The organism is Streptomyces sp. NPDC051677, from assembly GCF_044453465.1.
GTDB lineage: Bacteria > Actinomycetota > Actinomycetes > Streptomycetales > Streptomycetaceae > Streptomyces.
The window spans coordinates 56,597-113,409 of record NZ_JBITCT010000016.1 but is presented as its reverse complement, the minus strand read 5'-3'; the positions used below and the strand labels follow the sequence as shown (position 1 = coordinate 113,409).

At 73.3% G+C, this 56,813-nt stretch carries 47 protein-coding genes (2 of these 47 running past the window's edge); 25 read left to right on the top strand and 22 right to left on the bottom strand.

The features are described 5' to 3' along the window. The 3 genes from ACIBAF_RS20730 to ACIBAF_RS20720 all read left to right on the top strand — a co-directional run. A protein-coding gene (locus ACIBAF_RS20730; RefSeq protein WP_399464676.1) for a phosphatase PAP2 family protein crosses the window boundary here: on the top strand, positions 1-208 show its 3' end. Its footprint begins 485 nt before the window's first position; only the last 208 of its 693 coding nucleotides appear in the window; its start codon lies off the left edge, out of view; its stop codon occupies positions 206-208. Positions 209-316: 108 nt separating this feature from the next. Further along, positions 317-1,006: an HAD family hydrolase gene (locus tag ACIBAF_RS20725; RefSeq protein ID WP_399464675.1), complete on the top strand. Its 690-nt coding sequence runs from the start codon at positions 317-319 to the stop codon at positions 1,004-1,006. Between the two features lie 193 nt (positions 1,007-1,199). Further along, complete coding sequence (locus ACIBAF_RS20720) at positions 1,200-1,874, top strand: TetR/AcrR family transcriptional regulator (protein ID WP_399464674.1); 675 nt, start codon at positions 1,200-1,202, stop codon at positions 1,872-1,874. On the opposite strand, the gene ACIBAF_RS20715 is transcribed toward ACIBAF_RS20720, so the two are convergent. Then, complete coding sequence (locus tag ACIBAF_RS20715) at positions 1,862-3,364, bottom strand: LVIVD repeat-containing protein (protein ID WP_399464673.1); 1,503 nt, start codon at positions 3,362-3,364, stop codon at positions 1,862-1,864. The two genes, ACIBAF_RS20720 and ACIBAF_RS20715, sit on opposite strands and share 13 nt — an antisense overlap. Positions 3,365-3,506: 142 nt before the next feature. Here ACIBAF_RS20715 and ACIBAF_RS20710 point away from each other — a divergent pair, with 142 nt between their 5' ends. Beyond that, positions 3,507-4,205, top strand: coding sequence for a DUF305 domain-containing protein (locus ACIBAF_RS20710; RefSeq protein WP_399464773.1), 699 nt, complete (start codon positions 3,507-3,509; stop codon positions 4,203-4,205). An 83-nt stretch (positions 4,206-4,288) separates the two neighbouring features. Here the strand turns inward: ACIBAF_RS20710 and ACIBAF_RS20705 are convergent, their stop codons facing one another. Further along, a complete protein-coding gene (locus ACIBAF_RS20705; protein ID WP_399464672.1) occupies positions 4,289-4,819 on the bottom strand; it encodes a DUF6214 family protein in 531 nt (176 codons plus the stop codon). A gap of 201 nt (positions 4,820-5,020) precedes the next feature. Here ACIBAF_RS20705 and ACIBAF_RS20700 point away from each other — a divergent pair, with 201 nt between their 5' ends. Continuing rightward, complete coding sequence (locus ACIBAF_RS20700; RefSeq protein ID WP_399464671.1) at positions 5,021-6,394, top strand: FAD-dependent oxidoreductase; 1,374 nt, start codon at positions 5,021-5,023, stop codon at positions 6,392-6,394. Between the two features lie 82 nt (positions 6,395-6,476). After that, positions 6,477-7,853: a nucleobase:cation symporter-2 family protein gene (locus tag ACIBAF_RS20695; protein ID WP_399464670.1), complete on the top strand. Its 1,377-nt coding sequence runs from the start codon at positions 6,477-6,479 to the stop codon at positions 7,851-7,853. A 61-nt stretch (positions 7,854-7,914) separates the two neighbouring features. Here ACIBAF_RS20695 and ACIBAF_RS20690 read toward each other — a convergent pair whose 3' ends face one another. Beyond that, positions 7,915-9,216 carry a PHB depolymerase family esterase gene (locus ACIBAF_RS20690; RefSeq protein WP_399464669.1) on the bottom strand — a complete coding sequence of 434 codons (1,302 nt, stop codon included), beginning with the start codon at positions 9,214-9,216 and terminating at the stop codon, positions 7,915-7,917. Positions 9,217-9,803: 587 nt separating this feature from the next. Between ACIBAF_RS20690 and ACIBAF_RS20685 the strand changes: the two genes are divergently transcribed. Together ACIBAF_RS20685 and ACIBAF_RS20680 are read left to right on the top strand one after the other, a co-directional pair. Then, a complete protein-coding gene (locus ACIBAF_RS20685) occupies positions 9,804-10,781 on the top strand; it encodes a polysaccharide lyase family 1 protein (RefSeq protein WP_399464668.1) in 978 nt (325 codons plus the stop codon). 97 nt (positions 10,782-10,878) lie between these two features. Further along, positions 10,879-11,700: a pectate lyase gene (locus tag ACIBAF_RS20680; protein ID WP_399464667.1), complete on the top strand. Its 822-nt coding sequence runs from the start codon at positions 10,879-10,881 to the stop codon at positions 11,698-11,700. Between the two features lie 116 nt (positions 11,701-11,816). On the opposite strand, the gene ACIBAF_RS20675 is transcribed toward ACIBAF_RS20680, so the two are convergent. Further along, positions 11,817-12,560 carry a PaaX family transcriptional regulator C-terminal domain-containing protein gene (locus tag ACIBAF_RS20675; protein WP_399464666.1) on the bottom strand — a complete coding sequence of 248 codons (744 nt, stop codon included), beginning with the start codon at positions 12,558-12,560 and terminating at the stop codon, positions 11,817-11,819. Between the two features lie 71 nt (positions 12,561-12,631). Here ACIBAF_RS20675 and ACIBAF_RS20670 point away from each other — a divergent pair, with 71 nt between their 5' ends. After that, the gene (locus ACIBAF_RS20670) at positions 12,632-14,299 is read left to right on the top strand and encodes a DNA alkylation response protein (RefSeq protein WP_399464665.1); all 1,668 of its coding nucleotides are present in this window, start codon (positions 12,632-12,634) and stop codon (positions 14,297-14,299) included. A gap of 106 nt (positions 14,300-14,405) precedes the next feature. Next, positions 14,406-16,442: a HEAT repeat domain-containing protein gene (locus tag ACIBAF_RS20665; protein WP_399464664.1), complete on the top strand. Its 2,037-nt coding sequence runs from the start codon at positions 14,406-14,408 to the stop codon at positions 16,440-16,442. A 387-nt stretch (positions 16,443-16,829) separates the two neighbouring features. On the opposite strand, the gene ACIBAF_RS20660 is transcribed toward ACIBAF_RS20665, so the two are convergent. After that, a complete protein-coding gene (locus ACIBAF_RS20660) occupies positions 16,830-17,411 on the bottom strand; it encodes a hypothetical protein (RefSeq protein WP_399464663.1) in 582 nt (193 codons plus the stop codon). 211 nt (positions 17,412-17,622) lie between these two features. Between ACIBAF_RS20660 and ACIBAF_RS20655 the strand changes: the two genes are divergently transcribed. The 4 genes from ACIBAF_RS20655 (at position 17,623) to ACIBAF_RS20640 (ending at position 21,635) form a co-directional block, all read left to right on the top strand. Then, positions 17,623-18,774, top strand: a complete 1,152-nt coding sequence (locus ACIBAF_RS20655) for a WD40/YVTN/BNR-like repeat-containing protein (protein ID WP_399464662.1) — start codon at positions 17,623-17,625, stop codon at positions 18,772-18,774. Positions 18,775-18,855: 81 nt separating this feature from the next. Continuing rightward, the gene (locus tag ACIBAF_RS20650; RefSeq protein ID WP_399464661.1) at positions 18,856-19,533 is read left to right on the top strand and encodes a uracil-DNA glycosylase; all 678 of its coding nucleotides are present in this window, start codon (positions 18,856-18,858) and stop codon (positions 19,531-19,533) included. Continuing rightward, positions 19,530-20,522, top strand: coding sequence for an N-acetylglucosamine kinase (locus tag ACIBAF_RS20645; protein ID WP_399464660.1), 993 nt, complete (start codon positions 19,530-19,532; stop codon positions 20,520-20,522). Before ACIBAF_RS20650 ends, ACIBAF_RS20645 begins: the two co-directional genes overlap by 4 nt. A 189-nt stretch (positions 20,523-20,711) precedes the next feature. Further along, on the top strand, positions 20,712-21,635 hold the full coding sequence (locus tag ACIBAF_RS20640; protein WP_399464659.1) for a sirohydrochlorin chelatase: 924 nt from the start codon (positions 20,712-20,714) through the stop codon (positions 21,633-21,635). Between the two features lie 108 nt (positions 21,636-21,743). On the opposite strand, the gene ACIBAF_RS20635 is transcribed toward ACIBAF_RS20640, so the two are convergent. The 15 genes from ACIBAF_RS20635 to ACIBAF_RS20565 form a co-directional block, all read right to left on the bottom strand. Further along, positions 21,744-22,790, bottom strand: coding sequence for a lactonase family protein (locus ACIBAF_RS20635; RefSeq protein WP_399464658.1), 1,047 nt, complete (start codon positions 22,788-22,790; stop codon positions 21,744-21,746). Between the two features lie 120 nt (positions 22,791-22,910). Further along, positions 22,911-24,425 carry an FUSC family protein gene (locus ACIBAF_RS20630; protein ID WP_399464657.1) on the bottom strand — a complete coding sequence of 505 codons (1,515 nt, stop codon included), beginning with the start codon at positions 24,423-24,425 and terminating at the stop codon, positions 22,911-22,913. A gap of 227 nt (positions 24,426-24,652) precedes the next feature. Then, positions 24,653-25,381, bottom strand: a complete 729-nt coding sequence (gene fabG / locus ACIBAF_RS20625) for a 3-oxoacyl-ACP reductase FabG (RefSeq protein WP_399464656.1) — start codon at positions 25,379-25,381, stop codon at positions 24,653-24,655. Next, positions 25,378-26,967, bottom strand: a complete 1,590-nt coding sequence (locus ACIBAF_RS20620; RefSeq protein WP_399464655.1) for an MFS transporter — start codon at positions 26,965-26,967, stop codon at positions 25,378-25,380. The genes fabG and ACIBAF_RS20620 overlap by 4 nt, the downstream gene beginning before the upstream one ends. Continuing rightward, entirely contained in the window at positions 26,964-27,245 is a 282-nt protein-coding gene (locus tag ACIBAF_RS20615; protein ID WP_399464654.1) for a hypothetical protein, read from the bottom strand. Before ACIBAF_RS20615 ends, ACIBAF_RS20620 begins: the two co-directional genes overlap by 4 nt. Before the next feature lie 361 nt (positions 27,246-27,606). Then, on the bottom strand, positions 27,607-28,527 hold the full coding sequence (locus tag ACIBAF_RS20610; RefSeq protein ID WP_399464653.1) for an NAD-dependent epimerase/dehydratase family protein: 921 nt from the start codon (positions 28,525-28,527) through the stop codon (positions 27,607-27,609). 3 nt (positions 28,528-28,530) lie between these two features. Further along, positions 28,531-29,097, bottom strand: a complete 567-nt coding sequence (locus tag ACIBAF_RS20605) for a hypothetical protein (RefSeq protein ID WP_399464652.1) — start codon at positions 29,095-29,097, stop codon at positions 28,531-28,533. Then, the gene (locus ACIBAF_RS20600; protein WP_399464651.1) at positions 29,094-30,803 is read right to left on the bottom strand and encodes an AMP-binding protein; all 1,710 of its coding nucleotides are present in this window, start codon (positions 30,801-30,803) and stop codon (positions 29,094-29,096) included. Before ACIBAF_RS20600 ends, ACIBAF_RS20605 begins: the two co-directional genes overlap by 4 nt. Then, entirely contained in the window at positions 30,790-31,575 is a 786-nt protein-coding gene (locus ACIBAF_RS20595; protein WP_399464650.1) for a hypothetical protein, read from the bottom strand. Before ACIBAF_RS20595 ends, ACIBAF_RS20600 begins: the two co-directional genes overlap by 14 nt. Further along, positions 31,572-32,747, bottom strand: coding sequence for a beta-ketoacyl-[acyl-carrier-protein] synthase family protein (locus tag ACIBAF_RS20590; protein ID WP_399464649.1), 1,176 nt, complete (start codon positions 32,745-32,747; stop codon positions 31,572-31,574). Before ACIBAF_RS20590 ends, ACIBAF_RS20595 begins: the two co-directional genes overlap by 4 nt. Beyond that, the gene (locus tag ACIBAF_RS20585) at positions 32,744-33,016 is read right to left on the bottom strand and encodes a hypothetical protein (protein ID WP_079664134.1); all 273 of its coding nucleotides are present in this window, start codon (positions 33,014-33,016) and stop codon (positions 32,744-32,746) included. Before ACIBAF_RS20585 ends, ACIBAF_RS20590 begins: the two co-directional genes overlap by 4 nt. Then, entirely contained in the window at positions 33,013-33,288 is a 276-nt protein-coding gene (locus ACIBAF_RS20580; RefSeq protein WP_231976156.1) for an acyl carrier protein, read from the bottom strand. The genes ACIBAF_RS20585 and ACIBAF_RS20580 overlap by 4 nt, the downstream gene beginning before the upstream one ends. 151 nt (positions 33,289-33,439) lie before the next feature. Continuing rightward, on the bottom strand, positions 33,440-34,855 hold the full coding sequence (locus ACIBAF_RS20575; protein WP_399464648.1) for a class I adenylate-forming enzyme family protein: 1,416 nt from the start codon (positions 34,853-34,855) through the stop codon (positions 33,440-33,442). A gap of 6 nt (positions 34,856-34,861) precedes the next feature. Next, complete coding sequence (locus tag ACIBAF_RS20570; protein ID WP_399464647.1) at positions 34,862-36,082, bottom strand: 3-dehydroquinate synthase II family protein; 1,221 nt, start codon at positions 36,080-36,082, stop codon at positions 34,862-34,864. Continuing rightward, positions 36,079-36,912, bottom strand: coding sequence for a 2-amino-3,7-dideoxy-D-threo-hept-6-ulosonate synthase (locus tag ACIBAF_RS20565; protein WP_399464646.1), 834 nt, complete (start codon positions 36,910-36,912; stop codon positions 36,079-36,081). The genes ACIBAF_RS20570 and ACIBAF_RS20565 overlap by 4 nt, the downstream gene beginning before the upstream one ends. A gap of 446 nt (positions 36,913-37,358) precedes the next feature. On the opposite strand from ACIBAF_RS20565, the gene ACIBAF_RS20560 reads away from it, so the two are divergent. The 3 genes from ACIBAF_RS20560 (at position 37,359) to ACIBAF_RS20550 (ending at position 42,256) form a co-directional block, all read left to right on the top strand. Continuing rightward, positions 37,359-38,726: an MFS transporter gene (locus tag ACIBAF_RS20560; RefSeq protein WP_399464645.1), complete on the top strand. Its 1,368-nt coding sequence runs from the start codon at positions 37,359-37,361 to the stop codon at positions 38,724-38,726. 121 nt (positions 38,727-38,847) lie between these two features. Then, positions 38,848-39,324 (top strand): Lrp/AsnC family transcriptional regulator, encoded by a 477-nt coding sequence (locus ACIBAF_RS20555; RefSeq protein WP_399464644.1) that lies wholly within the window; start codon positions 38,848-38,850, stop codon positions 39,322-39,324. Positions 39,325-39,469: 145 nt separating this feature from the next. Continuing rightward, positions 39,470-42,256: a beta-L-arabinofuranosidase domain-containing protein gene (locus tag ACIBAF_RS20550; protein ID WP_399464643.1), complete on the top strand. Its 2,787-nt coding sequence runs from the start codon at positions 39,470-39,472 to the stop codon at positions 42,254-42,256. Positions 42,257-42,308: 52 nt separating this feature from the next. Here ACIBAF_RS20550 and ACIBAF_RS20545 read toward each other — a convergent pair whose 3' ends face one another. After that, on the bottom strand, positions 42,309-43,133 hold the full coding sequence (locus ACIBAF_RS20545; RefSeq protein ID WP_399464642.1) for a LysR family substrate-binding domain-containing protein: 825 nt from the start codon (positions 43,131-43,133) through the stop codon (positions 42,309-42,311). 58 nt (positions 43,134-43,191) lie between these two features. On the opposite strand from ACIBAF_RS20545, the gene ACIBAF_RS20540 reads away from it, so the two are divergent. Further along, entirely contained in the window at positions 43,192-43,578 is a 387-nt protein-coding gene (locus tag ACIBAF_RS20540; protein WP_399464641.1) for a DUF5997 family protein, read from the top strand. 18 nt (positions 43,579-43,596) lie between these two features. On the opposite strand, the gene ACIBAF_RS20535 is transcribed toward ACIBAF_RS20540, so the two are convergent. Continuing rightward, a complete protein-coding gene (locus tag ACIBAF_RS20535; RefSeq protein WP_399464640.1) occupies positions 43,597-44,514 on the bottom strand; it encodes an EamA family transporter in 918 nt (305 codons plus the stop codon). A gap of 68 nt (positions 44,515-44,582) precedes the next feature. Between ACIBAF_RS20535 and ACIBAF_RS20530 the strand changes: the two genes are divergently transcribed. The 7 genes from ACIBAF_RS20530 to ACIBAF_RS20500 form a co-directional block, all read left to right on the top strand. Continuing rightward, positions 44,583-45,458: a LysR family transcriptional regulator gene (locus tag ACIBAF_RS20530; RefSeq protein ID WP_399464639.1), complete on the top strand. Its 876-nt coding sequence runs from the start codon at positions 44,583-44,585 to the stop codon at positions 45,456-45,458. An 89-nt stretch (positions 45,459-45,547) separates the two neighbouring features. After that, positions 45,548-45,937: a cold-shock protein gene (locus ACIBAF_RS20525; protein ID WP_079664124.1), complete on the top strand. Its 390-nt coding sequence runs from the start codon at positions 45,548-45,550 to the stop codon at positions 45,935-45,937. A gap of 97 nt (positions 45,938-46,034) precedes the next feature. Further along, positions 46,035-46,889: a DUF4132 domain-containing protein gene (locus tag ACIBAF_RS20520; RefSeq protein ID WP_399464638.1), complete on the top strand. Its 855-nt coding sequence runs from the start codon at positions 46,035-46,037 to the stop codon at positions 46,887-46,889. After that, positions 46,886-51,892 (top strand): hypothetical protein, encoded by a 5,007-nt coding sequence (locus tag ACIBAF_RS20515; RefSeq protein WP_399464637.1) that lies wholly within the window; start codon positions 46,886-46,888, stop codon positions 51,890-51,892. The genes ACIBAF_RS20520 and ACIBAF_RS20515 overlap by 4 nt, the downstream gene beginning before the upstream one ends. 47 nt (positions 51,893-51,939) lie before the next feature. After that, a complete protein-coding gene (locus tag ACIBAF_RS20510; RefSeq protein WP_399464771.1) occupies positions 51,940-53,127 on the top strand; it encodes an AAA family ATPase in 1,188 nt (395 codons plus the stop codon). 4 nt (positions 53,128-53,131) lie between these two features. Then, the gene (locus ACIBAF_RS20505) at positions 53,132-56,782 is read left to right on the top strand and encodes a DUF5682 family protein (RefSeq protein ID WP_399464636.1); all 3,651 of its coding nucleotides are present in this window, start codon (positions 53,132-53,134) and stop codon (positions 56,780-56,782) included. Beyond that, positions 56,779-56,813, top strand: partial view of a hypothetical protein gene (locus tag ACIBAF_RS20500; protein WP_399464635.1) — the 5' portion only. It continues 1,753 nt past the right edge of the window; only the first 35 of its 1,788 coding nucleotides appear in the window; it begins with the start codon at positions 56,779-56,781; its stop codon lies off the right edge, out of view. Before ACIBAF_RS20505 ends, ACIBAF_RS20500 begins: the two co-directional genes overlap by 4 nt.

The following is a 56,813-nucleotide window of genomic DNA, read 5'->3' as shown; positions in this document are numbered from 1 at the left end:
GTGGCTGCTGCACCGGCACGGCGTCGGCCCCGTCGTATGGCGTACGGCGCTGGCAGTGGCGGTGGTGTCCGTGGTGGGCGTGGGGCTCACCCGGATCTGGCTGGGCGTGCACTGGCCGTCGGACGTTTTGGGCGGCTGGCTGCTGGGGGCGCTGCTGGTGATGCTGGCGATCGCGGCACAGCGACGGCAACGAAGGCGGCGGTCGTGACCGGACCGCGGGGCGTCGATTCGCGCTCCGCGGCCAGGGCGCCCGCCCCAGTGCCTGCCGTCTGAAACGGGACCCCACAAGATCCGCCGGGTCCCTAGGATCACCGGCATGACTGCCGTTCTGTTCGACTTCTCCGGCACCCTCTTCCGCGTCGAGTCCACCGAGTCCTGGCTACGGACCGTGCTGGACGCGGCGGGCATCGCACTGCCCGAGCCGGAGCCGGCCGAGAAGGCACGAGCGCTGGAGGCGGCCGGCGCGCTGCCGGGCGGGGCCGCTCCCGTCCGGGTGCCCGAAGAGGTGGCCGGGGTGTGGCGGGTGCGGGACGAGAGCGCCGCGTCGCACCGGGCCGCCTTCACCGGGCTGTCCCGTCAGGTGCCGCTGCCGGATGCGGGCCTGCACGACGCGCTGTACGACCGGCACATGACGCCGGCGGCCTGGTCCCCGTACCCCGACGCCCTGGACGTGCTGAGCGGGTTGCGTGAGCGGGGCTTGCGGGTCGGCGTGGTCAGCAACATCGGCTGGGACCTGCGGCCGGTGTTCCGGGAGCACGGCCTCGACCGGTACGTCGACGCGTACGTGCTGTCGTACGAGCACGGGGCGCAGAAGCCGGACCCGCGGCTGTTCACCGTCGCGTGCGCGGCGCTGGGCGCCGATCCCCGCAGGACCCTGATGGTGGGCGACGACCGGCGCGCGGACGGCGGGACGGCGGCGCTGGGCTGCGCGGTGCACTTCGTGGACCATCTGCCGGCGGCCGAACGCCCGGACGGGCTGCGGCCGGTGCTGGGGCTGGTGGGCTGATCTGCCGCAGGACGGCGGCTCACCACCCTGCAAGCGGTAGCCTCAGGCCACTTTCCGGGGAGAAGCACGCCCACTCTGGACGATCCCCCGCGTCGCCCAGAGCAGGCGGCAGCCCGGCGCGCGCTCCGTCCGGAGTGGACCGGGATGTCCTGAGTATAGTTGGCTGAGAGCCAGTCAACGCAGGAGTTACAGGATGTGCCCGCGCAGCGCCTCGGTCAATGAAGAATTGCGGCGGCGTTCCCGGGAGCGGCTCCTGCAGGCGGCGGTGGAGCTGGTGAGCGAGCGCGGGTACGAGGCGACGACCCTCGCCGACATCGCGGACCGGGCCGGCTCCGCGCGCGGTCTGGTGTCGTACTACTTCCCCGGCAAGCGGCAGCTGGTGCAGTCGGCCGTGCACCGGCTGATGCACTGCACGCTTCAGGAGGCGCTGGAGCGCGAGCCGCACTCCGAGGACGGCCGGGAGCGGATGGCGCGGGCCATCGACGCGATCCTGGGTCTGACCCGGGACCGTACGGTGCTGATGCGCCAGCACATGGCGGGGCTGCTGCAGGCCGAGGGGTTCGTGCAGTGCCCGGAGCAGCGACGGCTGGCCGAGCTGTTGCGGGAGACCGCCGTCCGGCACGGGTCGCAGGACGTCGACCACGACTACCCGATGCTGCGCTCCCAGCTGATGGGAGCCGTCTACGCGATGGTGCTGCCGAATGTGCCCCTGCCGCTCGCGACCCTGCGCGCCGAGCTGTTCGCGCGTTACCGGCTGGACTGGGAGCAGGGGGTCCCGCCGGACGCCGAGGCGCCCGGCGGGAGGTGTGACACCGATCTGTCGCGGTTCTTCGCGACGGACCCCGCCGCCGGGGATCAGTCGAAGTAGTCCGGCTGCGTCTGGACGTTGAGCTCGCGCAGGTGGACCCGCTTCGCCGGATCCGTGCGACGGTCGTTGAGCTTCAGCACGTCGAAGCCCTTGGCGATGTCGTTCGAGTAGATGTAGCCGTTGTAGTAGTACGCCGACCACGCGCCGCCGGTCTGCAGGGTCGTGGTGCTCAGCGGGCCGCGCTCGAAGTAGGCGATCTCCTTCGGCTTCGCCGAGTCGGTGAAGTCCCAGACGGAGACGCCGCCCTGGTACCAGGCCTGGACCATGAGGTCCTTGCCCTTGACCGGGATCAGCGAGCCGTTGTGGGCGACGCAGTTCTCGGTGTCCGCCTGGTGGCGCGGGATCTTGTAGTAGCCGCGGAAGACGAGCTTGCGCTTGTCGCCCTTGCCGACGATGTCGTAGATGCCGTCGGCGCCACGGTTCGGGCCGGTCGCCTCGTTGCAGGTGGCCGCACCACCGCCGCCGAGCTCGTCGGTGAAGACGACCTTGTTCGCCTTCTGGTTGAAGGTCGCCGAGTGCCAGAACGCGAAGTTGACGTTGTCCTGGACCTGGTCGATGACCTTCGGGTGCTCCGGGTCCTTGATCGAGAACAGGATGCCGTCGCCCATGCAGGCGCCGGCCGCCAGGTCCTTCTCCGGCAGCACGGTGATGTCGTGGCAGCCGGTGGTCTTGGAGACGCCGGGGTTCGTGGGAGCGCCGGGGTTGCCGCCGCCGTCCGGACCCTCACCCGGGAAGAGGACGGGGAAGCCCACGACCGCCGCCTGCTCCGGGGCGTTGCGCGGCACCTTGATGACCGAGATGCCGTCGTGCGGGGGCTGGCAGTCGGGGTAGGCGGCGTTCGGCGAGTACGAGGAGACGTAGACGTAGACGTTCTTGCGCTCGGGCACCAGGGTGTGGGTGTGCGAGCCGCAGGCGGTCTCCACGGCGGCGACGTACTTCGGGTTCGCCTTGTCGCTGATGTCGAAGACCTTCATGCCCTCCCAGGAGGACTTCTCGGTCACCGGCTGCGTCGTGCTGTTGCAACTGCTGTCGCTGCGCGAGGAGTCGGTCGACAGGAAGAGCAGGTTGCCGGAGACGGAGATGTCGTTCTGCGAGCCGGGGCAGAGCACCTGGGCCACGGTCTTCGGGGACTTCGGGTTGCTGATGTCGAAGATGCGGAAGCCGTCGTAGTTGCCGGAGAAGGCGTACTTGCCCTGGAAGGCCAGGTCCGAGTTGGTGCCCGGCAGGGCGTCCTTGGGGATGTTCGTCAGGTGCTCGATGTTGGCGGAGTGGACGATCTCGTCCTGCCCGGGTATCTCGCCCGCCGCGATCGCCTCGGCCGCCTCGGCCCGGACGCCCTGGGACACCTCGCGCTGCGCGGCCGGACCGTCCCCCGGGTCGGGGGTCGCGGCCGCCGGCACCGCGGTTAGGAGCGCGGCCAGAAGTCCGCCGCAGGCGGCTGCGACTCCCAGCCGTCTGCGGCGTGTTCGGGGATCGTTCAACAGGGTCACTGCATCCTCCCTCGTAGCCGTTCGCACGGGAACGGTTCACGGTGCTCCGAAGTATCGTCTTCATCATGCACATATCAAAGGTTGGCAATGCGCTCGTCATGAATCTTTCTGGCCACTCATGCGGCCGGAGACGCGACCAGTGATGCGAAGATCCCTACGAGGACGGCTCCCCGTCCCAACTCGCCTGCCCCAGGAGGTCGTTGTGCTCGTACGCCGCGCGCCCCTCGTCGCAGCCTCGCTGCTGCTCGCACTCGCCCTCGCGGGCTGCGACTCCGGGGAGGACGCCACGTCGGGTGCGGCAAGCGGGCCTTCGGTGATCGCGCCGGGCAAGCCGGGCGAGGCGAACCGGACCCTCTCCGCCCAGGACGCGGCCGAGCAGCGCGTCGACGACGACACGCCGAACTCGGCCGACGTGGCCTACGCGCAGAAGATGATCGAGCACCACGCTCAGGCGCTGGAGATGTCCGAACTCGCCCCGAAACAGGCCGAGTCGACGACCGTCAAGGGGCTCGCGGCGCGGATCGGCGCCGCGCAGGGGCCGGAGATCGAGGCCATGAAGGCCTGGCTCACGACGCACGGCAAGGAAACGGCGAGCAGTGGGCACCAGCACACGGCGATGCCCGGGATGGCCACCGAGGCGCAGTTGACCAAGCTGCGCGCCGCGCGCGGCAAGGCGTTCGACGCACTCTTCCTCACTGTGATGATCACCCACCACGAGGGCGCCCTCACCATGGCCACGGAGGTCAAGACACAGGGCAACAACGTGCGGATCGAGGAGATGGCGGACGACGTGATAGCCCAGCAGACGAGCGAGATCACCCGGATGCGCGCCCTGCAGTAGGGCTTCCGCCTCCCGGCAAGCCGTCCTGCAGGCGCTGCGCCGACGAGGACTGCGCCGACGCGCCCGGTCGCCGACTCCCTTTGTCAGCGACGCGCGTGACGTGGAGTCAGGTATCCGGCGTCCCGCGCCTGTGCGATCAGCCGCAGCGACCGGCGTCGGCTGTGCCCCGTCGCGCACATGACCGCGAGGACGGGGTCGACGCCCTCCTCCTGGGCCTCGCGGTACTCCTGCGCCACCAGCCACCGGCCCTCGGCGCCGCGCGGCCAGGCCGGGCGCGCACGACGGGGGGCGGGGGTCTCGTCGGAGTACGCAGCGTCCCCGGTGTCCCCGGTGCCCCCGGCGTTCCCGGCGCCCTCCGTGCCGTACGCGCCCGCCGCCTCGAAGCCGCCGCCGCCACAGCTCTCGAACAGCGGGCCCTCGATCCAGTCCGCGAGCACCGTCAGATCGACGAGGGACAGGGCCGGCCGGGCCCGGATGTCCTCGATCGAGACGCGGCCCTCGGAGACCACGGCCAGCAACTCGACGTGCGCGCCGTCGACGAACGCCAGCCGGACGTGGAACCAGGAAGTGGCGCCCCCACCCTCCTGGACCTCCCACCCGGGGCACACGGACACCGTGCCGTCCTCGGCGGAACGATCAGAAAGATTAAGAAACGATGCTTCTAGCACACACGCAACGTAACCGCATGATCACTTTCCATAAGTACGAACACGCACGCACCGCCACCGCACAGCACCCTGTCAGCGGAGCGACCATGGTGCGATGCTGGAGTCACCAGCGATCTCCTCCGACCCAAGGGGTAAGGAGTTCCGCCCGTGCTGCGTGTCGCCGTCGTCGGCTCCGGGCCGAGTGGGGTCTACACCGCCCAGAGCCTGGTCCAGCAGGACCCCGAGGTGCTCGTCGACGTCCTGGACCGGCTGCCGTGCCCGTACGGGCTCGTGCGGTACGGCGTCGCCCCGGACCACGAGAAGATCAAGTCGCTCCAGCAGAACCTGCGCGCGGTGCTGGAGCACGAGCGGGTGCGCTTCCTCGGCGGGGTCCGGGTGGGCGCGGGCGGGGTGCCCGTGGCCCGGCTGCGCGGGCTCTACCACGCGGTCGTGTACTGCGTGGGCGCGGCGACGGACCGCCACCTCGGCGTTCCCGGCGAGGACCTGCCGGGCAGCTGGTCGGCCACGGAGTTCGTGTCCTGGTACAGCGCGCATCCGGACGCCGCCGTCGGCCGGTTCCTGCCGGGCGTTCACTCGGCTGTCGTAGTCGGCGTGGGGAACGTCGCGGTGGACGTCACCCGGATCCTGGCCCGGGACGCGGCCGAGCTGAGCCCCACCGACATGCCCGAGGCGGCGCTGACCGCGCTGGCGGCCGGCACGGTGACCGAGATCCACATGGTGGGCCGGCGCGGCCCGTCCCAGGCCCGCTTCACCACCAAGGAGCTGCGCGAGCTGGGCGGACTGCCGGACACCGAGGTGGTCGTGGACGAGGCGGAACTGGCACTGGACCCGGCGTACGGCGATCCGTCCGGGCTGCCGGCGGCGCAGCGGCGCAACGTGGAGGTGCTGCGCGGCTGGGCGGCGACGCCGGCCCGCGGCGCCCGGCGGCGGATCCGGCTGCGGTTCTTCCTCCGGCCCGTCGCGCTGCTCGCCGACGGGGGCCGGGTGGGTGCGGTGCGCTTCGAGCGGACCGTCCCGGACGGCCACGGCGGGGTGACGGGCACCGGCGGGTACGAGGACGTCGAGGCGCAGTTGGCGCTGCGGTCGGTGGGGTATCGCGGGGTGCCGCTGGAGGGGCTGCCGTTCGACCCGGAGCGGGGCACCGTGCCGCAATGCGCCGGGCGGGTGCTGCGCGAGGGCGCGGTCGCGCCGGGCGAGTATGTGGCGGGCTGGATCAAGCGGGGCCCGACCGGCGTCATCGGCACCAACCGGCCGTGCGCGAAGGAGACGGCGGCATCCCTGCTCCAGGACGCCCCCGACCTCGTACGGCGGGAGCTGCCCGGCGATCCGCTCGCGTTGCTGCGAGCCGCCGGCGCCGAGCCCGTCGAGTGGGCCGGATGGCTGGCGATCGAGCGGGCCGAGGCCGAGCTCGGGGCCTCGCTGGGGCGGAACGTGGTGAAACTGCCGGACTGGGCGTCGCTGCGGGCCGCGGCCGGCCCGACAGGGATCGGTGCACAGGACACACAGCGGCAACACTCGTGAAATCAACAAACCGTTCAAGGCTCGTACGGTCTCGTGCAGTGCGGATGCCGCCGCCCCCTTTCCCCGCCGCTCTGGAGTGCCCATGGCCCCGACCGCGTCCGTTCATCCCGTCGACGAGGTGCCGCCCGTAGGGCAGTTGGCCGCGTTCGGCCTGCAGCATGTGCTCGCGATGTACGCGGGCGCGGTCGCCGTGCCCCTGATCGTGGGCGGTGCGATGAAGCTGTCGCCCGCCGACCTGGCGTATCTGATCACCGCCGACCTGCTGGTGTGCGGCATCGCCACGCTCATCCAGTGCGTGGGCCTCTGGCGCTTCGGCGTCCGGCTGCCGATCATGCAGGGCTGTACGTTCGCGGCGGTGTCGCCGATGGTGCTGATCGGGACGACGGGCGGCGGGCTGCCCGCGATCTACGGGTCGGTGATCGTGGCGGGGCTCGCGATCGTGCTGCTGGCGCCCGTGTTCGGCAGGCTGTTGCGCTACTTCCCGCCGCTGGTCACGGGCACGGTGATCCTGGTCATCGGTGTCTCGCTGCTGCCGGTCGCGGGCAACTGGGCCGCCGGCGGCGTCGGTTCGGCGGACTTCGGGGAGCCGAAGAACATCGGGCTCGCCGCGTTCGTGCTGGTGGTGGTGCTGGGCGTGCAGCGGTTCGCGCCGGTGTTCCTGAGCCGGATCGCGGTGCTGATCGGCATCGTGGTGGGGCTCGCTGTCGCGGTGCCGTTCGGGTTCACGGACTTCGACGGGGTCGGGGACGCCGACTGGGTCGGGATCAGCACGCCGTTCCACTTCGGCGCGCCCGCCTTCGAGGCGTCGGCGATCATCTCGATGCTCGTCGTGGCGCTGGTGACGATGACCGAGACGACCGGTGACCTCATCGCGGTCGGCGAGCTGACGGGCCGTGAGGTCGGGCCGCGCAGTCTCTCCGACGGTCTGCGCGCCGACGGCCTGTCGACCGTCCTCGGGGGTGTCTTCAACACGTTCCCGTACACGGCGTACGCGCAGAACGTCGGACTGGTGGGCATGACCCGGGTGCGCAGCCGCTGGGTCGTCGCCACGGCGGGCGGCATCCTGGTCCTGCTGGGTCTGCTGCCCAAGCTCGGCGCGGTCGTGGCGGCCGTGCCGGCGCCGGTGCTGGGCGGCGCCGGGCTCGTCATGTTCGGGACCGTGGCCGCGAGCGGTCTGCGCACGCTGGCCGGGGTCGATTTCAAGGACAGCCACAACCTCACGGTGGTGGCCGTGTCGGTCGCGATGGGTGTGCTGCCTGTCGGCGTGCCGACGATCTACGCGAAGTTCCCCGACTGGTTCCAGACGGTGATGAACAGCGGCATCAGCGCGGGCTGCGTGACGGCGATCGCGCTCAACCTGCTCTTCAACCACCTTCCCTCGAAAGCCGGTTCGGCACCGCAGCCAACCGCTCTGTCCCCCGTCGGCGGGGAGCGGCCTGCCGGGCAGGAGGCCGTCTAGGGCGGCCCGTCGGACGGCCCGCTGGACGGCCGGGCAGACCGGCCGCCCACGGACGTAAGGCTCAACTCTTCGTGCAGGCAGATCCGTTGAGCGTGAAGGCCCCCGGCGCCGCACTGTTGCCCGTGTGGTTCGCCTGGTAGCCGATGGTGACGCTCGCGCCCGGGGCGAGCGTGGCGTTGTACGTCGCGTTCGTCGCCGTCACCGGTCCGGAGGCCGGAGCGTACGTGGCGCCCCAGCCGTTGGTGATGGTCTGGCCGGTGGGCAGCGTGAAGCCGAGCTGCCAGCCGTTGACCGTGGTGGCACCGGTGTTGGTGAGGGTCACCGAGGCCGTCAGACCGGTGCTCCAGGCGTTGGTCGTGGCGCTCACCCGGCAACTGCCGGGCTCGGGTTGCGGGGCGGGACCCGAGGCGTCCAGGCCGAAGAAGGTGAGCACGCGGGCGGCCATGCCCCAGGCGTACAGGTTGTGGCCGACGCCCTGGAGGCTGATGGCTTCCACCGGGGCCTGGTCACCCGTGCCGCCGTAGCGGGTGCGGGTCCAGCCCGAGGCGGGCGTGTCGGTGGCGGAGGGAGTCTGGCTCACGCCCCGCACATTGGTCCACTGCTTGATCTCCTCGCCGAAGTTGGGGTAGCGCAGCACGTCGTCCTCGGTGCCGTGCCACAGCTGCATGCGCGGCCGGGTCCCGGTGTAGCCGGGGTAGGCGCCGCGGGCGAGGTCGCCCCACTCCTGTGCGGTGTGGATCACGGTGCCGCCGGAACAGGCGCTGTTCCACTCGGATCCGTCGGTGGTGGCGAAGCAGCCGAACGGGACCCCGGAGAAGGCGGCTCCGGCGGCGAACACGTCGGGGTAGTCGCCGAGCAGGACGTTGGTCATCATCGCCCCGGAGGAGATGCCGGTGGCGTAGACGCGGCCGGTGTCTGCCGCGTAGGCGGCGGTCACCCAGTCGATCATCGACTTGATGCCGACGGGGTCGCTGCCACCGCCGCGCTTGAGCGCCTGGGGCGAGGCGACGTCGAAGCACTTGCTGCTGCGGGTGACGGACGGGTAGACGATCACGAACCCGTACCGGTCGGCGAGTTGGGCGTACTCGGTGCCGGAGTACATCGCGGGTCCGGAACCGCCGCACCAGTGGACGGCGACGAGGACGGCCGGGTGCGCGGTGACGGCGGCCGGCGCGTACACGTACATCTGGAGGTTGCTGGGGTTGGCGCCGAAGCCGGTGACCTCCGTGAGGGTGGCGGCGGGGACCGGCGCGGCGGCCTGGGTGCGGGCGGTGGCCGCGGGTGCGGTGAGCAGCGCGGCGGCGAGCAGGAGCAGCAGTGCGCCGAACAGAGAACGCAGCGCTCTCCCAGGGGAGTTGGACACGTGCTTGCCCCTTTCCGATAGGGGGTCGACAGATCTGGCTGCCAGGGCGGTTGGGGGTGCTCGCCGCTCCACGCCCGGTGGGGTCGGCGGTTGCGGAACAGATGTGCCAGCGGTTCTTGCAGCGGAGGACTGTCGGGGCCTTGACGGAGCCGATCGGGTGGGCAGCGTGCGGCTTGGGGCTGACCAGCGGCCCGGTCGAGGTCCGGTCCGCGACGGCGATCAGGGGCAGGACCAGAGCGGCGGTGAACGTACGCGTACGCGGAGTCGGCATCGACTCGCCCCTCTCCGACAGACCGTGAAAGGAAGCGTCGCGTCGCATGGTGGCATGCGCATGCTCACCATGGAAGCGCTCCCACGCCAACTCTCCGAAAGCCCTTGCCGACCACCCGAGCCGCGCCGGGGTGGCCGGATGTGTTCTGCGCAAAGCGTTGACTAGAAAGCGCTTGCCCCCTACGTTCCGTTCAGCAGTGTGACCGAGCCGCTCACACGCACCCCGCAAAGGGCCGCACTGCCCGGGCACAGGGTTCAACATGGCGCACGTCGTTCACGTACTTGTCCGACTTCCCTCCCTGAAGGGACGCACCCGCATGCGTACAGGCCCCCCACGTACACACGCGCAAAGGTCCGCTCTCGTGTCGGTGGCCGCCGCTCTGGCCACGGCGGCGGTCCTCGCCCTCCCCCAGCCGGCCGGCGCCGCCGACAGCTCGCCGGTCGGGTTCGGCGCCGGCACGACCGGCGGCGGCAGCGCCGCCGCGGTCACCGTCTCGACGCTGTCCGCCTTCAAGACCGCGGTGACCGGCGACACGGCGAAGGTCGTGAAGGTCAACGGCCTGATCTCGCTGAGCGGTCAGGTCGACATCGGGTCCAACACGACGGTCCTGGGCATCGGTTCGTCGTCCGGGTTCACCGGGGGCGGGCTGCGTCTGAAGAAGGTGACGAACGTCGTCGTCCGCAACCTGAACATCAGCAAGCCGCTCAAGCCGGCCGACGGCATCGAGGTCCAGGCCTCCACCAAGGTGTGGATCGACCACAACTCCTTCTCGGCCGACCGGGATCACGACAAGGACTACTACGACGGCCTGCTGGACATCAACCACGCCTCGGACTATGTGACGGTGTCCTGGAACACCTTCAAGGACCACTTCAAGGGATCGCTCGTCGGCCACAGCGACAACAACGCGAGCCAGGACACCGGGCATCTGAGGGTGACGTACCACCACAACCAGTTCAGCAACGTCTACTCGCGCATCCCCAGTCTGCGCTTCGGCACCGGCCACTTCTACGACAACTACGTCGTCGGCGCCGAGACGGCCGTCCACTCGCGCATGGGCGCCCAGATGCTCGTCGAGAACAACGTCTTCCGCTCGACGCAGGTCGCCGTCACCACCGACCGCGACAGCGACGTGGACGGCTACGCCAACCTGACCGGCAACGACCTCGGCGGAGCCGCGACCGAGGTGTCGCAGGTCGGGACGTTCACCAGGCCGCCGTACAGCTACACCGCCGAGCCCGCCTCGTCCGTCGTCGCCTCGGTGACGTCCGGCGCGGGCGCCGGAAAGCTCTGACCCTCCGAAGCACCGTTCCAGAGCACTGTCCGGAGCACCGTCCGGAGCGGTGTCCGGAGGCATTCCCCATCCCCCACCTGGAAGAAGGCACCGGGACATGACTTCACCAGCACCTTCACCAGCACCTTGGCGCACCCGCGGGCGCGCTCTCACCGGCGGGCTGGCCGCCGTCGGCCTTACGGTTGGCATGATCATGACCAGTGGGGCACTGACCCCCGCGAGCGCCGCCACCTGGCCCACGCCGACCAGCAGCAAGCCGGTGACCGCCACCATCCCGGTCTCCGGCACCAAGGACTACGGGATGCAGCGCCTGTACGGCAGCGGCGACCTCGGCAGCGGCGGCCAGAACGAGGACCAGGACCCGATCCTGGAGCTCGCGCCCGGCGCCGTCCTGAAGAACGTCATCATCGGCGCGCCCGCCGCCGACGGCATCCACTGCAAGGGCAGTTGCACGCTGCAGAACGTCTGGTGGGAGGACGTCGGCGAGGACGCTGCGACGTTCCTCGGCTCCTCCTCGTCCAACGTCTACACCGTCTCCGGCGGCGGGGCGAAGGAGGCCAGCGACAAGGTGTTCCAGTTCAACGGCGCCGGGACGCTGAACGTCTCGAACTTCGCCGTGAAGAACTTCGGCACCTTCGTGCGCAGTTGCGGCAACTGCAAGAGCGGCCAGTACAAGCGCACGATCAACCTCAACACGATCGAGGCGACCTACAAGGGCGGCCGGCTCGTCGGCATCAACACGAACTACGGCGACAGCGCGACCCTGAGGAAGATCACCATCGTCGGGGACAGCAGCAAGAAGATCGTCCCGTGCCAGAAGTACATCGGGAACAACACCGGCGCGGAGCCGCCCAAGAACGGCTCGAACGCCGACGGGACGTACTGCAAGTACTCCTCGTCCGACATCACCTACAAGTAGACCCCCCACGGTGAACCCGGCCGTACGAAGCGCACCCGCACGGCGCTTCGTACGGCCGCCGTGTTCGTCCTCCTCGTCAGTCCCCCCGTCAGTGCCCTGCTGTCAGTGCCCTGCTGTCAGTGCCCCATGGCTCCGGCGACTTCCGCCTGGTACTCCGCATAGGCGGCGCGCAGGGCCGTACCCGGCCAGTCGGCCGGGAGGAGGTCGGGGGGCAGCACGGGGTCGGTGAGCAGATGGCGCACGACCGCGGCGAAGGCCGCGAGGAGGTCGGCGGGACGCTCCGCCTGCGCGATGTGGACGAGCAGGGCGTTCGCGGTGGCGGCCCACGCATCCAACGGCCAGAGGTGCGCGGCGAGTTCGCGCGCGGGGCGCTCGGGGCGGGCGGTGTAGGACTGGGCCACCGGCGTCAGGTCGTCCGGCAGGGGGCGGCTGAGGTTGGCGGGGCGCAGCCAGACGCCCTCGCGGAGTTCGGCCAGGCGCAGCGCGGTCAGCCGGGCGCGCAGGTCGGCGCGTTCGGCGGGGCCGCGACCCGTGGCCGTGATCACCACCATCTCCCAGTCGCCGTCCCACGCGCGCGTGCGGGCGGCCACCGCGTCGTCCTGACGGCGCTGCCGGGCCAGCAGGCGGTCGCTGAGCCGGTAGACGGCGTCCGTGCGCCGCAGGTCACCGGCGGTCACCATGCGGCTGAGCGCGGCACGCAGCGTGGAGCCGCCGACGCCGAAGGGCTCGACCGCGCGCACGAGGTCCTTCACCGCGAGCTCCGGCGGGTGCGTGCCCAGCAGCAGGCTCAGCACGACCGAGCGCGCGGACAGCGGCCGCAGGCCGAGCTCACCGGACTGCTCTGACACGTTCATGCGCATGGGCACGTACTGTACGTGCGCCTCATTGTTGCATCATTGCTACAGCCGCCAGAAAGATGCAACATGGCTGCATGACATCGACACCCGCGCCCGCGCAGCCCCAGCCGACGTACGCCACGCACGACGTCACCAACCAGCCGCCGCCGCTGACGCCGTACGACGCCTCCGAGGACATCGCCCTGCTGGAGGGGCTGCGCCGGGAGGGCGCCGGATGGGCCGAGGAGGGCGTCCGCCGGCTCGGTCTGCGGGCCGGCAGCGCCGAGGCGCAGGAGTGGGCCGAGCAGGCCAACGTCCACGAGCCGGTGCTGCGTACCCATGACCGGTACGGCAACCGCGTCGACGAGGTCGACTTCCATCCCAGCTGGCACCACCTGATGCGGGCCGCGGTCGCCGAGGGGCTGGCGGGCGCGCCGTGGGCGGACGACCGCCCCGGCGCCCATGTCGCCCGCACCGCCGGCGGGTTGGTGTGGGGGCATACCGACGCCGGCCACGGCTGTCCTACGTCGATGACGTACGCGGCCGTCCCCGCGCTGCGCGCGCAGCCGGACCTGGCGAAGCTCTACGAACCCCTGCTGACCGGCCGGGAGTACGACCCGGAGCTGCGGGTGCCGACCGAGAAGCCCGGACTGCTCGCCGGCATGGGGATGACCGAGAAACAGGGCGGCTCCGACGTCCGTACGAACTCCACGACGGCGACCCCGACAGCCGAGCCCGGTGTGTACACGCTGCGCGGACACAAGTGGTTCACGTCGGCGCCGATGTGCGACGTGTTCCTGGTGCTGGCGCAGGCTCCGGAGGGGTTGTCGTGCTTCCTGGTGCCGCGGATCCTGCCCGACGGCAGCCGCAACGCCTTCCGCATCCAGCGGCTCAAGGACAAGCTGGGCAACCGGTCCAACGCCTCCTCCGAGCCGGAGTTCGACGGGACCGTGGCGTGGCTGGTGGGGCCCGAGGGCCGGGGCGTCAAGACGATCATCGAGATGGTCAACTGCACGCGCCTGGACTGCGTGATGATGTCGGCGACGCTGATGCGCAAGACGCTCGTCGAGGCGGGCCATCATGTCCGGTACCGCAGCGCGTTCGGGGCGCGGCTGCTCGACCAGCCGCTGATGCGCAACGTCCTGGCCGACCTGGCGCTGGAGTCGGAGGCCGCCACCACGCTCACGCTGCGGCTGGCAGGGGCTGCGGACCGGGCGACCCGCGGGGACGCGGGCGAGGCGGCGTTCCGGCGGATCGCGACCGCGGTCGGCAAGTACTGGGTCACCAAGCGGGGTCCGGCGTTCACCGCGGAGGCGCTGGAGTGCCTCGGCGGCAACGGCTACGTGGAGGAGTCGGGCATGCCCCGCCACTACCGCGAGGCTCCCCTGCTGTCGATCTGGGAGGGCTCGGGAAACGTCAACGCCCTGGACGTGCTGCGGGCGCTCAGGCGGGAACCGGGCACCGCGCAGGCCTTCTTCGACGAGCTCGCCCTGGCGCGCGGCGCGGACGCCCGGCTGGACGCGGCCGTCGTCCGGCTCGAGGGCCTGCTGGCCGCCGGCTCCGAGGCCGGCGCCCGCCGTCTGGTGGAGCGGATGGCCCTCGCCCTCCAGGCCTCCCTGCTGGTCCGGCACGCCCCGCCCGCGGTGGCCGACGCCTTCTGCGCGACCCGGCTGGGCGGCGACTGGGGGCACGCCTTCGGGACCCTCCCGGACGCCGCCGACGTCGACGCCGTCCTGCAGCGGAGCCTTCCCGTCCCGAACTGACCGTTCCCACCTGTGAGTCATCGCTCGATTCCGCTTCGTTGTCAGTGGCGTGGTGCAGACTCGTGATCAGTTGGCACTTCTGGCACTTCGTCCGGGGGAGGACAACGTGTTCACGGGGATCGACGAGGTCGAGTGGACCTCACTGCGACACGCGTACGGCAGCGCACGGGACGTGCCCGGAGTGCTCAGAGGGCTGGCCTCCGCGGAGCCCGTCGAGCGGGCGGCGGCGCTGGACCGCATGTACGACGCGGTGCACCACGAGGGGAACGTGTACGACTCGACGCTCGCCTGCGTTCCGTTTCTGCTCGCGCTGGCCGCCGACGAGCGGGTGCGGGAGCGGGGCGGGCTGGTGGAGTTGCTGGTGAGCATCGGGGAGTGCGCGGGCGCCGAGGGCGGCGCCGCGTCGGCCGGGATGGCGGTCCGGGCGGAAGCCGCCGTCCGGGCGGGCGCCGAGGTCTTCGTCCGGCTGGCCGGGGATCCGGACGCGGGGGTGCGCCGGGCGGCGGCCGCGGCGGTCGTGCGGTTTCCCGAGGAACCGGCGGGTGTCCTGGCCCTGCTGCGGGAGCGGCTCACGGTCGAGCGGGACGACCGGATCGTGATCGCCCTCGTCGAGAGCCTCGGTCACTTCGCGCGCCGGCGTCCCGTGCAGGCCGCCGAGGCGGTGGAGCTGCTGGCGGCGCAGAGCGGTCCGCCGTACGGTCCGGCGACGCGCCTGGCCGCGCTGGGCCAGCTCGCGGCCTGCGCGCCCGAGCGGCTGCCGGCCGACCTGGTGCCGACGGTCCTCCGACTGCTCGGGGAGCGCTCAGCACACCACCCCTGCCGCCCGGGAGCGGCAGGCGCGTCCGCCGCGCACTCCCTCGTCGACCGGCTACGGCGGCTGCGCCCCTCGGACGAGGAGGGGACCCGCCTGCTGCGCACCCTGCACATCGCGCTCGACGACCGGCTGCCGGACCGTATCGCCCTGCTGCACGGGCAGTTGACGAGCCAGGTCCCGACCGACCGGTGCAACGCCGTGCTGCTGGCCGCCGCGCTGTTCCGCGAGTGGCGGGGCGACCACAGGGCGACGGTCGCGTTGATCGGGGAGCAACTGCGTCCGGAGGCGGGCGAGGACGAGGGGCGGTTGCGCGACACGGCCGTGTCCGTCCTGGCCGATCTCTTCACACTGGCCGCGCCGGCCGCCGACCGCCTCCACGCGCTGGTGGTGGAACACCCCGACCAGTGGATACGGCGCTGGCGGCCCGAGGCGCCCCTGCTCGCCGGGCCGCTCTGCGCGCTGGCCAGGAGCAGGGACCCGCGGGCGGTGCCCGTCCTGGCCGAGGTGCTGGCCGGGCCGGTCGTCCCCCGGGACCTGGGAGCCGTCGTCGCCGACCTCGGCGCCCCGGCGGCCCCGCTCACGCCGGCCCTGCGGCGCGCGCTCGCCGCCGTGCCGCTCGACTCCCCCGACACGGCGACACCCCTGCTCGCCGCGGTGCGGGCACTGGGCGACACGGAGGCCGTGCCCGAGGTCCTGCGCCTGCTGGCCGGCGCCCGGACCGGCAGCGAAGATCGGCACAGCGGCGGAGACCGGCACATAGGGGCCGCGCTCGAAGCCCTGGGCGCTTTCGGGGCGGACGCGCACGAGGCTGTGCCTGTCCTGCGCGGGCTGCTGGGCAGCGAACACGCTCGCGCGGCGGCGGACGCGCTGTGGGCCGTCGAGGGTGACGCGTCCGCGGTCCTGCCGGTTCTGCTGCGGGAGGTGACGCACGAGGATCCCCGGCGCCGGGCTCTCGCCGCGCGTTCGCTGGAGCTGCTCGGCCCCGACGCCCGCCCCGCGCTGCCCGAGCTGCGCCGGGCGATCGAGACGGGCGGCTCGGCGGAGAGGGCGGCGGCCGGCTGCGCGGTCTGCCGGATCACCGGGGAGGTGGAACCGACCGTCGGCGGGGCGCTGCGGTCCGCCTGGACGGAGCACCCCGCTGCGCGCGCCGCGATCGCCGCCTGCCTCACCGCCCTGGGCCCCGCCGCCGCACCCCTGCGGGACCTTGCGGCCACGGAACTCGCCGCCCCGCGCCGCCACACCGCCCGCCCCGGCGGACACGGCAGCCACGACATCCCGAGGGACGAGGAGCTGCTGAGGCTGTGCCGGCTGGTGGTGGAGAGCGCGTAGCGGGACGGCCCTCCGGCCCACTGACGCGCCCGATGCGGCCGATGCGGCGGACCGGGCCCGGTCGTGCGCAAAAGCGCTCCCCGAGCCGCCCCAGGACCGTCCACACCAGGTCGGCCGAGAACGCACGCCGCGCACTGGGCCGACGCGGCCAGGTGCGGTCGCTGAGCGCGCCGCACACCGCCAAGCGACCTGTCCGGGCCGGACCTCCGCCCGGGCGCCAGGCCGTCGCTCAGGCGACAGACCTGGGCCCAGGCTTCAAGCAGCCGCCCAAGAGGGCATCCGCACCGCAAGCCTCCGCCCAGGGCCTCAGTCGCCGCCCGCACGGTCGGGCAGGCCTCGGAGCAGGCGGAAACGCAGGGCCCGGAGCCAGGCGGGACCGTAGGGCGGTCAGCCTGTCGGGCGGCCCCACAGGGCGTCGAAGCGGGCCCAGTCGGTGTCCCACTGCTCCACGCGGCGGCGTTCCAGGCGGCCCCGTACGAAGCGGCCGCCGGCGAGGGGAAGGGCCGCCACGCCGACTCCGGCCAAGCCTCCGACGAGGGAGGCGCGCAGTCTGGCCTGGGCGGCGGTGGCCGGCTTCGTCACCAGGCGGCCCTGCCGGTCCGTCCAGACCGTGACGGGCGTGCCGGCGGCGCTGCCGGGGCCGACCCGGACCTGACCGGTGTGCGCGGAGCCGTCCGGCCCGGTCCAGCCCACCTTCGCCCACACCTGATCGCCGCTGGCGGAACCGCTCGCGGCGGCCTTGCCCGGCGCCTGCTCGGACAGCCGCCCCACGAGGGGGCGCCACTCGACGCGTTCCCGCGCCAGGCCGTGCTCGACGGATCCTGCGGTCGCCCACCCCGCCAGCACCCCGGCGAGGACGGTCAGCCCCCACACACCCAGCACGACCCAGGACTCCACCGTGTCGGCGCGACGCTTGAGCGGGTTGCGCCGCCAGCGCCACAGCCACAGCTTCGGACCACGGAACGCCATCGAAGGCTTCCTCCTCGTGAGCATGAACATCCCGGCCGCCCTCCCATACGGGGCAGGCGGGCCCGATGCTCAGGACGACTCCCTCATCTCGACGGTCCCACGCCTGCGCCGACCGCGCAGACGCCCGTCGGAAAGTGGCCGATGACATGCGCTCCCGGCCCGCCTCCCCCGCTGTGACCTGCGGCGACGGCGTTTCCAGAGGTGACTGTCAGTGGCGGGGTGCAGACTGGCCGGTGTCTGGGACAAAGACGTCGAGGACACAGCGGAGGAGATCGGCATGACCGAGGTACTGCTCGCCGTGGGCACGCGCAAAGGCCTGTTCATCGGGCGGCGGCGCGGCGGCGCATGGGAGTTCGACGAATCCCCCTATTTCAATGCACAGGCGATCTACTCGGTCGCCGTCGACACCCGCGGCGACCGCCCGCGGCTGCTGGCCGGCGGCGACAGCGCGCACTGGGGGCCGTCGGTGTTCCACTCCGACGACCTCGGTCGGACGTGGACGGAGCCGGCGAAACCGGCCGTCAAGTTCCCGCAGGACACGGCGGCCTCGCTGGAACGCGTGTGGCAGCTGCACCCGGCGGCGGCCGAGCCGGACGTGGTGTACGCGGGCACGGAACCGGCCGCGCTGTACCGCTCGGAGGACCGCGGCGAAAGCTTCGAGCTGGTCCGCCCGCTCTGGGAGCACCCGACGCGTTCGCAGTGGGTGCCGGGCGGCGGCGGGGAGGGCCTGCACACGGTCCTCACCGACGAACGCGACCCGCAGGCGGTGACGGTGGCCGTGTCGACGGCCGGGGTGTTCCGCACGACCGACGGCGGCGCGAGCTGGGCGCCCTCCAACTCCGGTGTCTCCGCGGTGTTCCTGCCGGATCCGAACCCGGAGTTCGGCCAGTGCGTGCACAAGGTCGCGAGGGACGCGGCGAACCCGGACCGCCTCTACCTCCAGAACCACTGGGGGGTCTACCGCAGTGACGACGCGGGCCGGCAGTGGACCGACATCGGCGCGGGCCTGCCCTCCACCTTCGGCTTCGCCGTCGCCGCGCACCCGACCCGCGGGGACACGGCGTACGTGTTCCCGATCACCGCCGACGCGGACCGGGTGCCCGCCGACCGCCGGTGCCGGGTCTTCCGCACGGCGGACGCGGGCAGCAGCTGGGAGCCGCTCACGGCAGGCCTGCCGCAGGAGGACCACTACGGCACGGTCCTGCGCGACGCGCTCCGGACGGACGACGCGGACCCGGCGGGCGTGTACTTCGGCAACCGCAACGGCGAGGTGTTCGCCTCCGCCGACGACGGCGACAGCTGGCGGCAACTGGCCTCGCACCTGCCGGACGTTCTGTGCGTCCGGGCCGCGGTGGTCGGATGAGGGGAGCCCTGCGACAGGAGCGGCCGTCCAGCCTTGGCCACTGGTTGATCACCGTGGTGCGTACGGCAGTAGGGTGACGCCGTGGCACCACGACCCTTGCATGAAATCGTCGAACCGGGCTGGGCGAAGGCCCTCGAACCCGTCGCCGGAAAGATCGCCGAGATGGGCGACTTCCTGCGCACGGAGATCGCCTCGGGACGCACCTACCTCCCAGCCGGGCAGAACGTCCTGCGGGCCTTCCAGCAACCCTTCGACGACGTCCGCGTCCTGATCGTCGGACAGGACCCGTACCCGACGCCGGGGCATGCGGTGGGGCTGTCGTTCTCGGTCGCTGCGGAGGTCCGCCCGCTGCCCGGCAGTCTGATCAACATCTATCGCGAGCTGAACACCGACCTGGGCCTGCCCCAGCCGTCCAACGGCGACCTGACGCCGTGGACGCAGCAGGGGGTGCTGCTGTTGAACAGGGCGCTCACCACGGCCCCGCGCAAGCCGGCCGCGCACCGCGGCAAGGGCTGGGAGGAGGTCACCGAGCAGGCGATACGGGCGCTGGCGGCGCGCGGCAAGCCCTTGGTGTCCATCCTGTGGGGCCGTGACGCCCGCGACCTGCGTCCGCTGCTGGGGGATCTGCCCTCGGTGGAGTCAGCGCACCCCTCCCCCATGTCGGCCGACCGCGGTTTCTTCGGCTCAAGGCCGTTCAGCAGGGCCAACGACCTGTTGGTCCGGCAGGGAGGTCAGCCGGTGGACTGGCGTCTGCCGTGACATCCGACGCCGGTCATGGCGACGGCGCCGGCATCCTCGCCGTGGATTCGGGCGGTTCGGGGCTGCGGGTCGCGCTGGGAGTCGCCGAGCAGGGGATCCTGGGCCGGTGTTCGTCCGACGTGCCCGTGCGCACCGATGCACGAGGCATCGACCCGGGTCACCTGATGGCGCAACTGGCGCCGCTGGTCCGGGCGTTGAGGGACGAGACCGGTGTCGCGTCGCCGGTCACGGCCGTCGTGGGAGCGGCCGGGCTCGGCACGCTGGGCGACGCCCTTCGCGCCGAGCTTCCGGGCTCGCTGGCGCGGGAGTTCGGGGTCCGTACGACCGCGCTCGTCGCCGACGCCGTCACCGCCTATGTCGGTGCGCTCGGGGCCCGGCCGGGAGCCGTGGTGGCCGGGGGCACGGGTCTGATCGCGATCGGCACGGATCTGACGGCATGGCAGCGGGCGGACGGCTGGGGCCATCTGCTGGGCGACTGCGGGGGCGGCGCCTGGATCGGTCGGGCCGGGCTGGAAGCCGCCCTGCGCGCGCACGACGGGCGTCCCGGCGGATCCGCCCCGCTCCTGGCCCGCGCCGAGGAGCGGTTCGGGCCGATGCCCGGGCTGCCAGGACTGCTCTACCCGCGCCCGGACCGCCCGGCCGTCCTCGCCTCCTTCGCACCGGACGTGGCCGGTTGCGCCCAGGACGACGATCCGGTCGCCGACGGCATCCTGCAGGCGGCGGCCCGGCACATGGCCGACTCGGCCGCCGCCGTCTGCCCGCCCGGCGGAGAGACCCGGATCGCGCTCACCGGGGGCCTGTTCGGCCTGGGCGAGCCTCTTCTCGTCCCCTTGGAGGGCGAATTGGCGAGACGGCTGCCGCGCGCCCGGCGGGCGCCCGCCGAGGGCGATCCGCTGGACGGCGCCGTGCGCATCGCCACGGCACTGGCGACGGGCACGCTCACGCTGCCGGCCGAGGAGACACTCCTCTCGGTGATGCATCACCCGTAATGCCATGGGCGTAGAGAACGTACGTCACGGTCCAAAAGCGGGGATTGCCCCCTTCGAGGGCAAGTCTCCCGGAAAACACGCTGATCACTTCTGATCCGTACGTAACTCATCAGACAAAACCGGACGGATACCGCTCACCTGCACCCTCCCCGAACAGGGGAGCCCAGGAAGCCAGTAACATGCGTCGCCATGAGCTCCCCCACTGGGCCCGCGTCCGGCCTGCCAGTACGAATGCCGCGACCTCGCCAGCCCGGGCGGCACCGCCGACCCGAGCCTCTGGCGGCTCCCGAGGGCGCGCCCGCCCTCGTTCTCGCGGTGCCGGGTACGCCGAGCGCCGCCACCCGCGGCCTCGCCGAGGAGATCGTGAGCATCGCCCGCTCCGAGCTTCCCGGCCTGGACGCGCGTATCGGCTATCTCGACGGGGACGACACCGAATTCCCCACCCTGCAGGCCATGCTCACGTACGCCGCCGAGGAGCGCACCGCCCGCTTCGAGCAGGCCCGCGCCGCCGGTCTGGACGTCAAGGAGCCCGACGGCCCGGTCGCCGTCGTCGTGCCGCTGCTGGCCGGCCCCGACAACTCGCTGCTGCGCCAGGTTCGCCAGGCCGTCATGGAGAGCCGGATCGCGGCCGAGCTGACCGATGTGCTCGGCCCCCACCCGCTGCTCGCCGAGGCGCTGCACGTGCGGCTGTCCGAGGCGGGCCTGGCCCGTGCGGACCGCGCCCGGCTGTTCACCGTGGCGACGGCCGCGGACGGCATCATCCTGGCCTCCGTGGGCGGCGAGGAGGCCGTGCAGGCGGCCGGGATCACCGGCATGCTGCTCGCCGCGCGCCTCGCCGTGCCGGTGATGGCCGCGGCCCTCGACCAGGAGGGCTCCATCGCCTCCGTCGCCGAGCAGCTGCGTTCCTCCGGCTCCCAGCAGCTCGCGCTGGCGCCGTACCTGATCGGCCCGGAGATCGACGCCACGCTGATCGAGGAGGCGGCCAAGGAGGCGGGCTGCGCCGCCGCCGAGGCGCTCGGCCCGTACCCGGCCATCGGCAAGCTCGCGCTGGCCAAGTACACGACCGCCCTCGGCATCGCGCCGCCGCAGCCGCAGGGCGCGCCGGTCCGTTGAAACCACCGTTAGAGGACGCAGTACGACCCGAAGGGCCCGCTCCGGCTGAGGAGCGGGCCCTTCGTCGTGCGGGCGGTCGAGGCAGGGACAGGGGCCGCGGGACAGGGGTCAGCCGAGGACCACGCAGGACGCGGCCGGGACGGCGATCGAGCCGCCGCGCCGGGGCAGGCCGCTGGCCGGGTCCAGGGTGAACCAGGTGACGTCGCCGGAGCGCTCGTTCGCGACGTAGAGGCAGCGGCCCGGGCCGTCGACCGCGACGGCCCGCGGCCAGTGTCCGGCGCAGGGCACCGTCCCGACCAGCCGCAGCGCCTCCCCCTCGCCCTCCACCGCGAAGACGGAGAGCACGTCCTCGCCGCGGGTGGCCGTCCAGACGAACCGGCCGTCGGGCGAGACGGCGAGCCCCGAGGGGTAGGCGTCCCCGGCCGGGGCGCCGGGCAGCACGGCCGCCTCGGCCAGCGGCTTCAGCGAGCCGTCCGAGGCGTCCCAGCGGCAGACGGTGACGGTGGGGGTGAGTTCGTTGACGACGTAGGCGTACCCGCCGCCAGGGTGGAAGGCCAGGTGGCGGGGCCCGGAGCCGGGACGCAGCGCATGCTCGCGGTGCAGGACGGGGCTGCCGTCGCGCAGGGCGCACACCCGCACGGAATCCGTCCCCAGGTCCACGCTCACCGCCCAGCGGCCGCTCGGGTCGGGCTGCACCTGGTGGGCGTGCGGACCCTGCTGGCGTCGGGTGTGCGGGCCCGAGCCGGTGTGCCGCAGGACGCCGGAGGCGACGCGGGCGAGGGCGCCGTCCGGGCGGACCGGGACGGCGGTGACGCTGCCGGAACCGTAGTTGGCGGTGAGGACGTGACCGTCGAACACGCTGAGGTGCGTGGGCCCGCTGCCGCCGACGGGCACGGGCGGCCCGGCGGGTTCCGGCACGTCGCCCTCGACCCGGTAGGCGGCCACCGCGCCGTCCGCCGTCTCGCTGACCGCGTACAGCGTGTCCCCGGCGGGCGACAGGGCCAGATACGAGGGGTCGGGCACGCCGTTCACGCTGCTCAGGACGGTCAGGGCGCCGCTGTTCGGGTCCACGGCGGCGGCCACGATGCCGGGCCCTCCAGCCGCCGTGAACGAGCCGATGAACGCCCGCCGTCGTCTACCGCCGAGGTCTGCCACCGCTGTCCCCTCCCGGGTCGCCGCTCTCGCTGCTGACGCTGCTGCTCGGGGTGACGGTAGCAGTCGATCACCAGCGGTCTAGACCAGACTCGCTCGCCGCGTCGGGAAGCCGGCGCCCGCTCAGGCGCCGAGCGAGGCCCGGTGGGAGCCGCGCAGGGGGACGGCGAGTTCCAGGAGGGCCTGTTCGAGGGCGTGGAGATGGACCAGCACCGGCTCGGCCGGCGCACCGTGCGGCGCGGCGGAGGACTGGACGGGGTGGCGCGGTCCGACGGCCGGCGGGCCGGTGAGCGCCTCGACGGCGGCCTCCACACGCCAGCAGGCGGCGACCAGCCGGGCGTCGTGCGAGGCCTCGGGGTCCGCGGCGACCGAGGCCAGCCCGCGCACCTCGCGGGCGCAGTCGTCGAGCAGGGCGAGCACGTGCCGGGCCCTGCCCTTGCGGGCCCGCAGCGGGCTGAACGGGTGCACCAGCGGCGCCAGGGACTGCCGGACCCGGGCCAGGATCTGCTCCAGCTCGGCCACCCGCCGGGCGGGGTCCGCCGTCGGGGAGCCCGCGAGCCGGGCGGCGGCCTCGGCGGTGCACGTGTGCACACAGCGCAGGGCACGCTCCACCCACGCGTCGGTGACGGAGTGCGTGGTCACGGGAAGCACCAGCAGCACCGCCAGCACGGCGCCCAGCGCCCCCACGCCCGTCTCGGTGACGCGGAGAGCGAGCAGGGCCGGGTCGAGCACGCCGAGCAGCTCGTACAGCGCGCTGGCCATGACCGTGACGGCGAGCATCATCCACGTGTAGGAGACGGCGGCGGAGTAGAAGATCCCGAAGACGGCGGCCGCGACGATCGCGGCGGTCGCCACCGGCTCCCCGTGCAGAGGCAGGGCCACGAGCAGGCCCAGCACGATGCCGATGACGGTCCCGAGGAACCTCCTGAAGCCCCGGACCAGCGTCTCGCCGCGGGAGGCGGTGTTCACGAACACCCACCACGTGGCGCCCACCGCCCAGTACCACCGCTGGTCGGACAGCGTCTGTCCGACGACGAGGGCGATCCCGGCGCCCGCGGTCGCCTGGACCGCCTGCCGTGTCGTGATCCGCGCCAGCCCCGTGCCGCCGGTCGGCGGTGCGACGGGGGCCGGCGGCGCCGGAAGCCGCCGCTCGTAGCGCCACAGCCCGAACCGCACGGTCGACGACGCCGCCAGCGACGTCAGCACCGCGGCGTAGAGCTCGGGCAGTTGCCCGGGGACGGTGTGCAGGAACTGCGCGGCGAAGAAGGTCATGAACGCGAACACCCCGAGCGCGTGGCCGCGCGGCCCCCAGCGCCGGGCATACGCGCCGACCCCGACGACGGTGAGGAAGGCCAGGTCACGGGCGACGGGCAGCTCGTGCAGGACGGCCGCGAGAGCGAGTATTGGCAGCCCGACGACCGGGAGCAGAGCGGTCGTCACGGCCTGCGCGCGCACCGTCGCGTCGGTCACCGTGAACAGGGCGAGCAACGCGGCGAGACCTCCGGCGACGGCCGCCGCCAGCGAATGCCCGGCCAGACCGCACAGCGCGACGGCCAGCCCGATGCCGAGCACGGCCCGGGAGGCGAACCGCAGCCGCACACGCCCCGGATCCGGTGCCACGAAGGCCCTCTTCAGCAAGCTGCCCCGCCCTTTCCCCACCCTGACGCGCCGCGCCGTGAGACACGCCACGAGACGCGGCGTGCGATGCGACATGAGAAAGGCGCCGCGGAGTCCGCAGCGCCATCGATACGACCATCTCACCACCTGGAGGGCTGGTGGTTCAACAGGAGCCGGAGGAAGTGGGCCAATGGTCCAGCGAGGCAGCGGTTCTCACCACCGTCGGCCGGCCAACGGCCCACCCCGTGTCAGTGCCCCAGCCCGGCGCCTCCGTCGACCGGGATCACGGCGCCGCGCACGTAGCCGGCGCCGGCCAGGAACGCCACCGCGTCGGCGACCTCGTCGGGGTGGGCCGGGCGGCCGGCCGGGGTGCGGTCGAGCAGGTGGCGGCGCTGCTCCACGGTGAGCGCGCGGCTCATGTCCGTCTCGGTCAGACCGGGCGCCACCACGTTGCAGGTGATGTCCCGGGCGCCGAGCTCATGGGTCAGCGATCGGGCGAACCCGACCAGCCCCGCCTTCGCCGCCGCGTAGTTGGTCTGCCCGGCGGCGCCGTGCAGGGCGGCCGTAGAGGAGATCAGCACGATACGGCCGTGGCCCTGCCGCAGCATCCCGCGCACCGCGCGCCGGACGACCCGGAAGGCTCCGGTGAGGTTGGCGTCGATCACGGAAGTGAAGTCCTCCTCGCTCATCCGCACCAGCAGCCGGTCGCCGGTGACGCCCGCGTTGGCCACCAGGACGGTGACCGGCCCGTGGGCTGTCTCGGCCTCCTTGAAGGCCTGGTCCACCTGCTGCCCGTCCGTCACGTCGCACCGTACGGCGAGAAGGTGGTCGGCGGCGGGCGGCGGATCACGCCGGTAGGTGACCGCGACGCGGTCGCCCGCCGCCGCGAAGCGCCGGGCGATGGCCAGCCCGATCCCTCGGTTCCCCCCGGTCACGAAGACCGACCGGCCCGTCGCGGGTCCGCTGACGCCTGTCATTTCGTCTCCTCGTCCTCTCGGTTTCCGTCGGTCTCGCCGCCGGCCTTCCGTGCACGCAGCCCTGCCGCGGCCACGACGAACCCGACGAAGGCCAGTACGGCGGTCCAGAACGTGGCCGCGTACATGGCGTCGAGGAAGGCGCGGTCGGCCGTGGCCGCCAGTTCGGGCAGGCGTAGCGAACCGGCCAGTGCGCGGGCCGCCTCGGCCGAGGTGCGGGCCTGGTCCTGGGCGGCCGGGGTGAGCTCCCCCGGGCCGTCGGGCAGGCTGGCGTCCGCCATGCGGTCCCGGTACACGGCGGAGAGGATCGAGCCGGCCATCGCCACCCCGAGCGTTCCGCCCACCTGCCGGGTGACGCTGTTGACGGCCGATCCGGCGCCCGTGAGCTGCGGCGGCACCCCGCTCATCATCACGGCCGTGACGGGCGTGCCGACCAGGCCCATGCCGAACCCCTGCACCCACAGCAGAAGCACGACGACCGGGATCGGGGTCCCGCCGTCGAACCACAGGTAGCCGACGTAGGTGGCCGCCGTGGCGAGGACCCCGGCCGCGACCGTCCAGCGGGCCGACAGCAGTCTGCTCATCGCCGGGGACGCCTGACTGCCCAGGACGATGCCGACCGCGGCGGCGATCATCACGATGCCGGCGTCGGCCGGGGAGAGCCCGCGGGGTCCCTGGAGATAGAAGGCCGCGTAGAACAGGTGCCCGGCCAGCGCCATGAACGCGATCAGCAGCACCACGCTCCCGGCCGTGAACCCGGGCTGCCGGAACAGCCGCAGGTCCAGGCTGGGCGCCGGGGACCTGCGCTGACCGGCGACGAAGGCGGTGAGCAGCGCGCCGCCCAGGACGAGGGGCAGCAGGACGTGGACGCCGGGCCAGGTCTGTCCGTTGCCGAGTTCGATGACGCCGTAGACCACACCGCCGAGGCCGAGCACGGACAGGACGAGGCCAGGCAGGTCGAGCACTCTGCGTCCGGGGCCTTTCAGCGCGGGCACCACGGCCACCACTCCGGCCAGGCACACGGCCACGATGGGCACGTTGACCAGGAAGACGGAGCCCCACCAGAAGTGGCTGAGCAGCACCCCGCCCACGACCGGGCCGACGGCCACGCCCAGGCCGCTGGACGAGCTCCAGATCGCGATGGCCCGGGTGCGCTTCTCCGGCGGGGTGCTCTGCACGATGACCGACAGGGTCGCGGGCATCAGCAGGGCGCTGCCCGCGCCCATGAAGGCGCGCGCCACGATCAGCCAGGCCGCGTTCCCGGCGAACGCGCCGGCCCCGGAGGCGGCGCCGAACAGCGCCAGACCGGCGAGGAGCGTGGTCCGCGGGCCGAAGCGGTCGGCGAGCGCGCCGCCCGCGAAGAGGGTGCCGGCGAAGACCAGGGTGTAGGCGCTGGCCACCCACTCCAGCTCGGCAGGGGTCGCGCCCAGTCCGTCGTCCGGGTCGGCCAGCGTGGTGACCGCCACGTTGAGGATCGAGGTGTCCAGCCAGATCAGCATCTGGGCGCAGACGACGACCAGGAGGACGGGCCAGGAGCGGGGGGCCGTCGCCGGTGGCGTGGTCCGTTCGGTGCGGCTGACTGCGCTCATCGGGCGCCCCCGTCACGCGTCGGGACGGCGGTGTCGGCATCCCCGTGTCTGTGCAGCGCCCGCTCGACGAGGGCGTCGGCCGTGGCGGCGGACAGCAGCTTCTTCGCCGGTGCCCTGCCGAGCGTCGGGGCGAGAGCCACCGTCAACCGTTCGGTGACGAGGGCGCCGCCGGTCCGTTGCAGGTTGGCGAGCATGCGGTCCGCGGGCGGGGCCGCGCACACCGCCGTGGAGCGGGCCCGGGCCAGCGCTGCTTCGGCGTCAGCACGGCCTGCAGCCATGTCTCGTCGATCACCTCGGTCGCGGCCGGGGGGTCCGCCCAGGTGGGGGCGAGCAGGCCCGCGTCGGTGCCCACGGACAGCGCGTTCACGCACATCGACTCCCTAGCTCCCTGTGTTCCTTGCGTTCTCTGTGGCTCATGCCTGACGTGTCGTCAAAGAGTCGGCGGGCGAAGGCACTTGGGCGTCCGAACGCGACCCCGAAGAGCGCCGCGCGCCGACCCGCACCGGCGGCCCGGACGCCCGGAGTCGGCGAGCGACCGGTCGGCCGGCGCCTGCCGCGTCGGCGCTGGTCCGCTCCGGGACGGAGAGCCCGCGCGGACCGGTGACGGTGACGCACCCGGCCGACGGGCCAGGGGGTCGGTCATTCCCGGCCCAGTCCGTCTCGCCAGTCCGGGCGCTGCGGCTTCCAGCCCAGCGCCGCGTGGGCCCGGTCGCTCGCCGCTCCGCGTGCCGTGGTGAGCTGATGGGTCATGAACCAGCCCAGCAGCCGGGGTGCGAAAGCCGCCGGGACCGTGCGCGGGGGCGGGGCGCCGAGGGTGCGGGCGTAGTGCGGCAGCCACCGGGCGGCCGGCGCCGGTTCGTCGTCCGTCACATGGAAGACGCCGCCGGCCTCCGACTCGACGGCGGCGACGGCCGCCCCCACGGCGTCGTCCACATGCAGGAAGGACGTGATGCCGGCCCCGCCCTCGGGCAGCGGGAGTTTCCCGGCCAGCACCCGCTGCCCGGTCCCGCCGTCACGGGCGTACGCGGTGCCGGGGCCGTAGAGGGCGCCGTACCGCAGCACCACGCCCGCGAGGCCGGGGGCGCCGGACAGGACGAGCCGTTCCAGTTCGGCGACGGCCCGTACGGTGGCGGCCCAGCCCGGGTCCGGGGCGTCCGTGTACAGCGGTGCGTCCTCGTCGAGGACCGCGGGCCCGGCGGGGGCCGCGGCGAAGGCGATGGACTGGGCGACCAGCCGCCGCGCGCCGGCCGCGCGGGCCGCCTCGACCAGATGGGCGGTGCCCTCGGTGCGCAGCCGCGCGGTCTGCGCGAAAGCCTCCGGGGGGTCGTCGCGCAGCAGACGCAGCGCCGACAGCTGATGGACGACCACCTCGGGCCGTACGGCCGACACCGCCGACCGTACGGCGTCGCGGTCGAGGGCGTCGGCGACCACGACCTCGTCCGCCTCCGGCGCCCGCGTCTCCTCCCGCACCAGCGCGCTGACCTGGTGGCCGCGCGCCCGCAGGGCGCCCACCAGCGGGCGTCCGACCACTCCGGTGGCCCCGGCGACGAGTATCCGCACGGCTCAGCCCTCCGTCGTGGACGGGACGGCGCCGGCGACCCGCATCAGCAGGCGGCATGCCTTGTCGCCGTCGCGCAGACAGCTCTCGGCCCGGTTCTCCGTCAGGGTCACCCCGAGCCCCTCGGACCAGCCGGCGTGGATGTCGGTGCAGGGGCACCGGTAGCCGTCGAGCGAGCCGGACATCCGCACCATGGTGACGGCGAAGTTCCGCCGCAGCGTGAGCACGATGGTGTCGTCGCCCTCCACCTCGGTGGAGGCGTTGCGCAGTTCCGGCGGGAACATCCGGTCTCCGCACTCGTCGTAGCGGCGGCGCAGCTCCTCCAGGTCCTTGCCGGTGTCTCCGCTGTCAGGGAGCCCGCCGGAGAGGCGGGTCACGCGCTGGGCCACGTGCAGGGCGACCTTGCGCAGCGCCTCGGCGTTGATCTCGTTCGCGGCCTCCTGTCCGAACCGGGCGGCCACCCCCTGGTACCAGTGGGCGTCGTGCTGCCACCACAGCCGGTACGCCTCCCCCGCCCGGGCCCGGTGGTTGACGCCGTCCGTGGCCGTGTCCGTGTTGTCGTCCGTGCTCATGCGTGCTGCTCCTTGGCGGCGAACCTGTCGCGCATCACTCGCTTGAGAACCTTGCCCGTGGCGCCCTTGGCGACCTCGTCCGGCTTCATCCGCAGGGCCCGGGTCACCGGGGGGAATCCGGCGTTCACAAGGACGGTGTTGACCCGACCGGTCCACACCTCGTCCCCGCCGTCGCCGTCGCCCGTGCCCCCGCCTTCCTCCTCGGCGCCTACCTCCTCGGCGCCTTCCTCGTCGGCGAGTTGGAGCAGCGCGTACGCCTCGGCCTCTCCGTCGCCGTCCCAGTCCGCCCGGACGCCGTCCGGGGCGACTCCGACGACCGTGCAGTCGGCCAGCTCGGGCAGCTCGGCCAGGAGGAGTTCCTCGGTGCGGGTGCTGAAGACGATCCCGTCGCGGGTGCGTACGGCGTCCGGCGCCCGGTCGAGGTGGTAGAAGTTGCCGTCCTCGTCCTGGCGGGCGAGGTCCCCGGTGAGCCAGTAGCCGCCGAGCCGCATCCTGTTCCAGGTCAGCGAGTCGTTCCAGTAACCGGGCGTGAGGGTCGGCGACTTGAGGCCGAGGCGGCCGATCTGTCCGGGCGGCAGCGGGGTGCCGTCCTCGGCGAGCACGGCGGCCGCGGCGAAGCTGATCGGCTTGCCGACGCAGCGCGAGTAGGCCGAGGTGTCCTTGGTGTGCCGGTTGTGGAAGACGGAGTAGCCGGCCTCCGAGGAGCCGAGCCCGTCCACGAAGACCGAGCCGTCCACCCGGACGCGGCTCAGGTCACGTCGGATCTCCAGATGGCTGCCGTGCCGGACCAGCGCCCTGATGTGCGCCTCGTGCGCCGCGTCCCCGGTGTTGAACCACACCTGCACGCTGGACAGGTCACGCCTCGTCAGGTCCTCGGCCGCCATCTCGCCGAACGTGCCGGCGAAGGCCAGCACGGTGGTCGGCCGGAACTCCTCGACCGCGTCGAGCACGTCGGCGCCGCGCTGGCTGGACAGGAGCTTGATGTCGGTGCGCAGGAGCAGGCAGTAGAGCAGCGTGGCCACCATCGCGTTGTGCGCGCCGGGCAGTCCGACGAGGGTGCGCTCCATGTCGGCGCCGGTGGAGTAGCGCAGCCGGTGCACCTGCGCGTACATCAGCGTCCGGTGGGTGTGCGGGACACCCTTGGGCATGCCGGTGGTGCCGGAGGAGTGCGAGAGGAGCACCGGGTCGGTCGGATCGTGCCGGTAGGGGTGGGCCGGCGGCAGCGACGCGCGGTGCTCGGGGCGGATGTCGTCGGCGGTGACGCGGAAGCCGAGCCCTGAGTCCGCCAACGCCTCCCGATGGGCCTGGTCGGTGAACGCGCCGACAGCGCCCTGCCGGCGGACGTACTCGGCGGCGATCTCCGGTGCCAGATTGCCGTTGACGAACGACGGAATCGCGCCGAGGGAGGTCAGCGCCAGGAAGTTCACGGCGAACTCGGCGCTGGAGGCGGAGTGGACGGCGACCGGGTCACGGGGCCGCACGCCCTGCGCGGCGTACCAGCCCGCGTACGTCTCGACGACCTCCCGCAGCCGGCCGAGTGTGAGCACCTCGGGTCGGCTGCCGTCCGGCGCCCGCCAGCCGCCGTCCGTGCGCAGCACGGCTTCGTCGAGCGGACGGCCGTACGCCGTCAGTCGCTCCAGGACGTTGCCGGCGCCCAGTTCGGGGTCGGAGCAGATCCGGGCCCGCTCCTGCCTACTGATGAGCATGGGTGTCGCTCTCGTTTCTGTCGGCGGTGAGGAGGAAGGCGGAGGGCTTGAGGCGGTGGCTGCCGCCGTCCCGCAGCAGCCGCCGGTGAGCGGCGGCCAGCTCGAACAGGCTCTGGATGCTTCCGTGACGCCGGAGGGCGTCGGCGTGCGGGGGCGGCCGGTCCGAGGCAACGGTCACCGGTGCGCGGGCGTCGGCACGGCCGAGCAGCACCGCCGCTGCGAGACCTGCGGACGCGGGGAGGTCGGGCGCCGCACGGTCGCTGCCGGCGGCCAGTTCCCGGTGCACGGCTGCCGTCCGGGCGCCGCCGCCCAGCTCCACGCCCAGCACCAGGACGCGGTCCAGCTCCGGGTCCTCCAGCAACAGGTCGGCCAGGGCGAGGAGTTCGGCCACCGGGTCGTCGAAGGTGGAGACGCTGAACATCTGCCCCATGATCCCGAACTCCCGACTGGCGTGGCCCAGCACGGAGTTGGGGGTGGCCTGCATGAACAGCAGCGGGTTGTGGACCTTCCCGGAGACCATGCGGCTGCTGGCCAGGTCGGCGGTGGTGGTGTCACCGGTCAGGCTCGCCAGCGCCACCGCGGTACGGACGCCGTCGCCGGGCCGCTCGGTCAGACACCGGCTGATCACCTCGTACGCCAGCGGGCTGAAGGCGGACTCCACGAAGCCGGGCAGCCTCGGCAGCGGGACGTCGTCGGCGCGCCCGGTCCCGTGGGTGGCGGTGGCCGTGGCGAGGACGCCGAGTGCGGAACGCAACAGGGGCTTGGTCGTCACGGCCGCTCCAGGACGAGTGCGGTGTTGGCGCCCCCGAAGGCGGCGTTGATCGTGAGGGCCCGGCGCAGATCGGCCTGGCGCGGCCGGTTCGGCACGTAGTCGAGGTCGCATTCCGGGTCCGGTGCGCTGTACCCGGCGGTCGGCGGCAGGACGCCGTCCGTCAGGGCCAGCAGCGTGATCACGAACTCCACGACGCCCGCCGCCTCCAGGAGGTGGCCGGTGGTGCTCTTGGTGGAGCTGACCGGGATCGACTCCGCCCGTTCGGACAACGCGGCCCGCAGCCCGCGCGTCTCGGCGCCGTCGTTGTACTTGGTGCCGGTGCCATGGGCGTTGACGTACCCGAGGGCCGCTCCCTCCGGGTCGCCGGCGAGCCGCATCGCCTGCCGTGTCGCCCGGGCGAGGCCCACGCCCTCCGGGTGGGGCTGCGCGATGTGGTGGGCGTCCGTCGCCGCGCCCCAGCCCACCACGGACGCCAGTGACCGGGCGCCGCGCCGCCGGGCGTGCTCGGCGGACTCGAGCACGACGACCGCGACCCCGTCGCCCAGCAGCAGTCCGCTGCGGTCGGCGCTGAACGGTCGGACCATGCCGTCCCGCGACAGCGCCCGCCCGGAGTCGAACTTCCCGAACGTCTCCTCCTCCACGAGGTAACCGCCCGCGCAGACCGCCACGTCGGTCCGCCCGGAGGAGATCAGCCGGCAGGCGTGGATGATCGCGGCGGCGGAGGCGACACAGGCGTTGGTGAAGGTCAGTCGGGGCCCGCTCAGCGCGAAGTCCGCGGCCAGCAGTTCGGTCAGCCGGGCGGGGACCGCGTCGGGCAACGGCACCTGCCCGGCGGTCGGTGCGCCCGCCTCGGCCCGCCAGTACCGGGTGACGGCGGTGTGGTCGCCGGCGATGCCGAGCAGGACCGCGGCCTCCGTGCCCGGGCGCAGTCCCGCCATGTCGAGGGCCTGCGCCCCGCACCGGGCGAGCGCGTGGCGCAGGGCCCAGTCCTCGACCGCGTCGGGACCGTCGGGGGCGGCGGCCGCCATCGGCGTCCGGTACGGGCCGGTGTCGAACCTCGTGGTGGGCGCGAACGAGGGGACTCCCGCGAAGACTCCGCGCCGCAGGGCTTCGGCGCCGGCGCCGAACGCGGTGCGTACGCCGAATCCGGTCACCGTGACCTCGCCGCTCATCGAGGTCGCCCCCCTTCGGTCGGGGCCGGCACGGCGGCGCTGAGGTACTGGGTGAGCCGCCGGAGCGAGGTCAGCCCGGCGATGTCCTCGTCGCTGGGCTCCACGACCAGGCCGTGACGTTCCTCCACCACATGGAGGAGCCACACCAACCCGAGGGAGTCCAGGACCAGTTCGGCGTCCTCGTCGAGGTCGTCGGGCAGCCCGGGGAAGACGTTGCGGTCCGACAGCAGTTCCCGGACGCTGTCGGTGGTGAAGGTGCTCGTGCTCATGCCTTCGCACCGCGTCGGACGACCTCGGCGACGAGCCCGCCGAGAGTCAGGGAGGCCAGGGGCTCGATGTCGGTGTCCGGGATCTCCACGCCGAACCGCGACTCCAGCCGCAGCGTGAGCTCGATCAGGCTGAGTGAGTCCACGTCCAGCCCGCCGACGGTCACCGGACTCTCGTCCGTGATGCCGTCGCGGCTCGTGAGGATGTTCATCTCGTCGATGACCGCGGTCAGGACGAACTCGCGGATCTCGTCTTCCAGGGTCGACGTACTCATGATCGGCGTCTCCATTGAGTGGTTTCAGGGAAGGTGCAGCACCTCGGGGGTGCGGGGCTGTGACCTCGTGCGGCTCCGCCGCGTGGGCGCGACAAGCCACGGACGACCCGCGGACGATCCGCGGTCGACAGACGGCCGGTGTCACCCCGGCTCACCCCGCGGAGCGCAACGCCGCCGCCTGGCGCAGCAGCTTCCCGTTGGACGTGCGGGGCAGGGTGTCCAGCAGCCGGATCACCCGCGGCAGCTTGTAGTCGGCCAGTCGCTGCCGGCACCAGCGCAGCAGTTCCTCCGCGGACGGCTGTCCGGCGCCGGCGGCCAGCGAGACGAACGCCTCGGTCACGTCCTCGTGGACCAGGACCGCCTGCTCGACGGCCGGATGCTCGCGGAGCACGTTCTCGACCTCGACGAGGTCCACCTTGAGGCCGCCGATCACGACGAGGGAGTCCGCCCGGCCGTGCACCGTCACCGCCCCGGAGTCGTCCACGGTGGCCCGGTCCCGGGTGTGCAGCCAGCCGTCGGTGTACTGGGGGCCGCCGGTGTCGAAGAGGTACGGCGACTCGTCCAGGGCGACGTCGAGTTCGCCCCGGTGCTCGCGGACCACGACGCCCGGGGCGGCCCGGCCGACCGCCGGCCGCAGGGCGCCGCCGGTGTCCATGGCGACCACGCCGGTCTCGGTGGTCCCGTAGGACTCGCCGACGGACACCCCGTAGCGGTCGGCGAAGTGCGCCGCGACCGGTGGGGGCATCAGCTCGCCGCCCGACACCGCGACCCTCAGGTCGGGCAGCGCAGGGGGATCGAGGGCGGCGGCGAGCAGTTCGTAGTGCATCGGCACCCCGAACAGGGCGCTCACCCGGTGGTCGGCGGCGGTGCGCAGGATGTCGCGGGCGGAGATCCGGGGGGCGAAGACCACCGAGACCCCGGCCGCGAGCGAGTGCAGCAGTCCCGCGACGAGGCCGAAGCTGTGCGCGGTCGAGCTGAGCAGCAGCAGCCGGTCGCCCGGGCCCGGCATGCCGGGGATCCCGGCGAACCGGTCCACCTCGGAGGCGAGCGACCGGGCGGTCCTGCCGATCACCTTGGGCCGGCCGGTGGAGCCCGAGCTGAACTGCACCAGGCGGTGGTCGGTGGCCGCGGGCCGGCCGCCGCTCCGGCGCTCGGTGACGACCTCGTACTCGGACCGGAAGCCGAACGTGGCCTGGACGTTGACGCCGGCGCTCACCATGAACTGCGGCCGGCAGACGGCGCACAGCCCGGCGACCTCGGCCGGTTTGAGCCGGAAGTCGAAGAGCAGCACCTGCGCGCCGAGCCGCCACAGCGCGAGCAGCACCTCGACCTGCGTGAAGCTGGGCGGGGTCCGCAGCCCCACCGCGCTGGCGGGGCCGATGCCGTATCCGGCGAAGACCGCGGCTTGTTTGGTCACTCGCTCGCGTAACTCACCCCGAGCGATGACTTCCTGACGGTGGATCAGGTAGGGAAGTCCGTCGTCCTGCGCCTCGAAGAGACGCCGGACGAGCGGTCTCATCCCGTCGTCGCTGTCGTCCGCGCCGGGCAGTGACAGGTGCTCGCCCATCGGGCCTCAGACCTCCTTGCAGAACTCGCCGATGGGCAGGCCCACATGGCGCTTGTCCGCGGCCAGATAGCCGAGCAGTTCGTCACCCGCCTGCAGCTCGGTGACGTTGAGGACCTTGCCGCCCGGGCCGAGCACCCGTACGTGCCAGTCGTCCTGCACGGTCAGGCTGACCAGGCGGCCGTCCTCGGCGTGGGTGCGGATCTCGAGGAGCGGGCGGGACTCCAGTTTCGCCCGGCCGACCACCACCCGTCGGGTGCGCCCGTCGGCGCCGACGGCCAGCAGGGCGCTGCCGGAGCCCACCTCGCTGAGGTAGTTGGTGCGGTTGTCGGGCCCGAGCGTGTACGAGTGCAGGGCGCCGGCGTTGACGCGGAACGGCCTGGTCGGCATGTAGGGCAGCGGGTGGGTCTCGCTGCAGCACAGCACGAACCCGGAGGAGTAGGAGCCGACGAGGATGCCCTCGTCCTCCTCGAAGTGCGAGCAGGTGTCCACGCAGACCCGGTCGCCGAGTCCGACGTGCCGGATGCTCTCCACGGTGAGCGTGGACAGCTCCAGCTGGGGTGTGGTGGCCTCCAGCAGCCGGGCCAGAGCGAAGACGTCGTCGGCGCTGCGGGGTGTGAACAGGATGCCGTCCGAGCCGCGTTCGAGCACGTCGAAGACGATCGCGGCCTCTTCCAGACCGTCGACGACGGTCACCAGCTTGCCCTCGGCGGACTCCGCGGCGGCGAGCACGATCTCCAGGGGGATCTTGGTCGGGTCGGCGAAGTGGATGACGGTGTAGGGCAGCGCCATGGCGCCCGAGCAGGACAGCCGCAGGGTGCGGTCGTCCCGTACGCCGATGAAGCCGGCGACGGGGGTACCCACACCGGTGCCGCCGCCGGTGGCGCGGTTGGCCGCGGCGAGGGCGTCCAGCTCGTCCTGTGCGGTGAACTTCCGCAGCAGGACGTCGATTCCGGGCTTCGCCTCCTTGGCGCTTTTCGCGCCCGCCCCGTCCTTCGTGCTCGCGGCGTCCTTCGTCGCCTTGTCGTCGGGCTTCTTCCCGGCGAGTGTCGTCACCGCCGTGAGCGGGCCGTCGGCGGCCAGGACCCGGGTGATGGTCGGGGGCAGCGTTCCGAGCAGCTCCGCGTCAGCGGAGAGCACGCCCGCCATGCGGGCGTGGACGGCGGCGTCCACCACCGCCTGGAGCTGCGGACGGGGGACTTCACGGAGATCGATCCACGCGAACCTCATGCGACACCTGCCACGATCGTCGAGTAGTTGCTGGTGGTGGTGGGGGTCATGCTCATCTCGGCTGCGATCCCTGCCCCGTCGTGCACGACCGCGGAGAGGCGGGACACCAGTGCGTAGGGTGAGGGCGAGGAGAAGATCCGGCGGCCGACGGCCAGTCCGCGGCAGCCGGAGGCCATCACCGCGGTTCCGTACTCGACCAGGTCGGAGTCGTCCGGCGGGCCGCCGGCCGCCAGGACCGGGATGGGGCTGTCGGCCACGACCTCGGCCATCCGCTCCAGCGGCAGTGCGACGGAGGTCTTCACCATGTCCGCGCCCAGGTCCGCGGCGACATTGGCCGCATGGGCGAGGAGGGCCGGGTCGTGCGGGTCGTCGATCCGCGGGCCGCGAGGGTAGACCATCGCGATCAGCGGCATGCCCCATGCGTCGCAGGAACCGGCCACCGCCCCCAGATCGGCGAGCTGCTGGGCCTCGGTGTCCGAGCCGAGGTTCACATGGACGCTCACCGCGTCCGCGCCGAGCCGCAGCGCCTCTTCGACGTCGGCGACCAGCACCTTGGCGTGGACGTCGGCGGCACAGGCGGTGCTGGCGCTCAGATGCACCACGAGGGCGCAGCGTTTGAGGATGTCCGGCGCGAAGGCGCGGGCCCGTCCCTTGTGGACGATGATCCCGTCGGCCCCGCCGTCCACCAGTGCGCGCAACAGGTCGTCCCACTTGTCGGCGGGGACGATCGGACCGTCGGAAACGCTGTGGTCGAGCGGCACGAACAGATGCCGGCCGTCCCCCGCCAGCGAAAGTCTTCTTAAGCGCAATAACTTGCCGGTTTTCAGCATGGGTAATAAGCCTTCCCAGCCTGGAGACCGCATTTCAGGGAATCCGGAACCGGAGCAGCCCCATGCAGTCGCCATGTCTGAAAAACGATGGTCGTAGAACTTTCAAGTTCCCCCGCGTCAGCATTCCGTGGGTGATCAGCCGTTGGCAAGGTGTGATCGCCCGCAAATATTCATACAAGGTAACGCATGAGTATTTGACAGCGGGTTGACAGGTCAGACGGGTTGACGCGGTTGGAGGGTGGCATTCCGGGCGGTTTCGACGCTTTATTGCCGATGTCACGTGTAAATCGACGGTCATTTCGACCGGGAAGCCTGCTCGGTCGAAATTGAATTCGCGGGGAGGATGACAGAGGCGCTCTTGTTCGTGTTACATGCGAGGCCTTCCCTCCCCATTCGGTCCCGGCCCGTGCGACCGTACGGACCGGGCGTATCGGAAGTGACTCCCCATGCCTGAATTACCGCCCAATACCGCCCTCAAGCCCGTTTCCCCGACGGCGCCGCGGACCGCCAGGACAGCTGGAAACGGCAAAGGCACCGGGACCGACGCGCCGCGGGTCGCCGCCGCGAGCCTGGTCGGCACGACCATCGAGTACTACGACTTCACGGTGTACGGGACCGCCTCGGCACTCGTCCTCGGTCCCGCCTTCTTCCCCTCCGGCAACGCGGCCCTCTCCTCCCTGGCCGCCTTCCTCACCTTCGCCGCGGCCTTCCTCTCCCGCCCCCTCGGCGTCGTCCTGTTCGGCACGATCGGCGACCGGGTCGGCCGAAGACGGGCCCTGGTCATCTCGCTGCTGATGATGGGCGTGGCGACGGTCGGCGTCGGTCTGCTGCCCACGTACGAGACCGCCGGACTCCTCGCCCCCGTCCTGCTGGTGGCACTGCGTCTGCTCCAGGGCGTCAGCATGGGCGGCGAGTGGGGCGGGGCGGTGCTGCTCGCCGCCGAACACGCGCCGCCCGGCCGCCGCGCGCTGTACGCGTCCATTCCGCAGGCCGGCCCCTCACTCGGCTTCCTGCTCTCCACCGCCGTCATCCTGCCGACCATGAACATCGTGGGCATGGACGGCTTCACCGACTGGGCCTGGCGCATCCCGTTCCTGCTCAGCACCGTCCTGGTCGTGGTCGGCCTGTGGGTGCGCACGACGGTCTCCGAGTCCCCGGTCTTCACGACCACGGCACGGGCATCGGAGTCGAAAGCGGCGCCCCGATTCCCGCTGGGCACGATCGTCAGGCAGTACCCCGGCCGGCTGCTGCTCGGCACCGGCGCGGCGATCGGCGGCTCGGCCGTGTACTACCTGACGATCGTCTACAGCCTCTCCTACGGCCCGCAGGAACTCGGCATCCCCCGGAACACGATGCTCACCGCCGCCAGCATCGGCGCGGCGGCCGGAATCGCCGTCACCCTCCCGGCGGCGAGGCTGTCCGACCGGATCGGCCGCCGCCCGCTGATGCTGGCCGGAGCCGTCGGCTGCGTGGTGTGGGCCGTCCCCATGTACGCCTCGCTGAGCTCACGCAACGGCCTGGTGATCACCGGCGCCTACACGGTCGGCCTGATGTTCCTCGCGCTGATGTTCTCCCCCGTGGCGGCCTTCCTGCCGGAACTGTTCCCGGCCCGGATGCGCTACACCGGCGCCTCCGCCGCCTTCATCCTGGCCAACACCCTCGGCGGCGGTTTCGCCCCGTCGGTCGCCACCTGGCTGAACAGCCACTGGGGGTCCCCGCTCGTCCTCGGCTTCTACACCGGCGGCCTCTGCCTGGTGAGCCTCCTGTGTCTGCTGGCGCTGCCGGAGACCCGCGACCACGAGTTCGACGTCTGACCCTCCCGGTCCGCCGTGACGACGCCCTCTTCACCACTGGCTCAGGCGATGCCCGTTCCACCGGGCCATGGGTACAGTCGGCGCTGATCACGCACCCGAGGATGCCGAGGAGGCCGGGGCCATGGCCGTGGACGAGCTGGACACCCGCATCCTGCGCCTGCTGCTGGAGCAGCCGCGGACGAGCGTGCGGGAGTACGCCCGGCTCCTCGGCGTCGCGCGCGGCACCCTGCAGGCCCGCCTCGACCGGCTGGAGCGGAACGGCGTGATCACCGGCACCGGCCCGTCGCTCTCCCCCGCCGCGCTGGGCCACCCGGTGCTCGCGTTCGTGCACATCGAGGTCACCCAGGGCCATCTGGACGACGTGGGCGACGCGCTCGCCGCCGTACCGGAGATCGTCGAGGCGTTCTCCATCACCGGCGGCGGCGACCTCGTGACCCGGGTCGTGGCGCGCGACAACGAGCACCTGGAGGACGTGATCCAAAAGCTCATCAGTCTGCCCGGCGTGGTCCGCACCCGCACCGAGGTGGCACTGCGGGAACGGGTGCCGCACCGGCTGCTGCCGCTGGTGGAGTCGATCGGGCGCGCTGCCGCGAAGTAGCCTCTCGGTCCGCAACTTTCAGTCTCGTCAGGACCGTTGACGCACTCCCGTCCCCCCTTTAACGTCTGGTCGACCATCCGCACACCGTTCGCAATATCGAACACCCGAGGGGGAGCGACCCCCACGTGGACCGGAGGAGCAGCACATGGCACCGCCCCTCAGCAGACGGATCCTTCTCCAGAGCGCGATGCTCGCGGCGGCCGTCCCCACACTCTCGGCCACGGCGGCCAGCAGAGCCTCGGCGGCTGCCGTCCCGCCGTCACCCGCCTGGTCCCTGCAGCCCTTCCCGCTCGAGGACGTCGCCCTCGGCCCCGGGGTCTTCGCCGCCAAGCGGCAGTTGATGCTCGACCACGCCCGCGGCTACGACGTGAACCGGCTGCTGCAGGTCTTCCGCGCCAACGCCGGCCGCTCCACGCTCGGCGCGGTCGCCCCCGGCGGCTGGGAGGGCCTGGACGGGGAGGCCAACGGCAACCTGCGCGGCCACTACACCGGGCACTTCCTCACGATGCTGTCCCAGGCGTACGCGAGCACCGGCGAGCAGGCGTTCGCGGACAAGATCCGCACGGCGATCGGCGCGCTGACGGAGGTGCGCGAGTCACTGCGGCACGACCCCGCCGTGCTGAGCGTCGACGGCAGGTTCGGCACGGCCGTGGAGAACGTGCGCGGCTCCTACCAGTACGTCGAGCTGCCGTCCGGCGTCCTCGGCGGCGCCGCGGAGGTCACCCTCGCCGCCTGGGTGAAGCCCACCCACGACGCCGGCTGGACCCGGATCTTCGACTTCGGCAACGACACGACCCGGTATCTGTACCTGGCCGCGCGCAACGCGAGCGGCGTGCCCCGGTTCGCCGTCACCACCGGCGGGGCGGGCGGTGAGCAGGGGATCAACGGCACCGCCGCGCTGCCCCTGAACCAGTGGAGCCACCTCGCGGTGACGATCGCCGCCGGCGCCGGAACCCTGTACGTCAACGGCACGGCCGTGGCGCGGAACACCGCCATGTCGCTCACCCCGGCCGCCCTCGGCACGCTCGCCCACCACTGGCTCGGCCGGTCCCACTACGCGTCCGACCCCGTCTTCGCGGGCGCTTTCGGCGGCTTCGACGCCTGGTCGCGGGCGCTGACCGCCGACGAGGTCGCATCGTTGCAGAACGGCCGGACGGCCGGCGACCTCGCCTCCTACGCGTTCGACGAGACCTCGGGAAGCACGTTCGCGGACGCCTCGGGACACGGCCTGACCGCCACCCTGCGCCGCACCTGGGGCGGGCCCAGCCATCCCGGTTTCCTCGCGGCCTACCCGGAGACCCAGTTCATCCAGCTGGAGTCGATGACCGGCAGCGACTACACCAAGGTGTGGGCGCCCTACTACACCGCGCACAAGATCCTCAGGGGGCTGCTGGACGCCTACCTCGCCACCGACGACGACCGCGCACTCGACCTGGCGTCGGGGATGTGCGACTGGATGCACTCCCGGCTGTCGAAGCTGCCCGAGGCCACGCTCCAGCGCATGTGGGCCATCTTCTCCAGCGGGGAGTTCGGCGGCATCGTCGAGGCGATCTGCGATCTGCACGCGCTGTCCGGCAAGGCCGAACACCTCGCGCTGGCACGGCTGTTCGACCTCGACAAGCTCATCGACGCCTGCGCGGCGAACACCGACACGCTCGACGGACTGCACGCCAACCAGCACATCCCGATCTTCACCGGCCTCGTGCGGCTCTACGACGCGACGGGCGAGACGCGCTACCTCACCGCCGCGAAGAACTTCTGGAGCATGGTCGTACCGCACCGCATGTACGGCATCGGCGGCACCAGCACGGGCGAGTTCTGGAAGGCGCGGGACGTCATCGCGGGGACGATCAGCGCGACGAACGCCGAGACGTGCTGCGCGTACAACCTGCTGAAGCTGAGCCGGACGCTGTTCTTCCACGAGCAGGATCCGGCCTACATGGACTACTACGAGCGGGCCCTGTACAACCAGGTCCTCGGCTCCAAGCAGGACACCGCCGACGCGGAGAAGCCGCTGGTCACGTACTTCATCGGGCTCACCCCTGGCCATGTGCGCGACTACACGCCCAAGCAGGGCACGACCTGCTGCGAGGGCACCGGCATGGAGAGCGCCACCAAGTACCAGGACTCGGTGTACTTCAAGGCCGCCGACGGCAGCGCGCTGTACGTCAACCTCTACAGCCCGTCCACGCTCACCTGGGCCGAGAAGGGGGTCACTCTCGCACAGAGCACCGACTTCGCGCGCGAGCAGGGCAGCACGCTGACGGTGCGCGGGCGAACCGCTGCCTTCGCGTTGCGGCTGCGGGTGCCGTCCTGGGCGACGGCCGGGTTCCGGGTGACGGTCAACGGGCGGAAGGTCAACGGCACGCCGACGCCCGGCAGTTACTTCACGATGTCCCGGACCTGGCGGGACGGTGACGTCGTCCGGGTGGCGATGCCGTTCCGGCTGCGCGTGGAGCAGGCGCTCGACGACCCGTCCCTGCAGACCTTGTTCTACGGCCCGTTCAACCTGGTGGCCCGCAACTCCTCCACGCAGTACCTGGAGTTCGGCCTGTACCGCAATGCGGCCCTCTCCGGCGACCTGCTGCCCTCCCTCACTCCCGTGAGCGGGAAGCCGCTGCACTTCACGCTCGACGGCACCGAGTTCGCCCCCTTCTTCGAGGGCGCCGAGGATCCGACGCACGCGTATGTGCGCAGGGCCGAACCCCGGGTGGTGTTCGGGAACAGCGACTCGGGCGTGGCCAACCCGGCGAAGGCGGACCGGACGACGCTGCTGGACGAGGTGTGGGCCGCGGCGCCGTTCCGTGGGAAGTCGGCGCTGGTGACGCGGGTGCGGACCGTGGTGGACGCATGGGTGGCCGCCGGGCTGCTCACGCAGGCCGACGGGGAGACGGTGGTGCGTACGGCACGCGGGGCGACCTTCGTGCCGTAGGCCCGCCGGCTCCTGGGCCTACGGGCCTGCGGGCCCCAGGGCCTGCGGGTCGCTACGACCGGCGGCGGGGCTTGCCGCCGCCGGTTCCGCGCCGGCCGCCGCCGCTCTTCGTCCCGCCGCTCTTCGTCCCGCCGCTCTTCGTCCCGCCGCTCTTCGCACCACCGCTCTTCGCGCCCCCGGCCCGGCCGCCGACGCTCTTGCGGGGCGCGCCGCCGCCCGGCTGCGCCTTGCGCGGCTGCCGCTCCTTCGCCGGGGCGGCCTGCGGAGCGCGGCCCCGGGTGCTGTTGACCGTGCGACCGCGGACGATGCCGATGAAGTCCTCGACCAGGTCGGTGGTGGCGTTCTCGGGCCAGGAGAGGCCGACGTCCGACTGCGGGGCGTCGACGACCGTGCGGTAGGTGAGGTCGCGGCGGTGGTGGAGGCGCGCCAGGGACTGGGGCACGACCAGGACGCCGATGTTCGCCGCGACCAGCTCGACCGCGTCCTCGGTGGTCGCGGGGCGCTCGAAGGCGGGCTCGCCCGGCGGCTGCTCCCACCCGAGGACGTCGTCGAGGGGGTGCAGGACCACCTCGTCGGCGAGGTCGTCCAGCGTGATCTCCTCGGCCGCCGTGATCACGTGGTCCTTGGGGACCACGACGACGGTCGTCTCGGTGTAGAGGGGGATCGCGCTGAACACCGTCCGGTCGACCGGGAGGCGCACGAAGGCCGCGTCGGCGGTTCCGTCGCGCAAGACGTCGGAGGCCTCGGCGGGGGTCACCTGGAGGAGGGTGAGGGGCGTGTCGGGCAGGCGCTCCTGCCAGATCCGCGCCCACTTGGCGGGCGTCACTCCGGGGACGTACGCGAGCCGGAACGAGGGGGAATCCGCCGAGTCGGTCATCCCGCCAGGTTACCGGCTGTGGTCGGAGGTCTCGTCAACGGCCGATACCCTGGGACCCATGAGTTCGCAGCAGAGCACCCAGACGATGAAGCCCGCCACCGCGGCGAAGAAGCTGGGTGTGTACCTCCCCGCCACGCCCGCCGAGTTCCAGGAGGGCGTCGTCTCGCGCGCCGAGCTGAACGAGCTCCAGGCGAACCCGCCCGAGTGGCTGCGGACCCTGCGCGAGACCGGCCCGCACCCCCGTCCGGTGGTCGCGGCCAAGCTGGGCGTCTCCATCGCGGGCCTGGCCCGCGGCGGGGTGACCGAGGCGCTCACCACCGAGCAGATCGAGGCCATCAAGGACGCCGGGCCGGAGTGGCTGGAGAAGGAGCGCGCCACCCAGGCCGAGGTCCGCAAGGAGACCGTCCGCATCAAGAAGCGCGACGCGGAGCGCGCCGAGTCCTGACGTAACCGACTCATCCGGTCAGGTGCGCCGCGGCACGAGGATGCTGAGGGCGTTGGCGCAGACGACGGCGCCGATGGCCGACCAGTCGACGAGGCCGAGGCCCTGGCCGAGGCCGATCCAGCCGACCAGCGCAGCGAGCACCGGATTGACGCTCATGAACAGGCCGAAGGCGGCCGGTGGCACATGCCGCAGGGTCAGCAGGTCGGCGAGGTAGGGCACGGCCGAGGAGAGAACCCCGGCCGCGACGGCGTAGCCGACGGCGGTGGCGGTCGGCGGCTCGCGGAGCACGAGGACGACGCCGACCGGCAGGAACAGCACGGCCGAGACGGCCGCGGCGGCCGCCGAGCCCTGGGCGCCGGGGACGCGCCGGCCGACCGTGCGGTTGAGCAGGATGTACGACGCCCAGCACACGGCGGCCAGCAGGCCGAGCCCCATCCCCAGGTAGTCGGTGGAGGGCTGCGGGCGCATCAGGGTGACCGCGCCCGCAGCCGCGATCGCCGCACAGCAGGCGTCGACCCGGCGGCGCGCGGCGGCCAGGGCGATGGTCAGCGGGCCGAGGAACTCCAGGGTCACGGCGAGACCGAGACCGATGCGGTCGATGGCGGTGTAGAGGGACAGGTTCATCGTCCCGAAGACCAGGGCCAGCAGCAGGACGGGGCCCCACTGACGCCGGGTGAAGGACCGCACGCGGGGCCGGCCGACGGCCAGCAGGACGAGCGCGGCGACGTACTGGCGGACCGCGACGACTCCCGTGGGGCCGAGCACCGGGAAGGCGAGCGAGCCGATGGCGGCGCCGGTCTGGTTGGACAGACCGCTGCCGGCCATGACTGCCACAGCGGCGAGGCGCCGGTTCCGGCCGGCGCCGGCGCCCAGGGATGCGGGTGCAGGTGTGGAGGCGGGCTCAGGTGCCGGGGCGGGCGCGGGCGCGACGGACATAGCCGGATCGTCCTCCCCCGTCGATGTTGCGCAAAATGCATCAACCGCTCGATCTATACGATGGAGTCATGGATCTCGGGGCGCGTGGACCGGAGGTGGAGCTGCGGCAGCTGCGCTGCCTGGTCGCGATCATCGACGAGGGCGGTTTCACCGATGCCGCGGCCGTGCTCGGCGTCTCCCAGGCGGCCGTGTCCCGGACCCTTGCCTCCCTCGAACGGGCGCTGGGCGTAAGGCTGTTGAGGCGCACCTCCCGAGTGGTGACGACGACCGCGACCGGAGTGCGGGTGGCGGCGCACGCGCGGCGGGTGCTCGCCGAGGTGGACGCCCTGGTGCAGGAGGCCGCCTCCGGCCACACCCGGCTGCGGATCGGCTACGCGTGGGCCGCGCTCGGCCGCCACACCCTGGCCTTCCAGCGTCAGTGGGCGGCAGGACACCCGGAGACGGACCTCCAGCTGGTGCGCGTGAACTCGGGCAGCGCGGGTCTCGCGGAGGGCGCCTGTGATCTGGCGGTGGTCCGCAGGCCGCTGGAGGACCGGCGGTTCGACGAGGCGATCGTGGGCCTGGAGCGGCGTCTGTGCGCGCTGGCCGCCGACGATCCCCTGGCGCGGCGCCGCTCGGTGCGGCTGGCCGACCTCGGCGGGCGCACCCTTCTCGTCGACCGCCGTACCGGCACCACCACCCCCGAGCTGTGGCCGCCCGACGCCCGCCCGGCCACGGAGGAGACCCATGACGTCGACGACTGGCTGACGGTGATCGCCACCGGCCGCAGCGTCGGCATGACCGCCGAGTCGACCGCCAACCAGTACCCGCGCCCCGGCGTCGTCTACCGGCCGGTGCGCGACGCCGAGCCCGTCGCCGTCCGTCTGGCGTGGTGGCGCGACGCCCCGCACCCCGCGACGCAGGCCGTGATGGAGCTGCTCACCACGCTGTATCGCGCACAGTGAACGCCCGTGAGTCGCCCTGAGGCCGTCGCTTTGACTACGATCTGGGCAGGTTCACCGACGTGGGTGTTTCGAGGTTGCTGGGGGTTGGGATGGTTGCTGGTCGTGTGGTGCGCTTCGACAGCCAGCGCGGTTACGGGTTCATCGCGCCCGACGACGGCGGGGAGGACGTCTTCCTGCACGTCAACGACATGCTGATGCCCGAGTCGCAGGTGCGCCGGGGCATCGTGGTGGAGTTCGAGATCGAGGACGGCGAGCGCGGTCCGAAGGCGTCCGGGGTGCGGCTCGCGCGGGGCGCGGACGGCAAGCCCCTCGCCGCCGACGACGACGTCCTGTGCGATGTGCTCAGCACGGAGGAGTTCACCCGGGACGTCACGGAGGCGCTGCTGACGTCGGCGCCCTCGCTCACCGGCGAGCAGATCGTCCAGGTGCGCGCCGGGCTGGCGCAGTTCGCGAAGAACCACGGCTGGGTCGAAGGCTGACCCACCCGCCCGGTCGCCCGGCCGGCCGTCGGACCCGTTGTCAGTGGCCTGTTCTACAGTTCCCGTCACTTGATCACTGCGGGTGCGGGAGGCACACATGGGGTGGGTGTCGGCCGGCGACTACGAAGTCGCTCTCGACGACGGCAAGGTGGTGTGCCGCAACGCGGCGGGGCGGCGGCTGAAGTCCGTGCCGCCCAAGATCGCCGACGATCCGGCGGTGGTGGGTCTGCGTCAGCTCACCGAGTGGCTGGAGCGGCACGAACGCCAGTGCCTGGCCGACGTGGAGCGCTGGATGGTGCGCTCGCTGCCGGTGCCGCTCGCCGTTCTCGCGCGGGTGTGGCCCGACCCCGCGTGGCAGGCCGCACTGCGCGACCTCGTGGTCACCGGGGCCGACGGCGAGGTGGCCGGGTTCCTGCGGGACGCCGACCCCGAGCGCGGCCTCGGCCTGGTCGACCTCGACGGCGACACCGTCCGCATCGCCCCGGACCTCGTCCGCCTCCCGCACCCCGTGCTCCTCGAAGACCTGGAGGAACTGCGGGAGTTCGCCGTGGAACTCGGCGTGGAGCAGCGTGCCCAGCAGCTCTTCCGCGAGGTGTGGCGGCGGCCCGCCACGCTCGACGCGGAGGGCGCCGCCGTCGAGGAGTACGCCGGCGGAGTGTTCAAGGAGCAGCGGTTCCTGCACGGCCGGGTCACCCAGCTCGGCCACCGCGTGCGCGGCGGCCACGCCGTCACGTCCGTCCTGGAGGAAGGCCGCACCGTCGAGGCCCGCGTGTGGGTCGGCGACTACGAGAGCTACGAGCAGGCGGAGACCGGCCCCCTGGTGTTCACCGACTCCGCCGGGCGGGTGCTGAAGCTCGGTCAGGTCGGGCCGGTGGCCTGGTCGGAGGGCATGCGCATGGCCGCCGCACTGTACGCCGGGCGGGACCTCGAGGACGAGGAGCGGGCGGCATGACGACCTACGACGAGACCACCGCGGCCGCGCTGCTCGACGCGGGCGCCGTGCTGCCCCCGGGCAGCACGGCCCGCGAGGACGCCGACACGCTCACCGTCCGCACGTACAGCCACCCCGCGCTGGACGACCGGCGGATCGTGCGGCTGGTGCCGGGCACCCTGGGCGAGGCCGAGGACCTCGCGCTGGACTTCCTCGGACTGGCCCGGGAGACGGAGACCCCCGAGGTCGGTCAGGTGCGCCGGGAGACGCTCGGCTTCCCCGCCTGGGCGCTGGTCCACGACCCGGCGAACGGCCACCACGCCCTGGCGCTGGTCAAGGACGTCGAACGGCTCGCGCGGCAGGCCAAGTCCCGCCCCGGCACCGCCAAGGACGGCTTCGAGGCGCTCGGCGCCCGGCTCGGCCGGGCCGTGCCGCACTTCCTGCCCACCTTCTACGAGCAGGCCGCCCGCGTCTTCCTCCAGCACGAGAACACGACGTACGCCTCCGCCTTCTTCGGCAAGGCCCGCGAGGCCGAGCGGGTGCACGCGCTGGTGGTGGACGAGGAGCGGCAGCGGGCCGTGTTCCTGGAGTTCGCCTTCGCCGGCGCGCTGACGGTCAAGGCGCTCAAGGAGCACGTCAGGGCCCTCGCCACGCGGCTCGACCCGGCCGCGGCCTGGGCGCAGTTCCGCCAGCTGACCGTGGAGCGCTGCGCCGCCGGGATGCCGCCCTACGCCTCGCTGCCGCAGGACGCCCGCGGCCTGATCAAGGCCGCAGGTCTCGACCGGGTCGCCGAGGAGTGCGCCCTGGTCGCCGATCTGCTCGCGTCGCCCGCCGCGGTCCGGGCCCCCGCGTCCTTCTGGAACTCCTACCGGTCGACGCTCGCCGTTCTCGCGGAGCAGCGACCGGAGGTGCGGGAGCGGCTGTTGGAGATCATGCCGGTCGGCCTGGGCCGTTCCGTCGAGGACGACGAGTTCTGGCTGGCGCTGCTCACGGAGTGCGGGGCGGACCTGCTCCTCACCGGTGAGACGGCCTCCGAGGCGGACCCGGCGGACTGGCTGGGCCGGTGGGCCCTGCACCGCAAGCACGGCGGCAATGTCAGCGACCGTTCCCCGGCCACCCTCGCGCTCGTGGAGCGGATGGCTCCCCGCCTGCGGGAGCGGGGCCGTCCCGTCGACCTGTGCACGGGCCGCTGGCATGCCGGCGCCGATCTCGACCTGCTGGACCTGTGCGTGGCCGAGCGCGTGCCGCTGACGCTGCCCGGCCCCGACCAGGTCGTGTATCTCTCCCTGGACCGCTGGCTGCGCGAGCCCCGGCCCGGCCGGCGCGATCTGACGGCGACCGCCGCGGATCCGCGCTTCCGGCGCCTGCTGTACGCCGACATCGGCACCGTCAGCGGCTTCCGCCCCGCAGCCGAGGTGCTGGAGGGCCTGGCCGCCCACCCCGTGCTCAGTGACGTGCTGCGCGGCTGGTTGGACGACGCGGCCGGGGAGCTGGCCGCTGCGGTCGGCCTGCCGTCCGCGCGGGCGGCGCTGGACCGGCTGCGCCCCTTCCGCGCGGTGGCCGCCCGGGTGAGTCCGGCGGCCGTCGCGAAGGTCGCCGCGCACGAGGTCGCGCCCCTGCTCGGGCACACCCTGCGCGCCGGGATCCTGGACGAACTGGGCTGGCCCGCGCTCGACGAGGCGCTGCGCCGGATCGACGCCGAGACCAAGCCCGGCCGCGGCCAGGACAACCCGATGACCGTGCAGGAGGCGTGGCCCGCGCTGATCGTCTCCCGTGAGCACAAGGTGCTCGTGGTCGGCCCGGAGGAGATCCTGCTGGAGCACGACCTGCGACTGCCCGTGTCCCCGAGCCGCTGGCAGCTTCCGTCGTTCCGCTACACCGACGGCGAACTGCTGGTGATGTGGCGGGAGGACGGCAAGCAGTTCGGCTACTGGTCCGCCCGCCCGACCGACGTGTTCCCGCTCACCGGCGACCAGATTCCCCACTACTGGTACGGCGGCAGCGAGGCGGGCACCCCTTCGATCCCGCTGCCCGACGGCGGCCGCGCGGGCGGCGGGCGCACCCTGCACGCGGGCGACACCGTCCTGCCCGCCGGTCGGCGCGTCCTCGGCGACGGCGCCTCGTACTGGCGTCAGGGCAGGCAGGGCCGGCAGCACGTGTGGCTGGAGTACGACCCGGCCACCGGCACGCACGGGCGCGCCTCACTGCCCGCGTTCTTGCAGTCCGGCATCCGTGAGGGCGCGACCCTGCAGCAGGAGCACTGCGAGGTGCTGCCGCTCCAACCTGGCCTGGAACAGAGCCCGTTCGGCACGGACGGCACGGTCCTCGGCCGCTGGGTGCGCACTCAGGACGAGGGCGCCGAGACCCGCACGGTCGTCGGCACGCCGGACGGCCGGACCGTCACCCTGCCCTGGGCCCGCGGCCGGGCGCCGGGCGTGCCGCTCGGCTCGCTGCGGCTGCCCGGCGGGGCCGAGCCGGTCGCCGTCCGTCTCCACCGGCAGATCGCCCTGTACGCGGGCGACGACGCCTCCGCCGCCGGGGAACTGGGCCGGGTGACGCCGATGGAGCGTGGCGGCGAGTTCGCCGCCGGCACCCGGTTCGTCCCGCCGGTGGAGTTCTGGCACGCTCTTCGCCCGCGCGACGAGCGCGCGTCGGCCGTCCTGCGTGCGCTGACCGACGAGCAGGCGACCGGGCTGCTGGAGACGGCGGCGCAGGCGCTGGCGGAGCGTCAGGCGAAGCTGGCGGCGGCCGGGGCGGTCGACGGGACGTCAGAGAGCAAGGCCGTCGTCCCGGCCGCGGACGAGGTGATCCAGGAGATCGTCTCCCGCGCCCTGCCCGCACTCGGCGACTCCGGGCTCGTCACGGGTGTCGCCGCGCTCGTGCGCGCGATGCTGCGGCTCGCGGGGTCCACCGCCTCGTTCGTGGCGCCCCCGGTCGAGCGGCCGAAGGCGGAACGCGGCCGCGTCGACGGCATGTTCGCCGACTACGAGCCCGAGCACGGCGACGACGAGACGCTGCGCGAGGCCACCGCCGGACTCGTCGAGGTGCAGGGCTGGTGGGGCAACGAGACGCGATGGACCACGCTGCGGCAGATCCGCGCCGTCAACCATGTGCTGTCCGGGAAGCAGGCCGACGGCAAGCCTTTGGCTGCGGCCTCCCGGTCCACCGGCGCCGCCGACGGCTGGTGCAGCGACGAGTTCACCGTTCCCGGCATCGGCCTGGTGTGGACGCCCGTGCTGGACGTACTGCGCCCGCTCGCGTACCGCGCTGCCGGCCCGACGGTGACCGACGCTCAGCGCGAGGCGCTGCTCCTGCTGTTCGAGGCGATCGCCGACGGCCCGCTGGCCGTGCCTGTGGGCGCGCTGCGCGAGGTCGTGCTGAGCGAGCCTCACGAGAAGCAGGAGCGGGTCGGTCAGGTGCTGCGCCGGGACGGCCGTATCGTCGTCGTCCTCGGCTGCCAGCGCCTCGACCCGCAGGCCGGGCGGGTGCACTGGCTCGCCCTGGACCACGACCCGGTCGGCGTGTTCGGCGCGATCGCCCACTTCACGCTGGAGCAAGAGACCGCGCACCCGGCGGTGTTCCCCGCCGACGCACTGGCCGCCGTCACCGGACTCGTCCGGGACAAGGGGCCGGCGCCCTGGCAGCCGGAGGCGCCCGCCGCCCTCGCCGCAGCGTCGCGCGGTGGGCTGGGGCCCGTGCAGGCGGCGCTGCTGCTCGCCGCCAGGCCGAGACAGCTCACCGCCGAGGTGATCGCCGCGACCGGGCTGAAGGCCCGTCAGAAGGGGCTCGGCGACGCCCTGTTCGCGTCGGTCGGGCACGACGACCGGGCGGCGCTCGTCGGCGCGCTGCTGCCGCACCGCCCCGGCGACCTGTGGACGGCCGGTCCGGACGTCGAGGCTGCGGGCCGGGTGTGGGCCGAGCGGCTCGGCGCGGTCGTCCGGCTGCCCGAGGACCTCGCCGGGGAGCTCTCCCTCGGCGGCCTGCCCACCGGCACGGCCGAGGAGGTCCTCAACCCGAGGCTCACCCCGTGGATCAGCCGCACCACCGTCCAACGGCCGGACAAGGACGGCAACCTGGTCGCGGAGGACCCGCAGGCGCTGCCCGGCCGGTACGACCTGACGCGTGCCGTGGCCGCCCTGGCCGGGCTCGCCTACTCCCTGCCGTACGGGCACCCGCTGCGGGCCGTCCTGCCGGAGAGCCTGGCCGCGTTGCGCCGCCGCGTCGCCGACCCGGGGCTGCTGGTCGACCTGGACGTCGCGTGGACGGACAAGAGCTCCTCGACCGCCGTCGAGCTGCGCAAGGCGTACGGGCTGCCCGCCGCCGGGGGCGCCGACGCGGACGGCCTGACGCACGTGGGCGAGGCGCTGGTGCTGCGCCCGTGGTACGGCGACCAGGAGACCGTCCTGGTCCGGCCGGGCGCGCTCGGCTCCCCCGACGACCCGGTGTTCGGACTCCTCGAAGGGCTCGTCGGGCTCGGACGGGGCCAGGGCATGTCCGCCCTGCGGACGATCCTCGACGAGGAACTCGCCCGCGCGCTCGCGGCCGGAACCGACGCCGAGGGTCCCGCCGGGTACGCCCAGGACCCGACCTTCAGCGTGCCCGAACTGGTCGCCGAGGTCGCTGCGGAGCACGGCCTGAGCGAGGACGCGGCGGCGCTCTACCTCCAGTTGCTGGCCCTTCCGGACCCGACGGACCGCAACTGCGTGCGCTGGACCGGCTGGAAGCCCGCCCGGACGAAGAAGGCTCGCGCGGAACTCGCGGCGACCGGCCTGGTCGTCGAGGCCAAGCGGCCGCGCGCCGGGCGCACCCTGTTCCTGCCGTGCGGCTGGCTGGACCTGAAGTCCCCCGCGCTGCCGGTGGAGATCTGGAAGGAGAGTCTGTACCCGGTGCGCGCCCATGCGCGCGCGGTGCCGTTGGCGCCGGTGCCGGAACTGTTCACGCGCGCGTGGGACCGCGTCCGCGCCGGCGACGCCCCGGCCTACGAGCAGCTCACCACTCGGGCCACCCGCAAGGGCCGCCGATGACCACCCTCCCGCCCCGCCTGGAAGAACGCGCGCCGATGACCACGCCGATGACCACCACCGCCCTGTCCGACACCGCCCCCTCCCCCGATCCCGTCCGCCAGATCGTCCCGCCCGAGGACCGGTACGCCACCGAGCTGGCCTTCCTCGCCGCGTACGACGACGGACCGCGCCCGCCCGCCTGGCGGCTCACCCCGCGTGCCGTCGTCACGTTCGTCATGGGCAGCGACGGCCGCGCGCTGAAGCTGCCCGAGGACGTCGAGGCGCCCGACGGGGTGCCGCGCCGCTTGGCGGTGGAGGGCAAGTTCGTCGGCGACCGGGCGCTGGTGGAGCGGTGCGTGGTCACGCTGGCCGGGGAGCGCGGGCTGCTGCTCGTCGGCGAGCCCGGTACCGCCAAGTCGATGCTGTCCGAGCTGCTGTCCACCGCCGTGTGCGGCACCAGCGGCCTGGTCGTGCAGGGCACGGCGGGCACGACGGAGGACCAGCTCAAGTACGGCTGGAACTACGCCCTGTTGCTCGCGCAGGGGCCGAGCCGGCAGGCGCTGGTGCCCTCGCCGGTGTTGACCGCCATGTCCCGGGGCGCCATCGCCCGGGTCGAGGAGGTCACCCGCTGTCTGCCCGAGGTGCAGGACTCGCTGGTCTCGCTGCTGTCGGAGCGGCGCATCGCCGTACCCGAACTGGCGGGCAGCGACGACGCGTTGGCGCATGCCGCGCCCGGCTTCAACCTGATCGCCACGGCCAACCTGCGCGACAGGGGCGTCTCGGAGATGTCCGCGGCCCTCAAGCGTCGCTTCAACTTCGAGACGGTCGGCCCGATTCCGGACCTCGACGCGGAGACCGCGCTGGTGCGCAGCCAGGCGCGGGCGTCGGTGGAGCGGGCCGGGGCGCCCTTCCAGGTCGACGACGCCGTGTTGGAGGCTCTGGTCACCGCCTTCCGCGATCTGCGGGAGGGCCGGTCGGCGGAGGGCTGGGAGGTGGAGCGGCCGTCCACGGTGATGAGCACCGCGGAGGCCGTGTCCGTCGCGGGCGCGCTGGCGCTCGCGGCGGCGTACTTCCCGGGGGACCGTGACGTGCTGGGTCTGCTGCCGGGCCATCTGCTCGGCGTCGTCCGCAAGGACGACCCCGCCGACGCGGCCCGGCTGCGCGGCTACTGGGACGGTCCTGTCCGTCGCCGCGCCGAACAGGGCTCGGCCACCTGGCGCACCCTGTGGGACCTGCGCACGGTCCTGGAGGGCTGACGGCGTGTCCCTCCACCCCACGGCACCGGGCGCCCCGGCCGAGGCGCTCGCCGGCCTCACCGACCCGGCCGCGCCCTACCTCATCGGCGTACGGCACCACGCGCCGTCGCTGGCCGCCGCCGTGCCCGCGCTGCTGGACGAGGCGAAGCCGGACGTGGTGCTCGTCGAGCTGCCGGCCGAGATGCAGGAGTGGCTGCCCTGGCTCGGGCACGAGGAGACCCGGGCCCCCGTGGCGCTCGCCGCGGCGCCCGGTGACAGCAGGGGCGGCGGGGGCGGCGGGGGTCCGGCGTTCTATCCGTTCGCCGACTTCTCGCCCGAGCTGGCCGCCGTGCGCTGGGCCGCCCGGCACGATGTCCCGGTGATCGCCTGCGACCTGCCCCTCACGGACCGGGCGTGGGCCGAGGGGCGCGACGGCGGCACGGCGCAGGGTGGTGCGAGCGGGCTCGCCGACGCGCTCCGCGCCCGCCTCACCGGCCGCCCCGGCGACGATCTGTGGGACCGGCTCGTCGAGGCCACCGCCCCGGGCTCCCCGCCCGAGGCCCTGCGCCGGGCGGCCCTGCTGACGGGGTGGGCGCTGCGCGAGGACGCGGCCGCCTCCGGCGGGGTGCCCGAGCTGGATCTGCGGCGGGAACGGTGGATGCGGTCCCGTATCGCCGAGGCCACCGCCGACGGCGCCCGGGCCGCCGTGATCATCGGCGCCTTCCACGCCCCGGCGCTGACGGGGACGGCCCTCGGCGAACAGAACACCGTCGCCGAGCGGCCCGGGCAGGAGCGGCCCGAGCTCTCTCACTCCGGCGCCGCCGGGCGGGCAGCGCCGTCCGGCTCGGCCGTGCCCGAGCAGGGCGGAGCTTCCGTCCAGGTCGGCGACGGGCCGAACTCGTGGACCACCTCCCTGATCCCCTACTCCTATGCGCTGCTGGACGAGCGCTCCGGTTATCCGGCCGGGATCCGGGACCCGGAGTGGCAGGGCATGGTGTGGCGGGCGGCGGGGGATCCGGCCGCGTTGGAGGAGGCGCTGACGCGGGCGGCCGTGCGGGTCTGTGCGGAGTTGCGGGGTCTCGGGCATCCGTCGGGGCCCGCCGACGCGCGGGAGATCAGCCGGCTGGCCTCGGATCTGGCCCGGCTGCGCGGGCTGCCCGCGGCGGGCCGGGGCGAGTTGGTCGAGGCCGTGCAGACGGTCCTTGCGCAGGGCGAGCCGTACGGGCGGGGGCGGGCCGTGGCGCGGGCGATGGAGCGGGGGCTCGTCGGCACGCGTACCGGCCGGCCCGCGCCGGACGCGCCGCGCAGTGGTCTCGCCCCGGCGGTCGAGGACGAGGTGGCGGGGCTGCGCCTGCCCGGACCGGAGAGCTCCTCCGGCCCGGCCCGGGAGTTGCGGCTCGACCCGCTGCGTTCGGATCTCGACCGGCGCCGTGAGCTGCTGTTGCGGCGGCTGACGGTGTGCGGGGTGCCGTACGGGGAGGCGAAGGAGGTCGTCGGGGCGGGCGGCGCCGAGGCCCTCACCTCGCGTTGGGAGGTGCGCTGGACGCCGGCGACTGCGGCCATGCTGACCGCGGCCGGCGTGCGCGGGGTCACCGCCGCCCAGGCCGCCGAGGGCGTGCTGCGCGAACGGCGGCGCACGGAGCGGGACGAGGGCGGTTCGACGGCCGCCCAGGTGCTGCAAGGGCTCGTGGAAGCCGCGGAGTGCGGCCTGCCGCCGCTCGCGGACGAACGCCTCGACGACGTCGCCGAGGTGCTGCCGCACTCCGGCACGCTGCCTGAACTCCTCGCCGCCCTGGCCCTGTTGGACCGGCTGCGGGCCGGTCACGTGCCGGGGCTCGGCGCCGACGAGGACCGTACGGCGCGTGCGGCCGGCGTCGGCGAGCTGCTCACCGCTGCGGCGGTGCGGCAGGTGGACGGTCTGACCGGTTCCGAGGACCCGGCCGACGCCCACGGCCTGCTCGAACTCGCCCACCGCGCCGACCTGTTGGGCGGAATCCGGCTCACTGACGCGCTCGCCCGACTGGCCGCCGCCGGCTCCCCGCTGATGCGCGGCGCCGCCGGAGCGGTCCGGGTGCTGCTCGGGCAGGAGGACGCCCGGGCCTTCGGCGACCGTGTCGCCTCGTGGGTCGACGGGGCCGCGGATCCCGACGCGCGGTCGGCGCTGACCGCCCGGCTGAGTGGGCTGCTCACCGCCGCGGGCCCGCTGCTGGAAGCCGCGGCGCCTGCGCTGGAGCCCCTGCTCGACCGGGTCTCGGAGCTACCCGACCGGGAGTTCCTCGACCGGCTTCCCGCGCTGCGGGGCGGCTTCGACACGCTGAGCCCCGCCGCCCGCGACCGTCTCCTCGCGGCCGTCGAGGAACGCCTCGGCACCAGGAACGTCGCCGACACCGACGGCGTCGACCCGGCCGCGCTCGCCGCCTGGACCGGAGCGGACCTCGCGGCCCGCGCCGCCCTGCGGTCGCTGGGGCTGCTGCCCGCGCCGCGCGACGACGCACCGTCGCCGACCCCCGACGCCGTCGCCCCCGGCACCGGCACCGGCACCGGCATGGCCTCAGCAGGCGAAGACCGCCGCCTCGCTCCCGCCGACCGCTGGCGGCTCGTCCTGGGCCGCCGCAGCGAGCGGCTCCCTTCGTCCGCCCGCTCGTTGGCGACGGCGCTGGACGAGCTGTACGGCAGCGGGCGCGGCGAGGGCAGCCGTGGGGATCTGACGGGCCCGGGGTCCGGCGGCGGCCGGGACGTGCCGTATCCCGGGGTGCGGGAGTGGTCGGAAGAACTGGCGGCGCTGTTCGGGCCGGGCATCCGCGAGGAGGTGCTGGCGGCGGCCGCCGCGTCGGGCCGGGGCGACGTGCTCACGCAGCTGGACGCGGACAGCGTGCGCCCCTCGGTCGATCTGCTGCGCACGGTGCTGCGGCACGCGGGCGGGCTGCCCGAGGCCCGGCTGGCCGCGCTGCGTCCGCTCGTCCGGCGGCTGGTCGACGCGCTGACCCGACAGCTCGCCACCCGGCTGCGGCCCGCCCTGCACGGCACGACGCTGCCGCGCCCCAGCCGGCGTCCGGGCGGCGGCCTCGACCTGCCCCGTACGCTGCGCGCCAACCTGGCGACCGCGCGGCGCGGCCCCGACGGCACGGTCCACGTCATCCCCGAACGCCCGGTGTTCCGCACCCGGGCGCGACGGGCCGCCGACTGGCGGCTGATCCTCGTCACGGACGTGTCGGGGTCCATGGAGGCGTCCACGGTGTGGGCCGCGCTCACGGCGTCGGTGCTGGCCGGGGTGCCGACCCTGTCCACGCACTTCCTGGCGTTCTCCACGGAGGTCATCGACCTCACCGGCCAGGTCGACGACCCGTTGTCGCTGCTGCTGGAGGTCAGCGTCGGCGGCGGCACGCACATCGCGGCGGGGCTGCGGCACGCGCGCGAGCTCGTCACCGTGCCGTCGCGGACGCTCGTCGTGCTCGTGAGCGACTTCGAGGAGGGCTACCCGCTCGGCGGGCTGCTCGCCGAGGTGCGCGCGCTGGTCGGGGCGGGCTGTCACGTCTTGGGCTGCGCGAGCCTCGACGACACCGGCAGGCCCCGCTACTCCACGGGCGTCGCGGGTCGGCTCGTCGCCGCGGGGATGCCCGTCGCCGCCCTCAGTCCGCTCGAACTCGCCCGCTGGGTAGGGGAGAAGATCGCATGAGCACGAGTCCGGCCCTGCCTCCGGTCGCCCC

Excerpts from the sequence above, each read along its gene's own strand:
- ACIBAF_RS20545 (WP_399464642.1), bottom strand. The coding sequence starts at position 43,133 with ATGACCGACTCGGCGGATTCCCCCTCGTTCCGGCTCGCGTACGTCCCC.
- ACIBAF_RS20640 (WP_399464659.1), top strand. The coding sequence starts at position 20,712 with ATGAGCTCCCCCACTGGGCCCGCGTCCGGCCTGCCAGTACGAATGCCG.
- ACIBAF_RS20590 (WP_399464649.1), bottom strand. The coding sequence starts at position 32,747 with ATGAGCGGCGAGGTCACGGTGACCGGATTCGGCGTACGCACCGCGTTC.
- ACIBAF_RS20555 (WP_399464644.1), top strand. The coding sequence starts at position 38,848 with ATGGCCGTGGACGAGCTGGACACCCGCATCCTGCGCCTGCTGCTGGAG.
- ACIBAF_RS20710 (WP_399464773.1), top strand. The coding sequence starts at position 3,507 with ATGCGAAGATCCCTACGAGGACGGCTCCCCGTCCCAACTCGCCTGCCC.
- ACIBAF_RS20535 (WP_399464640.1), bottom strand. The coding sequence starts at position 44,514 with ATGTCCGTCGCGCCCGCGCCCGCCCCGGCACCTGAGCCCGCCTCCACA.
- ACIBAF_RS20585 (WP_079664134.1), bottom strand. The coding sequence starts at position 33,016 with ATGAGCACGAGCACCTTCACCACCGACAGCGTCCGGGAACTGCTGTCG.
- ACIBAF_RS20520 (WP_399464638.1), top strand. The coding sequence starts at position 46,035 with ATGGGGTGGGTGTCGGCCGGCGACTACGAAGTCGCTCTCGACGACGGC.
- ACIBAF_RS20575 (WP_399464648.1), bottom strand. The coding sequence starts at position 34,855 with ATGGGCGAGCACCTGTCACTGCCCGGCGCGGACGACAGCGACGACGGG.
- ACIBAF_RS20670 (WP_399464665.1), top strand. The coding sequence starts at position 12,632 with ATGACATCGACACCCGCGCCCGCGCAGCCCCAGCCGACGTACGCCACG.
- ACIBAF_RS20615 (WP_399464654.1), bottom strand. The coding sequence starts at position 27,245 with ATGGCTGCAGGCCGTGCTGACGCCGAAGCAGCGCTGGCCCGGGCCCGC.
- ACIBAF_RS20720 (WP_399464674.1), top strand. The coding sequence starts at position 1,200 with ATGTGCCCGCGCAGCGCCTCGGTCAATGAAGAATTGCGGCGGCGTTCC.
- ACIBAF_RS20675 (WP_399464666.1), bottom strand. The coding sequence starts at position 12,560 with ATGCGCATGAACGTGTCAGAGCAGTCCGGTGAGCTCGGCCTGCGGCCG.
- ACIBAF_RS20530 (WP_399464639.1), top strand. The coding sequence starts at position 44,583 with ATGGATCTCGGGGCGCGTGGACCGGAGGTGGAGCTGCGGCAGCTGCGC.
- ACIBAF_RS20570 (WP_399464647.1), bottom strand. The coding sequence starts at position 36,082 with ATGAGGTTCGCGTGGATCGATCTCCGTGAAGTCCCCCGTCCGCAGCTC.
- ACIBAF_RS20565 (WP_399464646.1), bottom strand. The coding sequence starts at position 36,912 with ATGCTGAAAACCGGCAAGTTATTGCGCTTAAGAAGACTTTCGCTGGCG.
- ACIBAF_RS20680 (WP_399464667.1), top strand. The coding sequence starts at position 10,879 with ATGACTTCACCAGCACCTTCACCAGCACCTTGGCGCACCCGCGGGCGC.
- ACIBAF_RS20685 (WP_399464668.1), top strand. The coding sequence starts at position 9,804 with ATGCGTACAGGCCCCCCACGTACACACGCGCAAAGGTCCGCTCTCGTG.
- ACIBAF_RS20600 (WP_399464651.1), bottom strand. The coding sequence starts at position 30,803 with ATGCTCATCAGTAGGCAGGAGCGGGCCCGGATCTGCTCCGACCCCGAA.
- ACIBAF_RS20510 (WP_399464771.1), top strand. The coding sequence starts at position 51,940 with ATGACCACCACCGCCCTGTCCGACACCGCCCCCTCCCCCGATCCCGTC.
- ACIBAF_RS20525 (WP_079664124.1), top strand. The coding sequence starts at position 45,548 with ATGGTTGCTGGTCGTGTGGTGCGCTTCGACAGCCAGCGCGGTTACGGG.
- ACIBAF_RS20540 (WP_399464641.1), top strand. The coding sequence starts at position 43,192 with ATGAGTTCGCAGCAGAGCACCCAGACGATGAAGCCCGCCACCGCGGCG.
- ACIBAF_RS20560 (WP_399464645.1), top strand. The coding sequence starts at position 37,359 with ATGCCTGAATTACCGCCCAATACCGCCCTCAAGCCCGTTTCCCCGACG.
- ACIBAF_RS20580 (WP_231976156.1), bottom strand. The coding sequence starts at position 33,288 with ATGAGTACGTCGACCCTGGAAGACGAGATCCGCGAGTTCGTCCTGACC.
- ACIBAF_RS20605 (WP_399464652.1), bottom strand. The coding sequence starts at position 29,097 with ATGAGCACGGACGACAACACGGACACGGCCACGGACGGCGTCAACCAC.
- ACIBAF_RS20620 (WP_399464655.1), bottom strand. The coding sequence starts at position 26,967 with ATGAGCGCAGTCAGCCGCACCGAACGGACCACGCCACCGGCGACGGCC.
- ACIBAF_RS20660 (WP_399464663.1), bottom strand. The coding sequence starts at position 17,411 with ATGGCGTTCCGTGGTCCGAAGCTGTGGCTGTGGCGCTGGCGGCGCAAC.
- ACIBAF_RS20695 (WP_399464670.1), top strand. The coding sequence starts at position 6,477 with ATGGCCCCGACCGCGTCCGTTCATCCCGTCGACGAGGTGCCGCCCGTA.
- ACIBAF_RS20725 (WP_399464675.1), top strand. The coding sequence starts at position 317 with ATGACTGCCGTTCTGTTCGACTTCTCCGGCACCCTCTTCCGCGTCGAG.
- ACIBAF_RS20515 (WP_399464637.1), top strand. The coding sequence starts at position 46,886 with ATGACGACCTACGACGAGACCACCGCGGCCGCGCTGCTCGACGCGGGC.
- fabG (WP_399464656.1), bottom strand. The coding sequence starts at position 25,381 with ATGACAGGCGTCAGCGGACCCGCGACGGGCCGGTCGGTCTTCGTGACC.
- ACIBAF_RS20550 (WP_399464643.1), top strand. The coding sequence starts at position 39,470 with ATGGCACCGCCCCTCAGCAGACGGATCCTTCTCCAGAGCGCGATGCTC.